Consider the following 53855-nt stretch of genomic DNA (forward strand, 5'->3'; position numbering starts at 1 on the left):
CCTGCGCATCACCAGCATCCAGGCCATCGGCCTGACCGCGGTGGCCGCGCTGATCGGCGCCCAGGGCTTCGGCACCTTCATCTTCCAGGGCCTGGGCCAGGGCGCGATGGACCTGGTGCTGCTCGGCGCGCTGCCGACCATCGGCCTGGCCCTGCTGGCCGATGGTCTGTTCAGTGGCCTGGCCGACTACCTGCGACCGGGAGTACGCCGATGATCGAATTGGATGGGGTCAGCCGTTTGTACGATGGCGTGGCGGCGGTCGAGGGGCTGAATCTGCGCATCGAGCGTGGCGAGATCTGCGTGATAGTGGGCACCTCCGGCTGCGGCAAGTCGACCACCCTGCGCCTGCTCAACCGGCTGATCGACTGCTCCAGCGGCAGCATCCGCATCGACGGCGAGGATATCGCCGCGATGGACGTCAAGCTGCTGCGCCGGCGCATGGGCTATGCGATCCAGAGCACCGGGCTGTTTCCGCACTGGACGGTGGCGCGCAACATCGGCGTGGTGCCGCAGTTGCTCAAGTGGCCGGCCGCGCGCATCGAGGCGCGGGTGCGCGAGCTGCTCGAATTGCTCGGCCTGCCCCATGCGGACTTTGCCCACAAGTTTCCCAGCCAGCTGTCCGGCGGCCAGGCCCAGCGTGTCGGCGTGGCGCGGGCCCTGGCCGGCGATCCGGAGATCCTGCTGATGGACGAGCCGTTCGGCGCGCTCGACCCGATCACCCGCGACAGCCTGCAGAACGAGTTGTTGCGCATCCAGGCGCAGATCCACAAGACCATCGTCTTCGTCACCCACGACATCGACGAGGCGCTCAAGCTGGCCAGCCGCATCGTGGTCATGGACAAGGGGCGGATCGTCCAGCACGACACCCCGACGCGTTTGCTCGAGCAGCCGGCCAATGCCTTCGTCGAGCACCTGCTCGGCCAGGGCGAGCAGGGCCTCAAGCGTGCCAGCCTGCAGCGGGTCGGGGCGCACATGCTGGCGCTGCAGGGGCCGCCGCCGGCCTGCTCGGTGGGCGTGACGGACAGCCTGCGCCAGGCCCTGTCGCTGATGCTCTGGCACCGCACCGGCGAACTCTGCGTGCGCGATGAGCAGGGCAATCCGGTCGGATTGCTGCCGATCGCCGCCCTGCTGCGCGGCCCCGACGCATGAGCTGGAGGGCCTGGCTGGCGCCACTCGGCTGGCTGCTGCTATTGCTGGTAGCGGTGCGCTGGCTGGGCGAGCTGGAGGGCCTGTTCCGCGCCTTGGAGCCCGGTGCGCGGGTGGTGATCTACCCGCGCGCGAGCTTCGCCCGCCTGCTGGCCAATCACCTGGCGATAGTCGCCACGGCGGCGGCCCTGGCGGTGAGCCTGGGGGTGGCTGCGGGCATCCTGGTGACCCGCCCCTGGGGCCGTGACTTCCTGCCGCTGGTCAGCCAGGTCGCTTCCATCGGCCAGACCTTCCCGCCGGTGGCGGTGCTGGCCCTGGCGGTGCCGCTGCTCGGTTTTGGCAGCCTGCCGACCATCGTTGCCCTACTGCTCTACGGCCTGCTGCCGGTGCTGCGCAATACCCTGGCGGGGCTGCAGGGGGTGCCGGCGGCGGTGCTGGAGTCGGCCCGTGGCATCGGCATGGCGCCGCGCCAGGTGCTGCTGCAGGTCGAGTTGCCGCTGGCGGCGACGGTGATCCTGGCCGGCATCCGTACTTCGGTGACCGTCACCATCGCCACCGCCGCGATCGGCTCGACCATCGGCGCCAGCACCCTGGGCGACCCGGTGATCGCCGGGCTGGTCAACGGCAACAGCGCCTATGTGTTGCAGGGGGCGCTGCTGATCGGCCTGCTGGCCATCAGCGTCGACAGCGCCTTCGAGCGCCTGCAGCAACTGATCGGCAGTCGCCAGGGCCGTTGAGGGCGGCGCGACTGACCGCTCGTCTGGAACTTTGCCGGCGCCCCTCGGGCGCCCGGGCCGCGCGCCCGGGCCGTGGCGGGCGCCGCTCAATTTCCGCCAGCGCTGGCCGATAGCGAAACATGGCTGTCACAACCGGCTTTTTTGTGCACAATCCTGTATCCGAAAATCCATACAAAATTACAACAATTATCGCAGGAGAGCCGCCATGCGCCTCTGGCAACGCAGTATTCAGTGGCAACTGATCCTCAGCATGGGCGCGGCGCTGCTCGCCAGCATCCTCATCGTGGTGGCCATCTACTCGGCGGTGGTCAATCGCCTGGCCGAGCGCTACCTGGTCGAGGAGGCGTTGCCGGCGAGCATCCTGGCGATCCGCAACGACCTTGAGCGGGTGCTGACCGAGCCGCTGACCGCGGCCCGCGGTATCGCCGAGAACAGCCTGGTGGTGGACTGGCTGCAGCAGGGCGAGGAGGCGGCCCAGCAGGCGGCGTTCGTGCGCTACCTGAGCGCCGTGCAGAGCCAGCAGAAGGCCCTGACGACCTTCATCGTCGGCCTCGACAGCGGCCACTACTTCACTGGCAAGGGCCTGGACCGCAGCCTGACCCGCGGCCCGGCCGAGAACAACTGGTTCTACGGCTTCATCGACGGCGGCAAGGCGCGCTCGCTGGATATCGACATCGACCAGACCACCCGCGAGCCGACCCTGTTCATCAACCAGCGGGTCGTGGCCGGCGGCAAGACCCTCGGGGTGGCGGGGCTGGGCTTCAGCCTGAGCGCGATGTCCGAGATGATCCGCAACTTCCAGTTCGGCGAGGCCGGCCGGGTCTACCTGGTCAGCGCGGACGGCAAGGTCAAGGTGCACCCGCAGTCGAGCTTCAACAACAGCCGTACGCTCGGCGAACTGGTCGGCGACCAGGCGGCGGGCGCGCTGCTGGCCAGGGGGCGTGAGGCGGTGTCCTTCCAGCGAGACGGCGAGACCTTCCTGGCCATCGCCCAGCCGCTGCAGACCCTCGACTGGCAGCTGGTCAGCGAGATACCCGAGGCGGAGATCTACGCCGAGGCGCGCCAGGCGCTGCTGATGAGCAGCCTGATCGGGGTGGGTGTCGCCCTGCTGTTTCTCGGCCTGGTGGTGCTGCTGGCCCGCGGCCTGGTGCGGCCGATTCGCCAGGTCACCGCGGCGCTGGTGGAGATCGGCGGCGGCGGCGGCGACCTGACCCGGCGCCTGGACGAGTCACGGGCCGACGAGCTGGGCGACCTGGCCCGCGGCTTCAACCGCTTCATCGGCAGCCAGCGCAGCCTGATCGCCGACGTGCTGGCCACCAGCGAGCGCCTGCGCAGCTCGGTCGGCCAGGTCGCCCAGGTGGTGGAAAACACCGCCGGGCGCGCCGGCCAGCAGCAGGAGATGACCGACATGGTCGCCACCGCGGTGCACGAGATGGGCCTGACCGTGCAGGAGATCGCGCGCAATGCCAATCGCGCGGCCCAGGCCTCCCACGGTGCCCGCGACGAGGCGCAGCAGGCGCGCCAGGTGGTCGGCCAGTCGATCGCGCATATCGAGCGGATGTCCGCCGACATCGGCGGGGCGGCCGAGGCGGTGGGCGAGCTGGCCGAGCAGGTGGCCTCGATCGATCAGGTGCTGGCGGTGATCCGCGGCATCTCCGAGCAGACCAACCTGCTGGCGCTGAATGCCGCCATCGAGGCGGCCCGCGCCGGGGAAATGGGCCGCGGCTTCGCCGTGGTGGCCGACGAGGTGCGCACCTTGGCCAGCCGTACCCAGAGTTCCACCGACGAGATCCAGCAGATGATCCAGCGTCTCAAGCAGGGCGCCGACACCGCGGTCAGCTCCATGCATGCCGGCCAGGCGGCCACCGGCACCGGGGTCGAGGCCAGCCAGCGCACCGGCCAGTCGCTGGGCGCCATCACCGAGCAGGTGGAAACCATCAGCGACATGAACACCCAGGTGGCGGCGGCGACCGAGGAGCAGTCCTCGGTGACCGAGGAGATCAACCGCAACGTCCAGGGCATCGCCGACCTGGCCCATGCCACCGCCGACGAGGTGCGCCTGTGCCGCGAGGACTGTCAGGCGCTACGCGGCCTGGCCGAGGACCTGGCCGGGCAGGTGGGGCGTTTTCGCCTGTAGCGGCGCGCGCCTAGGCCAGCACCACACGGTTGCGGCCCTCGGTCTTGGCCCGGTACAGGGCATCGTCGATCCGCCGGTAGAGGGCTTCGGCCGAGTCGTCGCACAGCGGCATGTAGCTGCCGACGCCGAGGCTGCAGCTTAGCGCCAGGGACTGGCTGTGCAGCTGCAACGGCTGGGCCACCAGGTCGGCACGAAAGCGCTCGGCCAGCTGTGCGGCCTGTTCCAGCGGCGTATCGGGCATCAGCACGGCGAACTCCTCGCCACCCAGGCGCATGAGGATGTCGCTGTCGCGGCGAAAGATATGCCGCATGCGCTCGGCGAAGGCCTGCAGGCACAGGTCGCCGGTGCTGTGGCCGAACTGGTCGTTGACCCGCTTGAAGAAGTCGATGTCCAGCAGGATCAGTGACAGCGGCGTCTGTTGCCGGCGCGCCGTGGCCAGCCAGGCGGGCAGCAGCGAGTTGAATTGCAGGCGGTTGCCCAGGGCGGTGAGGACGTCGGTGCGGCTGAGCTCCTCCAGTTGCTCGCTGTGGCGGATCAGGCGCAGCTCGCGTTCGACGCCGGCATGGTAGTCGAGGTTCCAGCGCCGCAGGAACAGGCCCAGGTAGGCCAGATAGATCATCAGCGCCACCGACTCGCCGACTTCGCTGCCGCCCTGGTAGTACTTGGCCAGGATGCTCGGCAGGTACATGAAGAGCATCGCCAGGGCGCACGGCAGCAGGCGCATGGGGTAGGTGAAGGCCAGGGCCGTGCTGAACACCACCACGCTGAGGATGACCAGCAATGGCGAGGCGGCGATATCGGCGTGGAGCAGGATGCCGGCGAGCATCAGCCCCCAGGTCAGCGAGTGGACCAGCACGATCAGCCATTGTGCGATCAGCCAGCGTTGCAGCTGGGCCGGGTCGAACACCTTCGGTGGGCGATTGATCCCGCGCAAGACGAAGAATGTCGCCAGCAGCGCGCAGCCTGCGGCCCAGGCCCAGAGGTTGTGGGCCGGCTGGGGGCTGGTGAACCAGAGCAGCAGCCAGGCCAGCAGGTAGTAGTAACCGGCCAGGCGCGAGCGGCTATAGAAGTCGCTGACCTCCCGCCAGAGCGGGAAGTGGGTACTGCCGATTGCCGCAGGCTCCGGGGGCATCTGGTCGCTACTCCGCAGACGTCATTGTCAGCCTAGCTCAGCGGCGCCGAACTGCTCTGCAACGGGCCATTGCATGCGGGTGCCTGTACCAGGCGGTTGCGCCCGCGGCCCTTGGCCAGGTAGAGCGCCGCATCGACCCGCCTGAAGAAGGCCTCGGCGCTGTCATCCTGCAGGGCATCGAAGCAGCCGACCCCCAGGCTGGCCGTCAGCGGCTGACGCCGTCCCTGGATCTCGACTCCCTGTTCCAGCAGCGCCTGGCGAAACTGTTCGGCCAGCAGGCTGGCCTGGGCCAGCGAGGTGTCGGGCATCAGCACGCCGAATTCCTCGCCGCCCAGGCGCAGCAGGGCGTCGCCGCCGCGGCGGAATACCTGGCGCATGAGTGCGGCGAAGGCGGACAGGCAGGCATCGCCCGAGGCATGGCCGTGCTCGTCGTTGACCCGCTTGAAGAAGTCGATATCCAGCAGCACCAGCGCCAGCGGGGTCTGCTGCCGCCGGGCGTTGGCGACCATGGCCGGAAACAGGTTGTTGAACTGATGGCGGTTGCCCAGCTGGGTCAGGCTGTCGGTGCGGCTGAGGTGCTCCAGGGCCTGCTGCTGGGCCAGCAGCTTGAGCTCCAGGCCCAGGGTGTCGTGGTACTCGTGATGGCTGCGGTTGAGCGCCAGGCACAGGTAGCTCAGGTAGAACCCCAGGGTGATCAGGGTGGGGTGCTGCGCCGGCCCCTGGCTGGCCAGGGCCAGCAGGCCGGGCAGGTAGAGCAGGAGCAGGGCGACAATGGCGCGCCGCCGGCTCATCGCGAAGCTGTAGGCCAGGGCGGTGCTGAAGGCGATGGTGCCCAGGGTGGCGATCAGCCAGGAGCGGGCGAACAGCGGGTTGTTCAGGGTCCAGGCGTGTACCGAGCCCCAGGCCAGCGCCGTCAGCAGGATCAGCGCCCAGTGGCGGTCGAGCCAGCGTTGCAGGGTCTGCGGGGTCTGCTCGCCGGGTAGCCGATGGAGCAGGCGCAGGAGCAGCATCAGGGCGAAGAACGCGATGCCGATCAGGCCATGGGCGAGGTGAAGGGTCGGCGCGGCGCTGAATCCCCAGGTCAGGGTCCAGGCCAGCAGGTAGTAGACGCCCCCCAGGCGCGTGCGCATGCGGGTGTCCTGGGCTTCGCGCCAGAGGGCAAATGTTTCGGGCTGGTGGGGTGGGTCGCTGTGGGACATGACACGAGGCATCAGGCTGGCAAAAGCGCGACAGCATAACGCCTAAATTGACGCGCTGGCGGCCATTGGCCACTGCGCTGCCAGGTCTTCGGATGGACGGCAATGCGCCGCTCACCTGGAGCGTCCGCCTGGCGGACGCGCAGGCGTTGTCGAGCCCTAGCGCAGGATCAGCAGCGGGCTGTTGCTGGCGCGCAACAGCTGGCTGGTGGTGCTGCCGATCAGGAACTGGCGAATCCGCGAGTGGCCGTAGGCGCCCATCACCAGCAGGTCGATGGCGTGTTCGGCCTGGTAGGCGTGCAGGGTCGGTTCCACTTCGCCGGCGCGGATCGCCAGCTGCACCTGGTGGCCGCCCTCGAGCAGGCGCTGCTCGGCATGCTTGAGCTGTGCCCAGGCGTCGGCCGTGTCGGCGCCGATCATCACCACATGGATCGGCAGACCTTTGAACAGCGGGCTGCTGGCGAGCAGGTCGACGCCCTTGTTGGCCGTGGCGCTGCCGTCGTAGGCGAGCATGACGCTCTGCGGGGCGCGGAATTGTTCGGTGCTGACCAGGATCGGCCGGTGCAGGGTGCGGATCACGCTTTCCAGCTGGCTGCCCACCAGCTGGCGGTCACCGCTGCTGTCCTCGCCCTGGCGGCCGATCACCAGCAGGCGGATGTCCGCTTCCAGCTCGCCCAGGCTGGCCGCCAGGTCGCCATGGCGCTGGCGCAGCTGGGGATCGCCGACGCCGTCGCGCTGGGCGCGCTGCTTGGCCGCCTCGAGGGCCAGGCGGCCCTGTTCGAGGGCCAGCTTGCTGCGTTGTTCATCGAGGGCGGCCAGTTCCTCGAGCAGGTGTTCGCGGCTGCCCAGGCCGATAGTGCCGGTCAGGTCGCTGTGCTGCGGGTACTGCTGGTGGTCCAGCACGTGCAGCAGGCACAGCGGCGCCTCCAGGCGCAGGCTGGCCCAGGCGGCGTAGTCGCACACCGCCGCGGCGTTAAGGGATCCATCGATGCAAGCCATTACCTGGGTCATGTCGTTGTCCTTTAGTGGCCCATCAATTGGTCGGCGGCTTCCGGCCCGGCGGAGCCCGCCTTGTCGTGCACGCCGAAGCGGTCGACGATGGTGGCGCTGGCCTCGTTGAGGCCTAGCACCTGCACCTCGGTGCCTTCGCGGCGCAGCTTGAGCACGACCTTGTCCAGGGCTTCCACGGCGGTGATGTCCCAGAAGTGGGCGCGGGACAGGTCGATGCTGACCTTATCAAGGGCTTCCTTGAAGTCAAAGGCGGCTGTGAACTTGCTGGCCGAGGCGAAGAACACCTGGCCCACCACCCGGTAACTGCGCTGGCGGCCGTCGGCGTCGATCTGGGAGTCGATATACAGGAAGTGGCCGATCTTGTTGGCGAAGAACAGCGCCGCCAGCAGCACGCCGACGAACACGCCGTAGGCCAGGTTGTGGCTGTAGACGGTGACCGCCACGGTGGCGAGCATGACGATGTTGGTCGACAGCGGGAAGCTCTTGAGGTTGCGCAGCGAGTCCCAGCTGAAGGTACCGATCGACACCATGATCATCACTGCCACCAGCGCGGCCATGGGGATCTGCCGCACCCAGTCGCTGAGAAACACCACCATCAGCAACAGCACGGCGCCGGCCACCAGGGTCGACAGGCGGCCGCGGCCGCCGGATTTCACGTTGATCACCGACTGGCCGATCATCGCGCAGCCGGCCATGCCGCCGAGCAGGCCAGCGGCGATGTTGGCCACGCCCTGGCCCTTGCACTCGCGGTTCTTGTCGCTGCCGGTGTCGGTCAGGTCGTCGATGATGGTCGCGGTCATCATCGACTCGAGCAGGCCGACCACGGCCAGGGCGGCGGCGTAGGGGAAGATGATCGCCAGGGTCTCGAAGCTCAGCGGCACCTCCGGCCAGAGGAAGATCGGCAGGGTGTCCGGCAGCTCGCCCATGTCGCCGACGGTGCGGATATCCAGGCCGAGGAGCAAGGCCACCGCGGTCATCGACAGGATGCACACCAGCGGCGAGGGGATGACCTTGCCGACCTTGGGCACATAGGGGAACAGGTAGATGATGCCCAGGCCGGTGGCGGTCATGGCGTACACATGCCAGGTCACATCCGTGAGTTCGGGTAATTGGGCCATAAAGATCAGGATCGCCAGGGCGTTGACGAAGCCGGTGACCACCGAGCGCGAGACGAAGCGCATCAGGCTGCCCAGCTTGAGGTAGCCGGCGCCGATCTGCAGCAGCCCGGTCAGCAGGGTGGCGGCCAGCAGGTACTGCAGGCCGTGCTCCTTGACCAGGGTCACCATGACCAGGGCCATGGCCCCGGTGGCGGCGCTGATCATGCCCGGGCGGCCGCCGACGAAGGCGATCACCACGGCGATGCAGAAGGAGGCATAGAGGCCGACCTTGGGGTCCACCCCGGCGATGATGGAGAAGGCGATGGCCTCCGGGATCAGCGCCAGGGCGACCACCAGGCCGGCCAGCACGTCGCCGCGAATGTTGAAGAACCAGGTTTGTTTGAGGCTGTGCAGCATGGGCATTCCAGGGTTGTGATCGGCCATTTGCCGCAGGCTGCGAGGCGGATCGAGGTTGACGACAGAACGGGTAGGGCGCCGCGGGCCATTCGCCGTGGCCGATACGCCCATCGAACGAGCGGCCAGGCCGCAGGAAGGCGAAACCCAAGGCCGCCTGGGCGCCGGGTTACTGGCGAGCCCTGTTGCGCCTCGGGTAGAAAAAAGCCGCGTACCTTAGCACGCCGGGGGCCGCCCCGCACTTGCCGCGGCGGTGGCTCAGCCGCGGCGGATCAGCCAGATGCCGGCGACGATCAGCAGCAGACCGGCGATCTTGCCGAGGCTGATCGGCGCCTCGCGAAAGCCCGCCCAGCCGAAATGGTCGAGGGTCAGGGCCATGCCCAGCTGGCCGGCCAGGACCAGGGTCATCAGCAGCAGGGCGCCGATGCGCGGGCCGGCGAAGGCGGCGATGAAGATGAAGAAGGCGCCGAGCAGACCGCCGCTCCAGTGCCACCAGGTCAGGCCCTTGAGGGCTCCGAGGCTGGGTGCTTCGCGCTGGGCCAGGACCATCAGCAACAGCGCCAGGCTGCCGACCAGAAAGGAGATCAAGGCGGCACTGAGCGTGCTGGACACCTGCTTGGCCAGTTGGCCGTTGATCCCGGCTTGCAGCGGCAGGCAGGCGCCGGCGATGAAGGGCAGGGCGAATAACCACCAGATCGGGGCGGGCATGGGCAACTCCACAGGCGCGGGGCGGCTGATTATGCCGCAGAAACTGGCCGTCTGGTCAGCTCTTGCCGCGGCAACGCCTCACAGTGACTTGCTGAACTGGATCAGCGCCACCCGCCGGCCCTGTGGGTCGCTGCGCTCGAGTACCCGCGTGGGTTGGTAGCCCAGCTTGGGATAGAGCAGCAGACCGGCGCTGTTGGCGTTGAAGCAGGATGCCTGCAGGTGCCGGGCCTTGTGCTGCTCGCGCGCCAAACGTTCCATCACCGCCACCAGGTAATGGGCCACACCCTGGCCGCGGGCCCAGGGCGCGATCATCAGGTTGCCCAAGGCGCAGAAGTCGCCGTATTGCCATTGGTAGAAGTTGGCGAAGCCGGCGACTCGGCCATCGAGTAGGGCCACGGTGCTGTCGCGGCGCTCGGCCATGGCCGCGGCCAGTTGACCGACGCTCAGCGGCCAGTTGGCCTTGGGGTAGCAGAAGAACAGCTCCTCGGCGCTTTGCGGGAACTCGACGACGTCGGCCAGATCGCTGGCGCTGGCGGGGCGGTGGCTCAGTGCTGGGGTGGTGCGCATGGGCGTCCCTGTCGTGGTTAGTGCGGCGGATACTGGCTGAGCACCCTGGCCACCGTCTGGCGGATCGCCGCGGTGCGCTCGGCCGGGCTCTGCGAGTCGTCGTGGAGGCGCTGTTCGGCACTGCCGCGCCAGACCAGCTTGCCATCCTGGGTGTCGAACAGGTCGATTTGCAAGGTGCCGACCCGGTAATCCAGGACGCGGGTCTCGCTGTAGCCCGGTCCACCCCAGTAGCCGTGCCAGGGGCCGCCCCAGAACCCTCCCTGGTAGGTGGTGACCCGGTCCTGCCGGCGGTCGACGATCAGCCAGGCCTGTACCCCCAGATCGGCGGCGCCGCTGGCGGCCTGGCGCAGGCCGCGCTGCTCGAGTTGCTCGGCGATCGCGGTGCGCAGGCGCTGCTCGGTCAGGTCGCTGGTCAGGCGCGGGTCGTCGGGACGGTATTGCACGGCCGGTTCCTGCCAGCGCCAGCTGCGATAGGCGCCGAAGTCGCGGCTGGGGTCGAAGTCACGCTGCAGTCCGGTGCTCTGGCAGGCGCCGAGCACCAGCAGCAGGGGCAGTAGTAACAGCGGCAGGCGCATGATCATTTTCCTCGGCCAGAGGGTCTATCCAAACCCAGGCCGGCGCTGGCGACAAGCCCTCGCGGACTGGCGGCGCCTGCCGGGCCGCTAGGGGAATTCCTGCGGCTGCGGCAGCATCTCGCCGATCTCGAAGCGCTCGGCCAGGGCCAGGTACTCCGGTTGCTGGCGAAACTGCCGATAGGCCTCGGCGAAACGCTCGGCCAGTTCGGCCGGAGCCTGGCGGGAGAAGGCCAGGTACATGCGCTTGCCGGGCAGAATCGTCTGCTCCAGGCGCTGGACCTGCTGGGCCAGCCCGGGCGCGTCGGCCTGGCCGAGAATCAGCGCGTTGCTGAAGCCCAGGACGATGTCGAAGCGACCGCTGACCAGCATGATGAACAGTTGCGACTGGTTCACCGTGGGTTGCTCGATGGGCACCCCCCTGGCGAGCATGTCCATCAGTTCGTCGCTCATCAGGTAACCGCCGGGAACGGCGATGCGCCAGCGCCCGGCCATCGCCTCCAGCGGCGGCTCAAAGCGGATCTCGTCGGCCCGCGAGCGCTTGATGAACAGAGCCATGCGTGAGACATGCAGCAGGTTGCCCGGATGGAACCGGGCATAGGCCTCGCGCTCCGCGGAGGAGGCGATATAGCTGACCGCCTGCACCTCGCCGCGTTCCAGGGCCCGCAGCGTGCGCTTCCAGGGGAAGCGTTTGAAATCCAGGTTCCAGCCCAGGCGCTGGGCCACCGCCCGCATCACCTCGACATGGAAGCCGGTCAGCTCGGTGTTCTCGTCGATGTATTCGAAGGGCTTGTTGTTGGCGTCCTCCATGGCCACCACCAGGGTGGTGGCCGATGCGGGCAGCGCCAGCAGGCAGAGCAGCAGGATGAGCGCATGCATGGCCGGGCCTCGCCTTCTCGGTCAGGAAAGTGTAGGCCAGGCGCCGGCCGGCGAAGGGCGCGCTCAGTCCGGTGGGTAGTCGGCCAGGGCGCGCCTGAGAGCGGCACGCAGGGCCGCGCCACGCTCGGCCTGGCTGGCGCCGCCGGGCATTTCGGCGCTGGCGCGCCACAGCGGCTGGCCGTCCGCAGCGTCGAACAGCTCGACGCGCACCACCAGTACCTCCTGCTCATAGCTGCGCACCAGGGGCGTGCTGCCCCAGAGGCCATGGTCGTGCCAGTGATGGCCATGGCCGTAGTAGCCGCCAAGGTCCTGGCGAACCTGGCGCAGCCGGTGTTCCAGACGTAGCTCGGCGGCCACCTCGAGGTCGGCTTCCGTGCCGGGCGGGGCCGGACGCAGGCCGCGCTGGTCGAGGGCGTTGCTCAGCGCCTCTTGGATCTGCGCCGAGCTGGCCCAGGCACTGGCCGCCGGTGGTTGGCCGTCGAGCCAGGCCCAGTAGCGGTAGCGGCTGTAGTCGCGCGGCGGCGCCGGGTAGGCGCTGCGGTCGGCTTGGTCGATGGCCGGCGCCGGCGGCACAGGCAGCGATTGCGCGCGGTAGGGGTTGGCCGCCTGGCAGGCCGCCAGCAGCAACGACAGCAGCAGGGCGAGGATTTTCATCGTGGTCTCCACGGCATCGTGGCGCTGCCGGAGCGCCTGCGCAAGCCGTCAGCGCGGTCGGCAGATCCAGTGCAGGTAGCGGCCCACGCCGGCAAAGCTGGGATGGCGACGGTAGGCCAGCTCCATTTCCAGCAGGTCGATCAGTTCGGCCTTGAGCTGAAACTCATGGGGCATGTAGTCATGGAAGACGCGCACGCCGCTCTGACTTTCGACCCGCCAGAGCTCGTCGAGTTGCCCTGCCAGTTGGCGCGGGTCGACCGGCTGCTGCGGGGTCAGGCTCTGCTTCTGGCCGGCGAATTCGGCCTTGCGCAGCTTGCGGAAGTGACCCTTGAGCAGGTTGCGGTAGATCAGCGCGTCCTTGTTGTAGAACGCCAGCGACAGCCAGCCATCGGGCGCGCAGAGCTGGTGCAGCACCGGCAGTATGGCGCCGGGTTCGGCCAGCCACTCGAGCACCGCATGGCAGATCACCAGGTCATAGGGCTGGTTGAGCTGGCCGAGCAGGTCCTGCCAGGGCGCCTGGATGAAGGTGGCCGGCTGGCCGGCCCCGGCGAAGCGCGCGCGGGCGCCCTCGAGCATGGCCTCGGCCGGCTCGGCCAGGGTCACCAGGTGGCCGCGCTGGGCCAGCCACAGGCTCATGTGACCGAGGCCGGCGCCGACATCCAGCACGCGCAGGGGGCGCTCCGGCAGGGCCTCGGCCAGGTCGGCCTGGAGCACCGCCAGGCGGATCGCGCCCTTGGCGCCGCCGTAGATCTTCTCGGCGAAGCGCGCCGCCAGTTGGTCGAAGTGGCGGTCCTTCATCGGCCGAAGCGCCGTTCGCTGTCGGCCAGCTTGGCCCGTACCGCCTGTTCCAGGTCGATGCCCAGCTCGCTGCACAGCAGCAGCAGGTAGAGGACGATGTCGCCGACTTCCTGGCCGGCATGGGCCAGCTGCTCGGCCGGCAGCTGGCGCGACTGCTCCTCGGTCAGCCACTGGAAGATCTCCACCAGCTCGGCCATCTCGACGCTGGCGGCCATGGCCAGGTTCTTCGGGCTGTGGAATGGCCGCCAGTCGTTGCGATCGCGGATGGCGTGCAGGCGGGCGGTGAGTTCGCTGAGGTTCATGCGGCTCCGCGGAGTTTCCGGTTCGGATGGACGCGCATTGTTTCACGGGGTCAGAGGGGCTGCCAGCTTCCGCTCATGTGCAGGCGCTGGCCCTCGCCGAGCAGTTCGAGGCGGCCGCTGGGCGCCGCTGCGCTGGCCAGCAGGTGCAATTCGGCCGGCAGCCGCACGGGCTGATGAAAGCGCACCTCGACGGCGTAGCCGGCGGGCGGCAGTTGGCTTTCGAGTGCCGCCAGGCTGCGTGCCTTGAGCCAGAGACCGTGGGCGATGGCGCGGGGGAAGCCGAACAAGCGCGCGCTGGCGGCGCTGAGGTGGATCGGGTTGTAGTCACCGGACAGCCGCGCATAACGCCGGCCGATGTTGGCCGGCGCCGTCCAGCGATCCAGCTCGCGCAGCCTGAACTCGTCCGGCGGGCTCGACTCGGTCTGACTTGACTCGGTCTGACTCGACTCGGGCGGTTCGCCGTCGAGCCGGATGTCGCGACAGAGAATGCCGCTGTCACCCTCCCAGAGCAGGCCGAGCTGATCCTGCAGGCGGGTGATCAGGCTGAACTGGGCGCCCTTGGGGTGCGCTTGCAGCTTGTCGCCGTGCACGCTGACGGTGAAGGGACCCAGGCCGCCGAGCGGGCGCAGCAGGCGAATGCGATTTTCCAGGTGCACCAGACCCAGCAAGGGGAAGGGAAAGCGCCGGTCGGTAAGCAGCTTCATCTGCAGGGCGAACGCCAGCACATGGGGGTAGGTCACCGGCAGCCGGGTCCCGTCGGCGAACCCGCAGAGCGCGCGGTAGCGCTGCAGGTTGTCGGCATCGGCGCTGAGCGTACAGCGCAGGCCCAGGCTCGGCAGGGTCTTGCCGGTAACCTGGCGGCGCATTGCGGCGCGGGCGAACAGGCCGGGCAGGGCGGGTGGAGCAATGAGATCGTGCCAGTCGGTGGCCATCGGGCGTTCCTCGGCGAGTGTGGCGGGTTGAACAGGGTATGGACCGAGGTCATCTCAGGCCCCCAGCAGGCTTTGCCCGCAGACCCGCAGCACCTGACCGCTGACCGCGCCCGAGTCGGGCTGGGCGAGCCAGGCGACCGCCTCGGCGACGTCCTGGGGCAGGCCGCCCTGGCGCATCGCATTCATCCGCCGGCCGGCCTCGCGCACGGTCAGCGGCATGGCAGCGGTCATCTGGGTCTCGATAAAGCCCGGCGCCACCGCGTTGATGCTGATGCCGCGCTGTCCCAGGGCCGGCGCCCAGGCCTGGGCCAGACCGATCAACCCGGCCTTGCTGGCGGCGTAGTTGCATTGGCCGAAATTGCCGGCGATGCCGCTGACCGAGGCGATCAGCACCACCCGGCCATTGTCACGCAGGGTGCCGGCCTCCAGCAGCGCCGCGGTGAGCCGATGCGGGGCCTCAAGGTTGACCGCGAGCACCTGGTTCCACTGCGCCTCGCTCATCTTCGCCAGGGTCTTGTCGCGGGTCACGCCGGCGTTGTGCACGAGGATATCGACACCGTCCGGCAGTGCCCCGAGCAGTTGTTGAGGCGCCTCGGCGGCGCAGATGTCCAGGCCCAGGCTGCGCCCGCCAAAGCGTGCGGCCAGCGCGGCCAGGTCGTCTGCGGTATCCGGGACGTCGAGCAATAGCACCTGGGCGCCGTCGCGGGCCAGGGTCTCGGCGATGGCCGCGCCTATGCCGCGTGCGGCGCCGGTGACCAGGGCCTGCTTGCCGGCCAGGGGGCGGCTCCAGTCGTCGACCGCCGTGTCGCAGCGCGCCAGGCGCAAGACCTGGCCGCTGATATAAACGCTCTTGGGTGAAAGGAAGAAGCGCAACGCGCCTTCCAGGCGATCCTCGGCACCGGCGTCGACATAGAGCAACTGCACGCCGCCGCCGCCACGCACTTCCTTGGCCAGCGAGCGGCTGAAACCCTCCAGTGCGCACTGCACGCAGGCCGCCTGCGGCGCCTCGAGCGTCTCCGGCGGGCGAGCGAGAATCAGCAGTCGCGGGCAGGTCGCGAGGGCCTTGAGGGTCGGCTGGAAGAAGTCGCGCAGGGCGATCAGCTGCTCGAAGCGCGTCAGCTCGCCGGCATCGAATACCAGCGCCTTGAGCCTGGGGCCGTGCTCGGCGGTCCAGCGCGGCAGATCGTGCTGGCCTTCACGGTCGGCAAACAGCGCGTTGCTCAGCTTGTGCGCGCAGGCCCGCACGGCATCGGCGCGCGCGCCTGCGCCGCCGAGCAGCAGGGCACCGTCCACCGGTCGGGTGCGACCGGCCATCCAGCGCTCCAGCGGCACCGGCGCTGGCAGGCCGAGGGCACCGATCAAGCGTCGCCCGGCGGTGGAGTTGGCAAAGGCGAGGTAGCGGTCGGTCATGGGACTGCTCCAGCAACGGACCGCGGCGCGGTCATCATGATAGTGCAACCATAGGCTAGCCTGAGCTTCATTCCAGTCGTGCTCTGCGAGGTGTTGGTCATGACCCAGCTGCGCCGCGTCGCCATCGTCGGTGGCAACCGCATCCCCTTCGCCCGCGCCCAGAGCGCCTATGCCACCGCGAGCAACCAGCAGATGCTGACCTGCGCGCTGGAGGGGCTGGTCGAGCGCTTCAACCTGCACGGCGAGCGGTTGGGCGAGGTGGTGGCCGGCGCGGTACTCAAGCATGCGCGCGACTTCAACCTGACCCGCGAGTGCGTGCTCGGCTCGCGCCTGGCCGCCGAGACCCCGGCCTACGACCTGCAGCAGGCCTGCGGCACCGGCCTGGAGGCGGTGCTGCTGGTGGCCAACAAGATCGCTCTGGGGCAGATCGACTGTGGCGTCGCCGGCGGCGTCGACACCGCCTCGGATGTGCCCATCGCGGTCAGCGAGGGCCTGCGCAAGATCCTTCTGCAGGCCAATCGCGGCAAGAGCAGCGCCGACAAGCTCAAGAGCCTGCTGAAGATCCGCCCGCGCCACCTGGCGCCGGCCATTCCCCGTAACAGCGAGCCGCGCACCGGCCTGTCGATGGGCGAGCACTGCGAGCTGATGGCGCAGACCTGGCAGATCCCCCGCGACGAGCAGGATCGCCTGGCCGTGGCCAGCCACCAGAAGCTTGCGGCGGCCTATGCCGAAGGCTGGCACGACGACCTGATGACCCCGTTCCGCGAGCTCACCCGCGACCAGAACCTGCGCCCGGATATCGATCCAGAGAAGCTCGCCGGCCTCAAGCCCTGCTTCGAACGCGGCCCGCGCGGCACCCTGACCGCCGCCAACTCGACGCCGCTGACCGATGGCGCCTCGCTGGTGCTGCTGGCCAGCGAGGACTGGGCCAAGGCCCGGGGCCTGCCGGTGTTGGCCTACTTCAAGGATGGCGAAGCGGCGGCGGTGGACTTTGTCGGCGGGGCCGAGGGGCTGCTGATGGCCCCGGCCTATGCCGTGCCGCGGCTGCTGGCACGCAACGGCCTGGGCCTGCAGGATTTCGACTACTACGAGGTGCATGAGGCCTTCGCCGCCCAAGTGCTGTGCACCCTCAAGGCCTGGGAGGATGCCGAGTACTGCAAGACCCGTCTGGGGCTCGAGCAGCCGCTTGGCGCCATCGATCGCGCGCGGCTCAACGTCAAGGGCAGCTCGCTGGCCGCCGGGCATCCGTTCGCCGCCACCGGCGGACGCATCGTCGCCAACCTGGCCAAGCTGCTGGCGGTGGCGGGCCAGGGGCGCGGACTGATCTCGATCTGCGCCGCCGGCGGCCAGGGGGTGACGGCTATCCTGGAGCGCTGAAACCGCCCGGGGATGCGCAGGATGCAGTGGCGCGAAGTGATAGCCAAGGGCTTAGGTTTTTCGTAAGCGTTTAGCCGATGAGGCGAATGCGGATATCGCTGAGGCCCAGTTCATCGGCCCGGCGCTCCAGGCTGGAGCGCAGATTCTCCTCCCAGGGGGCGTCTTCCACCATGCGTAGCTCGCCGCTGTGCTTGTGCAGCAGGCGCAGGCGGACTTGGTCGAGGGTGGGTTCGACGAACTCGTCGAGGGTGAGGAAGTCGGGTTGACCGTTGATGCGATAGTCGATTTGGTAATGCTTCAGCTCATGCATGGCGGGTGCTCCCGAACGCTATGAAGTTCGGACAACCGAATCGGCTGAGATTTCCCCGCAGGATTCAGTGGCGGGAACCTGTCGGGCGCCGCGGCAACAGTGCAGCGGGTGTTTGCAGGCTGCCGCAATGGCGAGCGTTCATTTCGCCGCATCTCGGCCCGCCTCGGGTTCGGGCGTGTCGCTGCCGGTCCGTTCGCCAGCCAGCAACGCCGCCTTGCGCGCGAGTCCCCAGCGGTAGCCGCCCAGGTTGCCGTCGGCGCCGACCACCCGGTGACAGGGAATCAGCAGCCCCAGCGGATTGCTCGCGCAGGCCCGCGCCACCGCGCGCGGGTGGCTATCGATCGCCGCAGCCAGTTCGCCATAGCCGCGGGTCTCACCGAGTCGGATCTGCTGCAGGGCCTGCCACACGCGTTGCTGGTAGGCCGTGCCGCGCAGGTCCAGCGGCAGCCGGGCGGCGCGCTGTGGTTCGTGCAGCTGGTCGATGACCCGCCGCAGCCAGTCGCCCAGGCCGGCGTCATCGCGCCGCAGCTGAGCCGCGGCGAAGCGCTGGCGCAGCTGCTCCTCCAGGTCCTGCTCGCTGTCGCCGAACAGCAGGGCGCAAACGCCCCGGTCGCTGCTGGCCAGCAGCAACAACCCCAGCGGGCAGGTGCCGATGGTATAGCGCAGGCTCTCACCGGCGCCGCGCCGACGGCGGCGCGCCGGGCTCAGGGCGTCGCCTTGCTCGTAGAGCGCGCGGGTGCCGGAGTAGCCGGCGGCCAGCGCGGCGTCCAGCACCGAGTCGGCCTGCGGCAAGGCGGCCTCCAGTTCTACCCGGCGCCTGGCATCGACCCAGGCTTTCGGCGTCAGCCCGGTGCGCGCCTTGAAGGCGCGGGCCAGGTGCGAGGGCGACAGGCCGATGCGCGCGGCCAGCTGGGCCAGGGTCGGCGTGGGCTGCTGTTCGCTGAGCAGCCGGCAGGCGCTGGTGACCAGGGCATCCAGCTGCTCGGCGGGGCTGGCACCACGGGGCGAACAGCGCCGGCAGGGGCGGAAGCCGGCGGCCTCGGCGCTGGCCGCATCGGGGTGAAAGCTGACATTGGCGCGCCGTGGCCGCCGCGCCGGGCAGCTCGGCCGGCAATAGATGCCGGTGGTGCGCACGGCGAAGACGAACTGGTCGTCATAGGCAGCATCGCGGCTGCAGACGGCTTGCCAGCAGCGGTCGGGATCGAGCATGAGGCGGCTCCGCTAGGGCTATGGGTCGATTGTCGACCCTGGCGCCGCCTGCGCCAATCCGAAATGCGCTTTCAAATCGGTGGCCGACTCATTGCCAGTCGAGGGACAGGGCGTGCTGCCAGGCGAAACGCTCGAAGTGGCTGGCCACCACCTGCTGGAGCTTGGCCAGCTGTTCGGCGTCCACGGCCTCTACGCGCAGGCGCAGTCCCTCGGGGTCGGCGGCCAGCAGGGCCAGGCCGAAGGGGAATTGGATACGCCCCTGCAACTCGTCGAAGCTGACCGGGAGCTTGTGGGCGAAATGCCTGCACAGCCGGCCGATATAGCGCGCCGGCATGGCAGTGGCGACATGGGCGGTGGCGTTCATGGTCATGTGGCCTCCAGGGCGGGTGGGCTGTGCAGGCGCGAGGAGCCGCGCCTGCCGGGGATCAGTAGCCGACGGTAAAACGCTGGCGGATGTGCTGCGGCTGCTCCAGTTCGTCGATGATCGCCACCGCCAGGTCGGCCACGGAAATGCTCGCCGGCGCCGCGCCGTCCATCAGCAACTGGTCGCCGCCGAGGCGGAACTGGCCGCGGCGCTCGCCGGGTTGCAGCAGCGCCGGTGGGCTGATGAAGCTCCAGTCCAGTGTGCTCTCCTCGCGGATCAGATTGAGGGCCTGGCGCGCACCCTCGGCGCCTTCCTTGTATTCGGCGGGAAACTCCGGGGTGTCGATCAGCTGCAGGTCCGGGGCGACATACAGGCTGCCGGCGCCGCCGACCACCAGCAGGCGGCGGATGCCGGCCTGCCGGGTCGCGGCGTAGATGGCGCGGGTGCCCTGGATGAAGCGCTCGCGGATATCCGCCTGGCCCCAGCCGGGATTGAAGGCATGGATCACCGCGTCATGGCCCTCGAGGGTCCCGGCCAGGGCCTCGGCATCATAGGCATCGCCGGTCACCGCGGTCAGCGCCGGGTGCCGCGGCAGTTTCTCCGGCTGGCGAACGATTCCGCTGACCTGGTGGCCGCGGTTCAGGGCTTCTTGCAGAACGGCGGTGCCGACGAAGCCGCTGGCGCCGATCAGGGCGATTTTCATGGGTGTCTCCTTGGGTGGTTTTCGTTGAGACAGATAATCGCAGCTGGATAAATGTCGGAAAAATAGGCTAAAAACGCTTTGACTATTAAGCAGGGCTTATGAATGGAACAGCTCAAACGCATGGCCATCTTCGCCACCGTGGTCGAGCGCGGCTCCATGGTCGCCGCCGCCGAGGTGCTCGGCATGACGCCTTCGGCGGTCAGCCAGCAGATCCGCAAGCTGGAGGACAGCACCCAGGTCGGCCTGCTCCACCGCACCACCCGCAAGCTGACCCTGACCGAAGCCGGGGCCAGCTTCTACCGCAGCTGCGCCGAGGTGCTGGCGCTGGCCCAGCAGGCCGAGCAACGGCTGGCCGAGCTGCGCGATGCGCCGGTCGGCGAGCTGCGCATCGCGGCGCCGGTGGGTTTTGCCGGCGGACCGATCGGCACGGCCCTGGCCCCGCTGTTGCAGGCCCACAGCAGGCTGAGCCTGCAACTGTTCTTCGACGACGAACCGATCGACCTGGTCGAGCAACGCATCGACCTGGCGATCCGGGTCGGCAATCAGCCGGACTCCAGCCTGGTCGCCCGGCATATCGGCGACTCGCGCATGCTGTTGTGCGCGGCGTCGAGCTACCTGGCGCGGCGGGGGCCGATCGACCGGCCCGCCGACCTGGCCGGCCTCGACTGGCTGGCCCTGAACACCGACGCCCGCTTCAGCACCCTGGAACTGCAAGGCGCCGACGGTGCGCGGCAGACGCTGCGCATCGACAGCCGGATCGGCTGCAACAACCTGCTCGCTGTGCGTCAGTTCACCCTGGCGGGGATGGGCGTGTCGCAACAGCCGGCCCACGAGGTGCGCGAGGAACTGGCGGCGGGGCGCTTGCGCGAGCTGTTGCCGGGCTGGCGTCTGCCGGCACTGGGTATCTATCTGGTCACGGTGCGGCGCGAGGCGCAGCCGGCCAAGGTACGCTATGCCATCGAGGCGCTGCGCCAGCATCTGTTGAGCGATTGAGCGATTGAGCGGCAGCGGCCGGGTAATGGTCGGCCAAGGGTGGGCTGTGCCGCCCGATTGCCGTATAAGGGGCGGCACACGCGAATTGGGCAACACAGGACCCGCGATCAAAGCCGATGAAGACACCAAAACGTATTGAACCCCTGGTCGAGGATGGTCTGGTCGACGAGGTCATACGCCCGCTGATGAGTGGCAAGGAGGCCGCGGTGTTCGTGGTGCGCTGTGGCGACGAGTTGCGCTGCGCCAAGGTCTACAAGGAAGCCAACAAACGCGGCTTTCGCCAGGCCGTGGAATACCAGGAGGGCCGCAAGGTCCGCAACAGCCGCGATGCGCGGGCCATGGCCAGGGGCTCGAAGTACGGGCGCAAGGGCCAGGAGGACGCCTGGCAGAACGCCGAGGTGGCCGCCCTGTTCCGCCTGGCGGGTGCCGGGGTGCGGGTGCCCAAGCCCTACGACTTCCTCGAAGGCGTGCTGCTGATGGAGCTGGTCGGTGACGGCGAGGGCGGGGTCGCGCCGCGCCTGAACGACGTCGACCTGCACCCGGACGATGCCCGCGAGTTCCATGCCTTCATGATCCAGGAAGTGGTGAAGATGCTTTGCGTCGGCCTGGTCCACGGCGACCTGTCCGAGTTCAACGTGCTGCTCGGCCCCGAAGGCCCGGTGATCATCGACCTGCCCCAGGCGGTGGATGCGGCCGGCAACAACCATGCGTTCAAGATGCTCGAGCGTGACGTCGGCAACATGGCGGCCTACTTCGGCCAGTTCGCCCCGGAGCTGAAGTTCACCAAGTACGCCAAGGAGATGTGGGCGCTGTACGAGGCCGGTGAGCTGACCCCGGACAGCCAGCTGACCGGTGAATTCGACGACCCGGAAGAGGCCGCCGATATCGATGCGGTGATGCGCGAGATCAAGGCGGCGCTGGCCGAGGAGGCGCGGCGCGTGGCGCTGCTCAATGCCGAGGACGCCCCCGTGGGGGCGGAGCCGCCACCGCCCTGGGCGCAATAGCGCCAGCTTGGCTGCAGGTTAAGGCCCGCCCGTCGGGCGGGCTGCGCGTCATGCCGTCTAGAGTCGCGCGCTGCTGAAGGTGTCGCAGCGGCCAAGCTCTCCAGATCCGAAGCCGGCCTTGAACCAGCGCACCCGCTGCGCCGAGGTGCCGTGGGTGAAGGAGTCCGGCACCACCTGGCCGCGCGCCTGTTGCTGCAGACGGTCGTCACCGATGGCGTTGGCCGCGTTCAGCGCCTCCTCCAGATCGCCCGGCTCCAGCCAGTCGAGCCGGCGCTGGGCGTGATAGGCCCAGACCCCGGCCAGGCAGTCGGCCTGCAATTCCTGGCGCACCAACAGGCCGTTGTCACCCTCGAGTCGCTCGCCACGCTGGCGGGCCGCACTGACCTTGGCCGAGACGCCGAGCAGGGTCTGCACATGATGGCCGACCTCGTGGGCGATCACATAGGCCTGGGCGAAATCGCCGGCGGCTTCGAAGCGTCGTTCCAGTTCGCGAAAGAAGCCCAGGTCGAGGTAGACCCGCTGATCGCCCGGGCAGTAGAAGGGGCCGACGGCCGAATCGGCGAAGCCGCAGGCGGAGTTCACCGCGCCGCGGAACAGCACCAGGGTCGGGTCGCGGTACTGGCGGTTGGCGCCTTGGAAGATCTCCCGCCAGGTGTCTTCGGTGTCGCCGAGGATGGCGCGGACGAACTCCGACTGCGGGTCATTCGCCGGCGCCTGGCTGCCCTGTGACGGGACGAGCGCGCCGCTCTGGCCGGCCAGTTGGCCGAGGATCTGCAGGGGATCCTCGCCGAGCAGCAGGCCGACCGCCACCACGATGGCGATGCCGCCCAGGCTCAGGCCCCTGCCGCCGCCGAGGCGCCTGCCGCGCCTGCCACGCGCGTCCACCACATTGTCGCTACGTCGTGCCCGTTGCCAGCGCATTGTCCTGTTCTCCCTGATCGGCGTTCAGCAGTAGCCAGCCGCCCGTCTGGCGTTCAGCCGAGGCTGTCGCTTGCTACCAGCAATTCGCTCATGGCCAGCAATTGCACGCTGCCGCCGACCCTGACACTGCCATCGCTGTGTACGCAGACGTCGAGGCGGCTCGGGCGCCGGAGGAAGCGGCCCTGGCGCAGGGCGAACGACTGGTCCGGCTGTTCCAGGCCCTGGTCGACCAGGTAGGCGGCGACCGGGCCGGCGGCGCTGCCGGTGGCGATGTCTTCGACCACGCCGAGCGGGTCCCAGGTGCGGCCTTCGCGGGCGTCGACATCGAGCAGATAGACGAAGGCCGCGCCGCATCTGGTCAGTTCGGCATCCAGGTCCCTCTGCTGGCGCGCCCTGGCCAGGCCGGCCGCGGTGACCGGCAGCAGCAGATAGGGCAGCCCGGTGCTGACCACCCGGGCCGGGTAGCGGCTGTCGCGCTCGCTGGCGAAGGCCTCGCCGAACCCCAGGGCCTGCTCCTCGCTCAGCCGCTCACCGAACTGCGCCGGCCCCTGATCCATCTCGGCGTAGAAGCCGCGAGCCTGGCGCTGGGTGGTGACGCTCACCCGTTTCTCGCGCAGTTGCAGCTGCCAGCGCGCCTGGGATCCCGGGGCGTGCAAATGATGCAGCAGGGCGGCGGCGCCGAGGATCGGGTGGCCGGCGAAGGGCAGTTCTTCCTCGACCGTGAACACCCGCGCGTCGAAAGCCTCCGGGGCCTCGCCGGGCAGCAGGAAGATCGACTCGAACTGGCGCAGTTCCCGGGTCAGCGCCTGCATGCCGGCGGCGGACAGGCCCCGGGCATCGGGAAACACCGCCAGGCCGTTGCCGGCCAGGGGCTGCTCGGCAAATACATCGACTTGCCAGTAGTGCATGGATGCGCTCCTCTCAGTGAACCGTTAGTGGCGGGGTCTAGTTGGCCGGGTAGTCGGCCAGCACCTGCTCATCCCCCTGCGCGTCCAGACCAATGACCTGGTAGGCGTGGCGGCGGTTGCCCATCTCCATGCCCGGAGAACCGGCCGGCATGCCGGGCACGGCGGCGGCGCCGAGCAGGTCGGGGCGTTGGCGCAGCTGGAGGATGTCGGCAGCCGGCACATGGCCCTCGACGAACTGGCCATCGATCACCCCGGTGTGGCAGGAGGCCAGGCTCGGGGGCACGCCCAGGCGCTGCTTGAGCGCGCTCATGTCGCTCTCGACATGGTCGTTGACCCTGAAGCCGTTGGCCTGCAGATGGCCGATCCAGGCCTTGCAGCAGCCGCAGTTGGGGTCGCGGTAGACGTCGATGTCTATCGGCTCGGCGGCCTGGGCCAGGCCACAGATCAGTCCGGCGAGAAGCAGGGGCAGGCGCATCGGGCGGTCTCCTTGGTCGAGTAGGGGATGAGCATAACGCCCTCGCCCGGGTAGGCCCAAGGGCGGGTTGTTTCCAGATTGGCCGGTAGCGGCCTATGCTGGCCGGACTGGCGAAAGCGAAAGGAGCTGTCGATGGGTTTTGCGCGCATGATTCTGCTGATTCAACTGCTGGCGCTGGCGAGTCTGGGCCTGGCCTATTTCCTTCGCCCGCACGAGATGAGCAACCTCAGCGGCATGCTGTTGCTGGCGCCTGCCGCAGTGACCGAGGTGCGCGCCTACTACGGCGGCCTGCAGCTGGGCCTGGCGGCCTATATGCTGCTGGCGCTGCTGCGTCCGGAGCTGCTGCGGGGCGCCCTGACCCTGCTGGTGCTGCTCTACAGCGCCCTGGCCCTGGCGCGCATCGGCGGTCTGTGGCTGGACGGCGGCGCCCAGCAGACCTTCAACCTCGCCGCCCTGTTGCTCGAGGCGGTATCGGCCGGGCTGGCCTACTGGGCGCTGCGGGTGCTGGCGCGGTTGTAGCCCGGCGCCGGGCGACAGCCGCGCAAACAGGGTACATTGCCCACCGGCACGGTCAGCCGGCCGCCGCCGTTTCCCTGATGGACCAGAAAGGACAAGCAATGCTCGAGTTGGCCGCCGCTTTCATCTGCCTGACCACGCTGATGACCTACATCAGCTATCGCTTCACCAATCTCCCCCCGGCAATCGGCGTCATGGCCACCGCCCTGATCTTCTCGCTGCTATTGCAGGGCGTGACCCTGGCCGGCTACCCGGTACTCGAACAACAGGTGGGCGAGATGTTGCAGCGGATGCATTTCCAGAGCCTGCTGATGGACTGGATGCTGTCGTTCCTGCTGTTCGCCGGCGCCTTGCACGTCAAACTCGATGACCTGCACAGCTACAAGTGGCCGATCGGCTTGCTGGCGACCCTGGGCGTGCTGCTCTCCACCCTGATGATCGCCGGGCTGGCCTACTGGACCCTGGCGCTGTTCGGCTGGCAGGTGAACGGCCTGTACTGCCTGCTGTTCGGCGCCCTTATCTCGCCCACCGATCCGATCGCGGTGCTCGGCATCCTGCGCAGTGCCGGGGCGCCCAAACCGCTGGAAACCACCATCGTCGGCGAGTCGCTGTTCAACGATGGTGTCGCCGTGGTGGTGTTCACCGTATTGCTGACCGTGGCCCTGCAGGGGCAGGCTCCCTCGGCGCTGGGCGTCGCCGAACTGTTCGCCACCGAGGCCCTGGGCGGCATCGTCCTGGGCCTGTTGCTGGGCTATGGGGTGTACCTGATGATGCGCTCGATCGACCAGTACCAGGTCGAGGTCATGCTCTCGCTGGCGCTGGTCATCGGCGGTTCGGCGCTGGCGGCGGGGGCCCATGTCTCGGCGCCGATCGCCATGGTCGTGGCCGGCCTGATCATCGGCAACCTGGGGCGCCATCAGGGCATGTCCGAGCAGACCCGGCGCTACGTCGACAAGTTCTGGGAGCTGATCGACGAGATGCTCAACGCCTTCCTGTTCGCCCTGATGGGCCTGGAGATCCTGCTGCTGCCGTTCTCCTGGCTGCTGGTGGCCGCCGGCGTGCTGATGGGCCTGCTGGTGCTGGGCGCGCGGGTCGTGACCATCGCCCCGGCGGTGCTGTTGCTGCGCCGGCGCCCGAATGGTGTCGCGGCGATACCCAAGGGGGCGATCCGCATCCTCTCCTGGGGCGGGCTGCGCGGCGGCATCTCGGTGGCCCTGGCGCTGTCCCTGCCGGCCGGCGCCGAGCGCGACCTGCTGCTGAGCATCACCTACATCATCGTGCTCGGTTCGATCCTGATCCAGGGCCTGAGCATCGGCCCGCTGGTCAGGCGCATCTACCCCGCGGGTGGCCGGCAAGCGGCCGCCGATCACTGAGGCGCACGCGGCCCGGCGAGTGCTAGCGCCGCTCGAGCAACACGCCCGCTTCCATGTGGTGGGTGTAGGGGAACTGGTCGAACAGGGCGCAGCGCGTCACCTGGTGGCTGTCGTTGAGCTGGGCGATGTTGGCGGCCAGGGTCTCCGGGTTGCAGGAGATGTAGAGGATGCGCTCGAAGCGCCGGGTCAGCTCGCAGGTGTCCGGGTCCATGCCGGCGCGCGGCGGGTCGACGAACACGCTGCCGAAGTCGTAGCCCTTAAGGTCGACGTCGGCCAGGCGGCGGAACGGCCGCACCTCATTCAGCGCCTGGGTCAGTTCCTCGGCGGACAGGCGCACCAGGGTGACGTTATCCACGCCGTTGCCTTCCAGGTTGGCCAGGGCGGCATTGACCGAGCTCTTGCTGATCTCGGTGGCCAGCACCTTACGCACCCGGGTGGCCAGCGGCAGGGTGAAATTGCCGTTGCCGCAATACAGCTCCAGCAGGTCGTCGTCGCGTTCGCCCAAGACCTCGTAGGCCCAGCCGAGCATCTTCTGGCAGACCTCGCCATTGGGCTGGGTGAACGCGCCTTCCGGCTGGCGATAGCGGAAGCGGCGACCGGCCACCTGCAGCTCCTCCTCGACGTAGTCGCGGCCGATGACGATGCGCTTGCCCCGCGAGCGACCGACGATGCTCACACCCAGCTCGGCGGCGAGTTTTTCCGCCTCGGCGTGCCAGGCCTCATCCAGCGGGCGGTGGTAGCACAGGGTGATCAGCGCATCGCCGGCCAGGGTGGTGAGGAACTCGACCTGGAACAGCTTGAAGCTCAGCGCCTGGCTGGCCTGCCAGGCGGCCTTCAGGCGCGGCATCAACGCATTGATCCGCGCGCTGGCGATGGGGAAGTCGTCGAAGAAGATCGGCCTGTGCTTGTCGCCGGCCTCGAACATGGCGTAGTGGCGCTGCTCGCCCTCGCGCCACAGGCGGAACTCGGCGCGCAGGCGGTAATGCTCGCGCGGCGAGTCGAAGACTTCGGGGGCGGGGGCGGCGAAGGGCACCAGCAGCTCGATCAGGCGCTGTTGCTTGTCGGCGAGCTGGGCGGCGTAGGTGCTGGGATCGAACTGCGGACGGCTCATGGATCACTCGGGGTTCGGGGTGGCCGTAGCTCGGCCACCGGGGCAAGGGGCGGTGGCGGGCGGCTCAGGCGAACCAGCCCAGCTTGATCACGAACAGCACCGAGAGTATCACCAGCGCCGGGTTGAGTTCGCGCCAGCGGCCGGACAGCAGCTTGATGCCGGTCCAGGCGATGAAGCCGAAGGCGATGCCGTTGGCGATCGAGAAGGTCAGCGGCATGGCCAGGGCGGCCACCACCACCGGGGCGGCGACGGTCAGGTCGTCCCAGTCGATCTGCGCCAGGCTGCTCATCATCAGCACCGCGATGAACAGCAGCGCCGGGGCGGTGGCAAACGCCGGGATGGCGCCGGCCAGCGGGGCGAAGAACAGGCTGAGGAGGAACAGCAGGGCGACCACGCAGGCGGTCAGGCCGGTGCGGCCGCCGGCGGCGATGCCGGCCGCCGACTCGATGTAGCTGGTGGTGGTCGAGCTGCCGAGGGCGGCGCCGGCCATGGTCGCGGTGCTGTCGGCCAGCAGGGCGCGGCCGAGCTTGGGCATCTTGCCGTCCTTGTCCAGCAGGTCGGCCTTCTGCGCCACGCCGATCAGGGTGCCGGAGGTGTCGAACAGGTCGACGAACAGGAAGGCGAAGATCACGCTGAGCAGGCCGATGTCCAGGGCGCCGGCGATGTCCAGCTGGAGCAGGGTCGGCAGCAGCGAGGGCGGCATCGACACCACGCCGTCGATGCTCGACAGGCCCAGGGCCACCGACAGGCCGGTGATCAGCAGGATGCCGATCATCACCGCGCCGGTGACGCGGCGGTAGCTCAGGGCGGCGATGACGAAGAAGCCCAGGCAGGCCAGCAGCGCACCGCTCTGGTTCATGTCGCCGAGGCCGACCAGGGTGGCCGGGTGATCGACCACGATGCCGGCGTTCTTCAGCGCGATGATCGCCAGGAACAGGCCGATACCGGCGGCGATGCCGGCACGCAGGGCCATGGGGATGCTGTTGATGATCCACTCGCGGACCTTGAAGATCGACAGCAGGAAGAAGATCGCCCCGGAGAGGAACACCGCGCCCAGTGCCGCCTGCCAGGTATGGCCCATGGTCAGCACCACGGTGTAGGTGAAGAAGGCATTGAGGCCCATGCCCGGCGCCAGGGCGATCGGGTAGTTGGCCACCAGGCCCATGATCGCCGAGCCGATGGCCGCGGCCAGGCAGGTGGCGACGAACACCGCGCCCTTGTCCATGTCGGTCTCGGCGAGGATGCTGGGGTTGACGAAGAGGATGTAGGCCATGGTCAGGAAGGTGGTGAGACCGGCGAGGATCTCGGTGCGCACCGTGGTGTTGTGCGCATTGAGTTGGAATAGACGTTCCAGCATTCGGAGCTCCCCTGGCACCTGTCGCGCCGTGATTGGACCAACCGCAAGCAAAGCACAACCGCTGCACACCGGCGGTTTTTGCTGGCGATCCGGAAAAAGGCGCGCATCATATCAGCTAGGCTTTAAGCGGTGAATTTATGACCGGGCGGACAGTTTCGGTTCTCTCGCAACCAGGAGGTAAGCATGTCCCAGCGTGCCCTGATTACCGTCGCCGATGGCGTCGAAGACATCGAATGCGTGACCCTGATCGACGTGCTGCGCCGCGCCGAAATCGAGGTGGTGGTGGCCAGCATCGAGGGCCGGCGGATGATCACCTGCGCCCGCGGCACCCGCCTGACCGCCGACACCATGCTGGTGGACGTGCTGGCCCAGGAGTTCGACCTGATCGTGCTGCCCGGCGGCATGCCCGGTGCCCAGCGCCTGGCCGAGCACGAACCGCTGGCCGAGCGGGTGCGCGAACAGGCCAGGGCCGGCAAGTTCTACGCCGGCATCTGCGCGGCGCCGGCCCTGGCCCTGCAGCAGTTCGGCGTGCTCCGGCAGCGGCAGATGACCTGCTACCCGAGCTTCAGCGATCGCCTCAGTGGCTGCAGCTTCATCGACCAGCCGGTGGTGGTCGACGGCACCTGCATCACCAGCCAGGGGCCGGGCACTGCCCTGGCGTTCGCCCTGACCCTCGTCGAGCAGCTGTGCGGCAAGGGCACGCGCCAGCAGGTGGCCGAGGCCATGCTGGTGGCCTAGGTCCGTCTCTGTGTCGGCGCATCGCGCGGCGCTTCTGGCGCTCGCCGGCTGAGCAGGGACGACAGCTGGCTGTCCCGGCGCTCGATGAACAGGCGCAGGCGCTCGGCATAGTCCGCCGGCGCCGCCGCGCGTACCGAGGGGCGCTGGGCCAGGGCCCGGCGCCAGCGTTCGACCTTGTCCAGGCCGGCGAAGGTGGCGAAGTCCGCTATCTGTTCGAACACCAGCCAGTAGCGAAATACCGGGGCAAAGGCCGCGTCCACCAGGGAGAAGGCCGCCCCGGCGAACCAGGGGCCGTCGCCCAGTTCCTCCTCCAGTTGTTCGAAGCGCCGCCGCAGAGCCTGGTGCTGGGCCTTCAGCTGCGTCGCGTCGGCGGCGTTGTAGAAACGCGCGATGTCGTTGAGCAGGGCCGAGGCGAACTCGATCCAGGCGCGGTGGCGGGCGCGCTCGAAGGCATCGGCTGGATGCAGGCGCGGGGCCAGGGTCTCGTCGAGGTATTCGGCGATCACCGCCGACTCGAACAGCACGCCGCGTTCGGTGCGCAGCAAGGGCACCTTGGCCAGAGGCGAGAGGGCGAGAAACCAGGCGGGTTTGTCGTGCAGATCGACGTCGCGGCGGCCGAACTTCACGCCCTTCTCCGCGAGGACGATGGCCGCCCGTTGCACATAGGGGCACAGCGGGTGGCTGACCAGTTCCAGTGGGCTGTTCATGAGCGGGCTCCTTCGGCTTTCAGGGCCAGCGGGCCGTCGCCGAGCAGGACGTGGACCAATGACATGGCGGCGAGAAACAGCGGGTATTCCCAGCCGCCGTTGGGGTTGGAGAACACCCAGCCGTTGCCGGCATGGATCAGCAGCGCACCGATCAGGATCGGCAGCAGCGCCAGGGATACCCAGCGGCCGTACAGGCCGAGCAGGATCAGCAGGCCGCCGAGGCTTTCCGCGACGATCAGCGGCAGGGCCAGGGCGCTCGGCAGGCCTTGGCTTGTCAGCCAGGCGGCAAGACCGGCGATGCCGAAGGTGAACAGCTTGAGGAGCAGGCCATGGCTGATCCACATGGCGGCCAGGCCGGTGCGCAGCAGCAGGCGCGCGGCGGCGGGGTAGAGGGGCAAGTCGAAGTTGGGCATGAGCAGGTCTCCTGTAGGTTGGCCGCGATGGCGTTACCCAGGCTATGCCTTGCAAATACGCGGATAAATTCCCAATATCTGCACATTGTCTATGCGGATTTGCATTGATGGACTGGAGCGACCTGCAGTACTTCCTCGCCGTTGCCCAGGGCGGCTCGATCAGCCAGGCGGCGCGCGCCTTGCGGGTCAATCACAGCACCGTATTGCGCCGCCTGCAGCGGCTGGAGCAGCAGTTCGGCGTGGCGCTGTTCCAGCGCCTGCCCGGCGGCTACCAATTGACCTCGGCGGGCGAGGCGCTGGCCGGCCAGCTGGGCGGGGTGGGCGAGCAGATCGAGCGGGCCGGACGCCAGCTGCTGGGCCAGGACCTGCAGATTCGCGGCAGCATTCGCCTGACCTCCACCGACACCCTGTTCGCCAGCCTGCTGACGCCGCTGCTGGCCGAGTTCCGCCAGGCTCACCCGGGCGTGCAGCTGCAGCTGGTGACCAACAACAGCATGCTCAGCCTGACCCAGCGCGAGGCCGACATGGCGGTGCGCGGCACCAACCAGCCGCCGGAGAACCTGCTTGGCCGTTGCGTGGGGCGCATCCAGACCGCGCTCTATGCCTCGCCGGCCTACCTGGCCAGGCACCCGCAGTCGCTGCCGCTGGAGCAACACCAGTGGGTCGGCCTCGACGACAGTCTGGCCCATCTGGAGCAGGCGGCCTGGCTGCGGGCACGGGTGGCGGAGGCGCAGGTGGTGGCGCGCAGCGACAGCCTGGTGGGGATGGTCGAGTGCGTGCGCCTGGGCATGGGCGTCGGCCTGCTGCTCTGCCCGCTGGCCGACGCCCATGCCGAGCTGGTGCGCCTGGCCGATGCCGACCCGGCGCTGGATACCCAGGTCTGGGTGCTGACCCATCCCGATCTGCGCGCGGTGGCGCGGGTGCGTGCGCTCGGCGAGTTTCTCTATCGGCGGCTGAGCGTCGACCCGCGCCTGCAGCACTGAAAGCTCACGGCTGGCGCGCCAGCGGGGTCGCCTCGTCCGCCTCCTGCAGCCGGTCGCGCCGGGCCAGGGTCGGGAACAGCCTGATCCAGGCGCCGGTGACCAGCAGGGTGCCGACTCCGCCGAGGACCACCGCCGGCACCGTGCCGAACCAGTGGGCGGTGAGGCCCGACTCGAACTCGCCGAGCTGGTTGGAGGCGCCGATGAACAGGCCGTTGACCGCGCTGACCCGGCCGCGCATGGCGTCCGGCGTCTGCAGTTGGACGAAGGCGCCGCGGATCACCATGCTGATCATGTCCGCCGCGCCCAGCACCACCAGCGTCAGCAGGCTGAACCAGAAGCTGGTGGACAGGCCGAAGGCGATGGTCGCCACGCCGAACACCGCCACCGCGCTGAACATGATCCTGCCGACGTTGCGCTCGAGGGGGAAGCGCGCCAGCCAGAACGACATCAGCAGGGCGCCGACCGCCGGCGCCGAGCGTAGCAGGCCCAGGCCCCAGGGGCCGGTGAGCAGGATGTCCCTGGCGAACACCGGCAGCAGGGCGGTGGCGCCGCCGAGCAGCACGGCGAACAGGTCCAGCGAGATGGCGCCGAAGATGTCGCGCCGGCTGCGGATGTAGCGGATCCCGGCGAGCAGCGACTCGAGCGTGGCGCGCTCCTTGCGCAGCGGCTCCTGGCGCGCCGGCAGGCTCAGCATCAGGGCGCAGGCCAGGCCGTAGAGCAGGGCGGTTGGGGCGTAGACCCAGACGCTGCCGAAGGCGAAGAGCAGGCCGCCGAGGGCCGGCGCGGCGATGGTGGCGGTCTGCATGGCCGAGGACGAGGCGGCCACCGCCGCGGGAAACAGCGCCACCGGCACCAGGCTGGGCAGCAGTGCCTGGGTCGCCGGCATCTCGAAGGCGCGGGTGCTGCCCAGGAGGAAGGCCAGGACGAAGATCATCTCGCGGCTTACCTCGCCGCTGCCGCTGCCCAACACCAGGGCCAGGGCGATCAGCATCTGCCCGGCCTGGCACAGGGCGGCGACCCGTCGGCGGTCGTAGCGGTCGGCGACATGCCCGGTGTGCAGCATGAACAGCACCCGCGGGGCGAATTCGACCAGGCCGACCAGGCCCAGGTCGAGCACGTCGCCGGTCAGCTGGTAGAGGTGCCAGCCGATGGCCACGGTGAGCATCTGAAAGCCGCTGGCGGTGCACACCCGGGCCAGCCAGAAGGCGATGAAGGGGCGCTGGTGGCGCAGCAGCAGGGTGCCGTGGGTCGACATGGATTTAGTTAGCGAGCTACTGAATGGCTGCCAGCCTAGCATGCCTGGCGGGGCCGGCAAGGGGGCGCGCGACAAATAACCACAGCGGTGGGCGCAGGGCGCGGCGTTAGGCTGTAGGCGTTTATTGATCCGGATCAAGGCGGCTGCCGGGTTTGTCTGCTGCAGACGAACGGTAGCGCCGCTCCGGCCCCGGCAACCCGCGCGAGGATGTTGCATGTTTGGCTTAGAGGCGCTCGACCTGGCGCGTATCCAGTTCGCCTTCACCGTATCCTTCCATATCCTCTTCCCGGCCATCACCATCGGTCTGGCCAGCTACCTGGCCGTGCTCGAAGGCCTGTGGCTGAAGAGCGGCGAGGAGGTCTACCGCGACCTCTATCACTTCTGGTCGAAGATCTTCGCGGTCAACTTCGGCATGGGCGTGGTCTCCGGCCTGGTCATGGCCTATCAGTTCGGCACCAACTGGAGCGCCTTCTCCGACTTCGCCGGGGCGGTCACCGGACCCTTGCTGACCTACGAGGTGCTCACCGCGTTCTTCCTCGAGGCGGGCTTTCTCGGTGTCATGCTGTTCGGCTGGAATCGCGTCGGCCCGGGCCTGCACTTCTTCTCCACGCTGATGGTGGCGATCGGCACCCTGATCTCGACCTTCTGGATCCTCGCCTCCAACAGCTGGATGCACACCCCCCAGGGCTTCGAGATCGTCGACGGCCGGGTGATCCCGGTGGACTGGCTGGCGGTGATCTTCAACCCCTCCTTCCCCTACCGCTTGCTGCACATGGCCACCGCCGCCTTCCTCGCCACCGCCTTCTTCGTCGGCGCCTCGGCGGCCTGGCACCTGTTGCGTGGGCGCGACAACCCGGCGATCCGCAAGATGCTGTCGATGGCCATGTGGATGGCCCTGATAGTCGCGCCGGTGCAGGCCTTCATCGGCGACCTGCACGGCCTCAATACCCTGAACTACCAGCCGGCGAAGATCGCCGCCATGGAAGGCCACTGGGACAACGGCAGCGGCGAGCCGACCCCGCTGATCCTGTTCGGCTGGCCGGACATGGCGCGTGAGGAGACCCGCTTCAAGCTGGAGATTCCGGCGCTGGGCAGCCTGATCCTGACCCACAGCCTGGATAAGCAGGTGCCGGCGCTCAAGGAATTCGCGCCCGAGGACCGGCCCAACTCGACCCTGGTGTTCTGGACCTTCCGGGTGATGGTCGGCCTGGGGCTGCTGATGATCGCCACCGGCCTCTGGAGCCTGTGGCTGCGCCGCCACGGCGGGCTGTTCCGCAGCCGGGCGTTCCTCCATCTGGTGGTGTGGATGGGGCCGTCCGGGCTGATCGCCATCCTCGCCGGCTGGTTCACCACCGAGGTCGGCCGCCAGCCCTGGGTGGTGTATGGGCTGATGCGCACTGCCGACGCCGCCTCCGGCCATGGCCTGGCACAGATGAGCCTGACCCTGGCGCTGTTCGTGCTGGTGTACTTCTCGCTGTTCGGCGTCGGCTTCGGCTACATGATGCGCCTGGTGCGCAAGGGCCCGGTCACCGGCGAGGGCGAGGACGTGGTCGCCGGCGGCCCCGGCCAGCAGCACACGCCGTCGCGGCCGCTGTCGGCGGCCGAGGATGAGGATCAAGACGACCTGCAGGTCGAGAGGAGCTGAGCATGGGTATCGATCTTTCGCTGATCTGGGCGGTGATCATCGCCTTCGGGGTGATGATGTATGTGGTCATGGACGGCTTCGACCTGGGCATCGGCATTCTCTTTCCGCTGGTCAAGGCCGAGGGCGAGCGCGACGTGATGATGAACACGGTGGCGCCGGTGTGGGACGGCAACGAGACCTGGCTGGTGCTCGGCGGCGCCGCGCTGTTCGGCGCCTTCCCGCTGGCCTACGCGGTGGTCCTCGATGCCCTCTACCTGCCGCTGATCCTGATGCTGCTGGGGCTGATCTTCCGCGGCGTGGCCTTCGAGTTCCGTTTCAAGGCCAAGGCGGCCAAGCGGCACATCTGGGACAAGGCCTTTATCGGCGGTTCGTTGACCGCCACCTTCTTCCAGGGCGTGGCCCTGGGGGCCTATATCGATGGCTTCGAGGTGGTGAACCGCACCTACGCCGGCGGGCCGCTGGACTGGCTGACGCCCTTCTCGCTGTTCTGCGGCGCTGCGCTGATCGCCGCCTACGCCTTGCTCGGCTGCACCTGGCTGATCATGAAGACCGAAGGCCGCCTGCAGCAGCAGATGCACGACCTGGCCCGTCCCCTGGTGTTCGTCCTGCTGGCGGTGACCGGGGTGGTCAGCCTGTGGACGCCGCTGGCCCATGCAGAAATTGCACAACGCTGGTTCAGCCTGCCCAACCTGTTCTGGTTTATGCCGGTGCCCGTGCTGGTTCTGGTCTGTACCTGGGCGCTGCTGCGGGCGGTGGCGAGCAACGCCCACTATTCGCCCTTCCTGCTCACCCTGACCCTGATCTTCCTCGGTTACAGCGGCTTAGGGATAAGCCTCTGGCCGCACATCGTCCCGCCGGCGGTGAGCATTTGGGACGCGGCCGCGCCGCCGCAGAGCCAGGGCTTCATCCTGGTCGGCGCGCTGTTCATCATCCCCTTCATCCTGATGTACACCGCCTGGAGCTACTACGTGTTCCGCGGCAAGGTGCGGGTGGAAGATGGCTATCACTGAGGGCAGGACCATGTGCGAGACGGTCGGGAAGAAACCGCTGTGGCAGCGCCTGGGCTGGCTGGCGCTGATCTGGGCCGCCAGCGTGCTGGCTCTCGGTCTGGTGGCCGGGTCGCTGCGCCTGTTTATGAGCGCCGCCGGCCTGAGCACGCCGTAGGGTGGATGTCGCCTTTTACATCCGCCGGCCCCGCTCGGAGGAAAATGCCGCGCGGCCATTCACGGGGTGGCCATCCACCCTACGGTCCCCCCGTGTGCCACGGCGCTACTTGATTGCCTTGAGCACCACGAACTTGGGCGTGGCCGCCACCTGTTCAACGCCGCGGAACAGGCGTTTGAGCTTGGCGTGATAGCCCAGGTGGCGGTTGCCGACTATCCACAGCTCGCCGCCCTTGACCAAGGCCGTGCGGGCCTGCTGGAACATGCGCCAGGCGAGGAAGTCGCCGACCACCTGCTGCTGGTGGAACGGCGGATTGCACAGCACCAGATCCAGCGAGTCGGCCGGCTGCTCGGCCAGACCGTCGCCGGCGCGGATATCCACCGGGCGCTCGCCGAGGGCCGCTCGCCAGTTCTCCCGGGCCGACTGCACCGCCATATAGGATTCGTCCACCAGGGTCAGTTCGGCCAGCGGGCTGCCCAGCGCATAGGCGATGCCGAGCACGCCGTTGCCGCAGCCGAGGTCGGCCACGCGAATCCGCCCCAAGTGTTTGGGTAGGTGCGGCAGGAAGGCGCGGGTGCCGATGTCCAGGCCTTCGCGGCAGAACACATTGGCGTGGTTGACCAGCTCCAGCGGCGGTTGCTCCAGGCGGTAGCGACTCGGGTAGGGCGAGGCGGGCGCGGCCTTCTGCTCGGGCGTGGCCAGCAGCAGGCGGGCCTTCTTCACCGCCAGCGAGGCCTGCACCGGGCCGATGTATTGCTCCAGCAGGTCGCCGGCGGCGCGCGGCAGATGCTTGACCATGGCCGCCGCGACTACCCGGGCGCCCGGCGCCAGCTGGCCGTGCAGGCGGATCAGCTGTTCCTCCAGCAGGGCCAGGGTCTTGGGGATGCGGATCAGCACCCAGTCGAAGGGACCCACTGGCGTCTCGCTGGCCGGGACAAAGCGCACCGACTCGGCGGCCAGGTGGTTGCGCGCCAGATTGACCTCCAGGCCGAGGTGGCCCAGGTGCGAGTCGCCGCTGCTTGTGACCCGGGCGTGGCCGGCCAGGCTGGCGGCCAGGGCGCCAAAACTGTCGTTGAGCACCAACACCCGCTCGGAGCTCGCCAGGCCCTGCTCGTGCAGGTGCGCGAGCAGATACTCGTCGGCCGCGTCGAAGGCCTGCAGCGGCTCGGCCTGCTGTTCGGGTTGGCGGATCAGGTCGAGCTGGGCAAAGGGCGTAACGAATATAGGCATATAGACTGCTGGTGTTTGTCGGGGACGGATTGCGCGACACTGCTAGTGAGCCGGCAAGCGATGGGAGCGAAGTATGACCGTCAGCGAAGAGAAGTTCACCCGCCAGACCCTGAGCGATGTGCGCGTCTGGTCGCCGAGCCTGTTCAGCCTGCGCTGTTCGCGCGATCCGGGCTTTCGCTTTCGCGCCGGGCAGTTCGCCCGACTCGGTGTGCAGAAGGCCGATGGTTCGCTGGTCTGGCGCGCCTATTCGATGGTCTCGGCGCCGCACGACGATTTTCTCGAGTTCTTTTCCATCGTCGTGCCGGGTGGCGAGTTCACCTCCGAACTGAGCCGGCTCAAGGCCGGCGACCAGCTGCTGGTGGACAAGCAGGCATTCGGCTTTCTCACCCTCGACCGCTTCGCCGACGGCCGCGACCTCTGGCTGCTGGCCAGCGGCACCGGCCTGGCGCCCTTCCTGTCGATCCTCCAGGACTTCGAGGCCTGGCAGCGCTTCGAGCGCATCGTGCTGGTCTACAGCGCCCGCACGGCCGCCGATCTGGCCTACCAGACGATGATTCATGGCTTTGCCAGCCTGGAGCATCTGGCCGACTATGCCGACCGGCTGACCTACCTGCCGCTGGTCACCCGCGAGCAAGCGCCGGGTTGCCTGCACGGCCGTATCACCAGCCTGTTGACCAGTGGCGAGCTGGAGGGGGCTGCCGGGCTGTGCCTGAGTCCCGAGCACTCGCGGCTGATGCTCTGCGGCAATCCGCAGATGATCGACGACACCCGTGCGCTGCTCAAACAGCGCGGCCTGCAATTGAGCCTGACCCGCCGGCCGGGGCAGGTGGCGGTGGAGAACTACTGGTAAGTAGGATGGCGCTGCCAATGGCGCCTGGCAGCGCCATCTCTGCTGCAGCCGATCGCTCAGCCCTGGTCCTGCCGGGCCTTGAGCAGGTCGCGGATCTCGCCGAGCAGTTCTTCTTCCCTGGTCGGCGCCGGCGGTGCGGCTGGCGCCGGCGCCTGCGCCTCCTCGCGCTTGAGCCGGTTGATCAGCTTGACGGCCATGAAGATGGCAAAGGCGACGATGGTGAAGTCGATGAGGGTCTGGATGAACTTGCCGTAGGCCAGGGTCACCGCCGGTGCATCGCCTTCGGCGGCCTTGAGCACGATGGCCAGGTCGGAGAAGTCGACCCCGCCGATCAGCAGGCCCAGCGGCGGCATCACCAGATCGCCGACGAAGGACGAGACGATCTTGCCGAAGGCGGCGCCGATGATGATGCCCACGGCCATGTCGACCACGTTGCCCTTGACGGCGAAGGCCTTGAATTCGCTGAAGACGCCCATGCAATCACTCCCTGAACTAGAAGGTCTGCAGAGTGTAATGCAGTGCGTCGAACTTGCCAGGCGTGCGCTCGGAGAGCTTGGAACCTCAGTAGGGAAAGCGTATCTCGGGAAGGGTCTCGAAACCCGGCTTGGCGAACAGGTAACCCTGAAACAGTTCCACCCCCAGGCCGCGCAGCACTTCGAGCTCGCCAGTGGTCTCGATGCCTTCGGCGATCACCCGGATATTCAGCTTGCGGCACATCTGCAGGGTTGCCTCGACCAGGACCTGCCGCACATTGTCTTGGTCGATGCCGCGGATCAGTGCCATGTCCAGTTTGATCAGGTCGGGCTGAAAGTCGGCCAGCAGGTTGAGGCCGGCGTAGCCAGCGCCGAAGTCGTCGATGGCAGTCATGAACCCCTGCTTGCGGTAGGCCCTGAGAATGGTGGTGAGGTGGCCGATATCCAGCACCTGCTCCTGCTCGGTGACCTCGAAGATGATCCGTTCGAGGGGGAAATTGCAGCGTCGTGCCGCCTCCAGGGTGGCGCGGATACAGGTTTCCGCGCGGTACACGGCGTTCGGCATGAAGTTGATCGAAACCATGGCCGGCACGCTCAGCTTTGCCGCCCATTCCACTGCCTTGATCCGACAGCTCTGGTCGAAGGCATAGCGGTTGTCGGCATTGACCCGGGCCAGCAGGCTGCCGGCCGACTCGCCCGTGGCGCCCCGCACCAAGGCCTCGTGGGCGAATACTTCCTGTTTGGCCAGGTCGAGAATCGGCTGGAACGCCATGGTGATGGGGAACTCCAGCTTTTCCCCAGTCAGGCAGGCGGAGCAGCCCGAAGATGTATTCATGCGCATTATCTCGTGTGGGTCCTGCCAGCCATGCTAAGCAAAAAACCTCGCGCGCGCCCTGCAAGTTCGCCAGTAGTCTAGGATTTCGGTGTGAAGCATCGGGCTGAACTAGTCTGATACATACCTTCGGAGGGCGTCGCCATGCCATTGCAATATCATCCGCTCAGCCGTGAGTTCCCGCAGTATGAAGACCAGCTACGGGCCTTGCTCCAGGCCGACAGCCACTTCGCCCGGATGGCCGAGGAGTATCAGGAGCTGGACAAGCGCATCTACGAGGCCGAGGACGGTCGAGTCGCCATGGACGAGATGGTGCTGCAGGGGCTGAAGATGCAGCGGGTGACCCTCAAGGACGAGATTGCGGAGCTGCTCAGCAACCAGGCCAAGAGTTGATTCGGTTGACCCGGATCAAGGGCGCCTTGTCGTCGCCGGCCTAAGCTGCGGGCATTCTTGAACAGGAGTGCCAGCATGCATATCGAACACCACCCCTTGGTCCATGACTTCCCCGAACTGCGTGCCGAGCTGCATGCCCTGCGTCAATCCGATCCGGCGTTCGCGCGCCTGGCCGAGGAATACGAGGCGCTCGACAAGCGCATCTGCCGGGTGGAGGACGGCGTCGAGGTGCTGGCCGACGATGCCCTGAGCGCCCTGAAGCAGCAGCGCGTCGAACTCAAGGATCGGGTGGCCAGCAGGCTAAAGCCGGCAACCACCTGCTGTGGATGCTGCCAGGGCTGATTCGGCCGCCGAAGAACTGAGCGAAAAGGCTATGATGCGGGCTTTCGTCTGACGGAGTCCGCTCGATGGCCAAGGCCAAGCGCATGTACGGCTGCACCGAGTGCGGCGCCACCTTTCCCAAATGGGCCGGCCAGTGCGGCGAATGCGGCGCCTGGAACACCCTGGTCGAGACCCTGCTCGAAGCCAATGCGAGCACGCCCAGCGGTCGCACCGGCTGGGCCGGCCAGCAGGCGCAGATCAAGACCCTGGCCGAGGTCAGCGTCGAGGAAATGCCACGCTTCTCCACCGCCTCGGGCGAACTGGACCGGGTCCTCGGCGGCGGCCTGGTCGATGGCTCGGTGGTGCTGATTGGCGGCGATCCGGGCATCGGCAAGTCGACCATCCTGCTGCAGACCCTGTGCAACATCGCCACGCGCTTTCCGGCGCTGTACGTCACCGGCGAGGAATCGCAGCAGCAGGTGGCCATGCGCGCCCGTCGCCTGGGCCTGCCGGAAGACCGCCTGAAGGTCATGACCGAGACCAATATCGAGGCGATCATCGCCACCGCGCGGCTGGAAAAGCCCAAGGTGATGGTGATCGACTCGATCCAGACCATCTTCACCGAGCAATTGCAGTCGGCCCCCGGTGGCGTGGCCCAGGTGCGCGAGAGTGCGGCGCTGCTGGTGCGCTTCGCCAAGCAGAGCGGCACGGCGATCTTCCTGGTCGGCCATGTGACCAAGGAAGGCGCCCTGGCCGGGCCACGGGTGCTCGAGCACATGGTCGACACCGTGCTGTATTTCGAGGGCGAGTCCGATGGCCGTCTGCGCCTGCTGCGCGCGGTGAAGAACCGCTTCGGCGCGATCAACGAACTGGGCGTGTTCGGCATGACCGACAAGGGGCTCAAGGAAGTCACCAACCCCTCGGCGATCTTCCTCACCCGCGCCCAGGAGGAGGTGCCGGGCAGCGTGGTCATGGCCACCTGGGAAGGCACCCGGCCGATGCTGGTGGAGGTGCAGGCGCTGGTCGACACCAGCCACCTGGGCAATCCGCGCCGCGTCACCCTGGGCCTGGACCAGAACCGCCTGGCCATGCTGCTGGCCGTCCTGCACCGCCACGGCGGCATCCCCACCTATGACCAGGACGTGTTCCTCAACGTGGTCGGCGGGGTCAAGGTGCTGGAAACCGCCTCCGACCTGGCGCTGATGGCGGCGGTGATCTCCAGTCTGCGCAACCGGCCGCTGGCCAACGACCTGCTGGTGTTCGGCGAGGTCGGCCTGTCTGGCGAGATCCGCCCGGTGCCGAGTGGCCAGGAGCGCCTGAAGGAGGCGGCCAAACACGGTTTCAGGCGCGCCATCGTGCCCAGGGGCAATGCGCCCAAGGAGGCGCCGGCGGGACTGCAGGTGATCGCCGTGACCCGCCTGGAGCAGGCGCTGGATGCGCTGTTCGACTAGTCAGGTCGGCGCCTTGAGCACGAAAAAGGGCGCCCTCGGGCGCCCTTTTTTCTTGGCAGGGATGGGCTCAGTCGGCTTCGCCGAGCGCGGCCAGCTCGCGCTCCAGCAGCGCTTCGTCGCCCAGGTTGAGTTCGACCAGGCGGCGCAGATGGCTGATCGAGTCGAGGTCGATATGCTGGCAGGCGAAGCCGAGCAGGTCGTCCTGGCTGCGCGCCTGGACCACCTCCATGCGTACGCAGGCGTCGTCGGCCAGTTCGATGATGGCCTCGAAGGGCTGCTGTGGGTCGCCGTTCCAGTCCGCCGGGCGGTGGACCAGCAGGCCCTTGAGCGAGACATCGTGCAGCTCGGTCGGCCAGCGGCGGCCGCCCTGGACGATAGCGGTCGGCGCATCGAAGGCAATGCGGCTGAAGCGTCGCCGATCGTTGGCGGGTTCGGTCATGCGGAAGAACTCCTGCGCGGTTTTATCCACTATAGCCAAGAGGACCTCGCCGTTTTGTCCGCAGCGGGATAATGGCGAGGCTGGTGGCGCAGGTTAACCCGAATCGTCGTCCATTGGCATCGCCTGCGTGGCCTGCTCAGGCGCAGCGCGGCTGACGGCAGTCGGAAAACAAAAAGCCCGCCAAGCGGCGGGCTTCGTTGCACGGCTGGGTGGCTTAGCGACCGTATACCGGGAACTTGGCGCACAGTGCCTTGACCTGCTCGCATACGCGGGCTTCCACGGCCTCGTCGCCCAGGTTGGCCAGGATCTCGCAGATCCAGCCGGCCAGTTGGCGGCACTCGGCTTCCTGGAAGCCGCGGGTGGTCACCGCCGGGGTGCCGATGCGCAGGCCGGAGGTAACGAACGGCGAGCGTGGATCGTTGGGCACGCTGTTCTTGTTCACGGTGATAAAGGCGCGACCCAGGGCGGCGTCGGCGTCTTTGCCGGTGATTTCCTGCTTGATCAGGCTGAGCAGGAACAGGTGGTTCTCGGTGCCGCCGGAGACCACGTCGTAGCCGTTGTCGATGAACACGCTGGCCATGGCCTGGGCATTCTTCACCACCTGCTGCTGGTAGGCCTTGAACTCGGGCTGCAGGGCTTCCTTGAAGCACACCGCCTTGGCCGCGATCACGTGCTCCAGCGGGCCACCCTGGCCACCCGGGAAGACCGCGGAGTTGAGCTTCTTCTCCAGTTCCTCGTTCTTGCGCGCGACGATCAGACCGCCGCGCGGGCCGCGCAGGGTCTTGTGGGTGGTGGTGGTGACCACGTCGGCGAAGGGCACCGGGTTCGGGTAGACGCCCGCGGCGACCAGGCCGGCGACGTGGGCCATGTCGACGAACAGGTAGGCACCGACCTTGTCGGCGATGGCGCGGAAGCGCGGGAAGTCCAGGATCTGGGAGTAAGCGGAGAAGCCGGCGATGATCATCTTCGGCTTGTGCTCGACGGCCAGGCGCTCGACTTCGTCGTAGTCGATCAGGCCGTTGTCGTCGATGCCGTACTGCACGGCGTGGTAGATCTTGCCGGAGAAGCTGACGCTGGCGCCATGGGTCAGGTGGCCGCCGTGGGCCAGGCTCATGCCCAGCACGGTGTCGCCCGGATTGAGCAGGGCCATGTACACGGCGGCGTTGGCCTGGCTGCCTGAGTGCGGCTGGACGTTGGCGTAATCGGCGCCGAACAGCTCCTTGGCGCGGTCGATGGCCAGCTGCTCGACCACGTCGACGTACTCGCAGCCACCGTAGTAGCGCTTGCCCGGATAGCCTTCGGCGTACTTGTTGGTCAGCACCGAACCCTGGGCTTCCATCACCGCCGGGCTGGTGTAGTTTTCCGAAGCGATCAGCTCGATGTGTTCTTCCTGGCGCTGGGCTTCTTGCTCCATGGCGCTAAACAGGTCGGCGTCGAAACGGGCAATGGTCAAATCACGGCTGAACATGGCAATCCCCTGAGAAAATCGGCTGGGCGGTGGAAAGAGGGGGCGGATTCTAGCGCATCCGTCGCCGGCAGGCATATGAAGCTCGGTCATCCGCCGAACAAGCCCGGCTCATGCGTCTAGCTGAGCATGAACAGCGCGGCGCCGCTGAACTGGGCGGAAAACTGCGCGGCATGCATAGGCCGGCCAAGCAGATAGCCTTGCACCTCGTCGCACTCGTGCTCGCGCAGGAAGTCCAGCTGGGCCTGGGTTTCCACGCCTTCGGCGATCACCGCCAGGTTCAGGCTGTGGGCCATGGCGATGATGGCGCGGGCGATCTGGGTGTCCTGTTCGCCTTCGGGCACGCCGTCGACGAAGCTGCGGTCGATCTTCAGCACGTCGATGGGGAACTGCTTGAGGTAGTTGAGCGAGCTGTAGCCGGTGCCGAAGTCGTCGATGGCGATGCACAGCCCCAGGCGCTTGAGGTCGGCCAGGGTGCGCATGGCGCTGGCGACGTCCTGCATCAGGATGCTTTCGGTCAGCTCCAGCTCCAGGCAGGCCGGAGGAATACCGCTGCTGGCCAGGATGGAGGCGATACGCTGGTCGAGATCGCCATCGGCGAACTGGCGGGCCGAGAGGTTGACCGAGATCTTCGGCACGCGGATCTTCTCCTGGTGCCAGGTTTTCAACTGGCGACAGGCCTCGCCTAGCACCCAGTCGCCGACTTCGACCACCAGGCCGAGCTCCTCCAGCACCGGGATGAAGTCATCCGGTGGTACCAGGCCGCGGCGCGGGTGCTGCCAGCGCAGTAGGGCCTCGACCCCGGTCAGGCGTCTACCGTCGCCGGAGAACTGCGGCTGGTAATGCAGCACGAACTCGCCCTGCTCGAGGGCGTGGCGCAGGTCGCTTTCCAGCTCCAGGCGCTCCAGGGCGCTGGCGTTCATTTCCGCCTGGTAGAACTGGAAGTTGTTCTTGCCGTGTTCCTTGGCGTGGTACATCGCCGTGTCGGCGTTCTTCATCAGCTGGCTCAGCTCGTTGCCATCCTGGGGGCTCAAGGCGATGCCGATGCTGGCGGTGACGAAGAACTCGCGGCCCTCGAGGATGAACGGGCGGACCAGGCTGGCGAGAATCTGCTCGGCGACGTGGATCGCCCGGTTCAGCGCGCCCTCGCGGCTGGCGCACGATTGCAGGAGCAGGGTGAACTCGTCGCCGCCCATGCGCGCCACGGTGTCGTCGCCGTCGACGCAGGCGGACAGGCGCACCGCCACCTCCTTGAGCATGCGGTCGCCGGCGGCATGGCCGAGCGAGTCGTTGATCGGCTTGAAGCGGTCGAGGTCGAGGAACATCAGCACCACCCATTCCTGATGCCGCTCGGCGTGCTGCAGGGCGGTGTGCAGGCGGTCCTGGAACAGCGTGCGGTTGGGCAGGTTAGTCAGGGCGTCGTAGTAGGCCAGGCGGTGGATGCGCTGTTCGCTGGCCTTGCGCTCGCTGATGTCGCTGAAGAAACACACGTAGCTGACCAGGTCGCCTTCGTCGTCCTGCACGGCGGTGATGCCGACCCAGGCCGGGAAGTTCTCCTCGTTGCGGCGTTTCAGCCAGACCTCGCCCTCCCAGCTGCCGCGCTGGTTGAGCTGGCCGAGGATGTACTGCAGGTGGCTGGCCTGCTGGCGGTCGGCGGTGAGCATGGTCGGCAGCTGGTCGAGCACCTGTTCGGAGCTGTAGCCGCTGACCCGGCTGAAGGCCTTGTTGATCTGCACGATATAGCCGGCCGGGTCGGTGACCAGGATGGCCGCGGTGGAGTGCTCGAAGACGGTGGCCGCCATGCGCAGGTCCTTGTCGGCGCGGCGCTGCTGGCTGATGTCGCGACCGACGCCGAGCAGGCCCTCGAAGCGGCCGTGCTCATCCCACATCGGCACCAGGCGCAGCTCCACCGGGATCTTGCGGCCGTCGGCGCGCAGGCAGTCGAAGACGAACAGTTGCGGCGGCAGATTTTCGCGCAGCTCGAGCAGGCGCTGGGGAGCCCCGAGGGCGCCGCGCACCTGTTCGAGCAGGGCGAACAGGCCGGCCAGCTGCTTGGGGTTGGTGGCCAGGCTGTGGAAGCCATTGACCAGTACCCAGTCCGGCGCATAGCCGAGTACCGGCTCCACCGAGGGGCTGACGTAGTTGAGCTGCAGGTTGTAATCGGTGGAGAAGATGACGTCGCGGATGCTTTCGGCCAGCAGGCGATAGCGTTGCTCGCTGTCGCGCAGCGAGTCGCTGCCCTCGATCTGTTCGGTGATGTCCTTGGCGACGCCGATCAGGCGGCTGACGCGGCCGTCCGAGTCGCGCGCCAGGGCCTGTTCGCGGATGCTGAAGCGGCGCCAGCCACCCTGCTTGTGCCGCCAGCGCAGGACCGATTCGAGCAGCACGCCGTCGCCCACCACCTGCTGCAGGCCGCGGATGCGCCAGTAGTAGTCGCCGTCGTCCGGGTGCAGGATGGATTCCCAGAAGTGCTCGCCCATGGCCTTGAGTTCGGCGGCGTCGTAGCCCAGCTGCAGGCCCAGGTGGTGGTTGCTGAACAGCACGCGCCGGTGCTGCATGTCATGCACGTAGAGGGTGTCCGGCACCGCGCGAACCACCTCGGACCAGAAGCGCTCACGCTCGATCAGCGACAGCTCGATGTGTTTGCGGCTGGTGATGTCGCTGATGCTCAGGGTCACCGCGTTGAGGTCTTCCTGGCGCTCGGGCAGGCGCAACACCAGCCACAGGTGGCGCTCCTCGCCGTGCACGGTGGTGATCTGGCGCTCCATCTCCAGTTGGCCGCTGCCCTGCAGCAGCGTGCCGAGCAGCTGCATGCGAAAGCCCGTGGGCTGCAGCGGGCCGCTGTCGATCAGGTGCTTCCAGCCCTGTTCGGGGGAGTCGACGCCGAGCAGGTGCAGGGCCACCTGGTTGGTTTCGGTCAGGCGGATCCGCTGCAGGAGGTCGCGATGCTCGAGCGGATGGGTGTCCAGCCAGCGCTGGAGGTCGGCGAGGTCATGCAGCTGGCGCTGCTGGAAGAACGACGGCAGGCCGGACAGGTCCAGCACGCAGAGCGCGGTGCCGGTGCCTTCGAAGATGTCCTGGTAGCGTCGCCGGGTTTCCTGCAGCGCGCCGCTGGTGCCGCGCAGCAGCCGGTACAAGGCGAGCACGGCAAGCAGGCTGCACAGGATGAACAGCAAGAACTTGCCGCGCAGGGAGGCGAGCAGCTGCTCGCGCACGCCGGCCTCGTCAAACAGGGCGCGCAGTTGCCAGTCGCTGCCCTTCAGCGGGCTAACCAGAATGCTCTGGCTCAGCTCCTCGGCCGTCACCGGCAGCACGGACGCGGCCTGGGCGGGCGTAAGGCTCTGCTGCCTGGCGATCACCTGCCCCGTCGTGCGCTGTTCCAGTAGCCAGGGGTGGCCGCTCTGGTAGTGCTCGCGGAGCCAGCCGCGCAACGTGTCGGGGCTCAGGCGCAGGACCCAGTAGCCGCTGTCGGGGCGATCCTTGGCCTGGCGCAGCAACAGGTAGATGCGGTCCTGGTTGGCTGCGCTGTAGGCATAGTGATAGGCCGCCTGCGGGGTGCGCCGGACCAGTTCGGCAAGCCAGGGCCTGTCGTCGCTCTGGTGCTGGCTGTCGGCGAGCACGGCGCCAGCGCGGTCGAGCCAGGCCAGGCTTTGCAGCCCCGGGAATATCGCCTGCAAGCCGCCGGGCAGGGCCGTCCCCCTGTCGCCGCTGGGCGGCGCTGGGACGGCCTGGCTGAGCAGGCTCAGTCCGGCGCGGGCCTTGAGTTCCATGCCCAGGCCCAGGAGGTCGGCCAACTGGCTGTTGAATTCGAGGTTGAGTTGACGCTGATTGGCCTGCAGCTGCCGCGCCTCCCACTGCAACTGCCAGAGCTGCAGTGCCAGCAAGCCCAGTGCCACCGCGAGCAGTGCGGCTCTGCTTGAGCCCTGCAGCGAGGAGGCCAGGAGCCTGCCGAGCGTGCGCGGTGGCGAGGTGGTGGGAACTGCTGACACGGGTGGAAAGTCCTACGGCAACGGCTCTGCGAGCGGGGTGGGCGATAGGGTTGGCGCCTGGGCGCTCGTGCTCGGGGCGGCTAGCATGCCACAACCTTGGCCAACTAGCAGTGTTGTCGACGAGCGTGGTTTGCCCTGCACCGCGCATTCCGGTAGTTTTGCCGCACGCGCGCGGGAGCTGTTTATTGCTCCGACGCCGGCTACGCCACGCTGGTGCGCACTTCGCCCGGCGGATGCCGCTCGTCCAGGCATTGCCTGTTGCCCGACAGCCCGCGACCATTCTCCAGTTTTCGATCCCGGAACCCAGGTTATCCATGGCTCAATACGTCTACACCATGCATCGGCTGAGCAAAGTAGTGCCGCCGAAGCGGGAAATCCTCAAGAACATTTCCCTGTCCTTCTTCCCCGGCGCCAAGATCGGTGTGCTCGGCCTCAACGGCGCGGGCAAGTCGACCCTGTTGCGGATCATGGCCGGCGTCGACACCGAGTTCGACGGCGAAGCACGGCCGATGCCGGAGCTGAATGTCGGCTATCTGCCGCAGGAGCCGCAGCTCGATCCGAGCAAGACCGTGCGTGAGGTGGTCGAGGAGGCCGTCAGCCAGATCAAGGACGCCCAGGCGCGCCTGGACCAGGTCTATGCCGCCTATGCCGAGCCGGATGCCGACTTCGACAAGCTGGCCGCCGAGCAGGCCAAACTGGAGGCGATCCTGCAGGCGTCCGACGGCCACAACCTCGAGCGTCAGTTGGAGGTTGCCGCCGATGCCCTGCGTCTGCCGCCATGGGAGGCCAAGGTCGAGCACCTGTCCGGCGGCGAGAAGCGTCGCGTGGCGCTGTGCCGCCTGCTGCTGTCGGCCCCGGACATGCTGCTGCTGGACGAGCCGACCAACCACCTGGACGCCGATTCGGTGGCCTGGCTGGAGCACTTCCTCCACGACTTCCCCGGCACCGTGGTGGCGATCACCCACGACCGCTACTTCCTCGACAACGTCGCCGGCTGGATTCTCGAGCTGGACCGTGGCGCCGGTATTCCCTACGAAGGCAACTACTCCGGCTGGCTGGAGGCCAAGTCCGCCCGTCTGGCCCAGGAGTCCAAGCAGCAATCGGCCCATGAAAAGGCCATGAAGGAAGAGCTGGAGTGGGTGCGCAAGGGCGCCAAGGCCCGCCAGGCCAAGTCCAAGGCGCGCCTGCAGCGCTTCGAGGAGCTGCAGTCGCAGGAATTCCAGAAGCGCAGCGAAACCAACGAGATCTACATCCCGGCCGGTCCGCGCCTGGGTGACAAGGTCATCGAGTTCAAGAACGTGTGCAAGGGCTACGGCGATCGCGTGCTGATCGACGACCTTTCATTCAGCATGCCCAAGGGCGCCATCGTCGGCGTGATCGGCGGCAACGGCGCCGGCAAGTCGACCCTGTTCCGCATGCTGATGGGCAAGGAGCAGCCGGATTCGGGCAGCATCGAGCTCGGTGAAACCGTGCAGCTGGCCTGCGTCGACCAGAGCCGCGACGACCTCGACGGCAACAAGTCGGTGTTCCAGATGATCTCCGACGGTTCCGATCAGATCCGCATCGGCAACTACGAGATCCCCTCGCGTACCTACGTCGGCCGTTTCAACTTCAAGGGCGGCGACCAGCAGAAGTACGTCAAGGACCTCTCCGGTGGTGAGCGTGGTCGCCTGCACTTGGCGCTGACCCTGAAGGAGGGTGCCAACGTGCTGCTGCTCGACGAGCCGTCCAACGACCTCGACGTGGAAACCCTGCGCTCGCTGGAAGAGGCGCTGCTCGACTTCCCGGGCGCGGCCATCGTGATCTCTCACGATCGCTGGTTCCTCGATCGCGTGGCCACCCACATCCTGGCCTACGAGGACGACTCGCATATCGAGTTCTTCGAGGGCAACTACACCGAGTACGAAGCCGACCGCAAGAAGCGTCTTGGCGACGCCGCCTCCCAGCCGCACCGGGTGCGGCACAAGAAGCTGGCGCAGTAAGCGCCTGCGGCCAAGGAAGAAGACGGAGCCTGCGGGCTCCGTTTTCGTTTGCCCCTGCCGCCGGCGGCGCTGCCGATGGCTGCGGTTTGTTTGCCGCGCCACTGATCGATGTCAGTGCAATTGGCGTGGCAGTGTCCACACTTAGCATTATCAGGGCCGCCCCCCATGAGCTGAGCTGGCCGCGTGCCTGCGTTCCGTCCGCAGCGGTGCAGGGGCGTGAGCGGTGACCGACCCTTGTCTATCTGGAAGCCAGAGTTGAGGAGTGATTCCATGCCTGCCTTCGATCCCCAGGCGGCGCTCGATGCGCTGCTCGCCGAGTACAGTGCACGTGCCAACGCCATCAGCCAGGACCTGGCCCGCAGCCATTCGCCGGACTTCGCCGAGCAGGCCCTGCAGCGGCAGAACGATGAGGTGCTCGAGGCCCTGCTGGCCGAGGCGCGGGCCGGCATGCGCCAGGTTGGCCTGGCCAAGCTGCGCCTGGCCGAGGGTAGCTATGGCGACTGCCTGCGCTGTGGCGAGCCGATTGAGCCTGCGCGCCTGCAAGCCTTGCCGGCCACGGAGTTCTGCCTGCGCTGCGCCGACCGGCGGTAGTGGTTGACCGAGCGCCGCGAGGGGGCTGGGTCAGTCCTTGCTGATGTCGTCGAGCAGGCGCCGGGCGGCGAATTCGGCGGCATCGGTGTAGGGCCTGAGCACCCGGGCCCCGCCGGCGATATGGAAGGCTTCGGCGTCGCTGTCGTGGAAGGCGCTGAGGCTGATCTGGCCGGCGAAATCCAGGGTGCGCAGGGCCCTGAGCAGGATGGCATTGGTTTCCCGCTGGGGAATGGTGCTGACCAGGGCGCGGGCCCGGCGCAGCGGCAGGCGGGCCAGATAGTCGATATCCTCGGCATCGCCGTAGCACACGTCTAGTTCGGCCTCGCGCGCCTGGATCAGTGCCTCGGGGTCGAAGTCTATGCCCAGCACCCGCATCCCCGCGCCTTCGAGCTGTCTGGCCAGTTCGCGGCCGTAGCGGCCCATGCCATAGATGAGGATGTCGGGCTGAGCGTCATCCGGGGGGTGGTCGGTGGCGCTCTCGCGGTGCGCAACCCGTCGCTCGAACAGCCCCAGCCAGGGCGACAGGTGACCGAACAGCGTCTGAGCATAGAGAATCATGTAGGTCGACAGGGTGATGCTGACCAGCCCGATCAGGATGGTCAGGCCCAGGGTGGAGGAACTCACCTGTTGCAGGCTGAGGCCGATGGCGACCAGGATGATGGAGAACTCGCTGAGCTGCGCCAGGGTCAGGCCGGTGACGAAGCCGGTGCGCTTGCGAAATCCCAGCCAGCCCATGATCAGCATCACCAGCAGGGGTTTGCCGAGCAGCACGAACAGCGCTAGCACCGCCGCCTGCCAGAGCTGCCCTTGAATGTGGCTGAAGTCGAGCTGGATGCCGAGGTAGATGAAGAAAAACAGCAGGAGAAAGTCGCGCAGGCTGGTCAGGCGGCTGGCGATGGCCTCGCGCAGCGGGGTGGAGGCCAGCGAGAAACCCGCGAGGAAGGCGCCCAGCTCCTTGGACAGGCCCAGAGATTCGGCGATGCCGGCCAGCAGGGTGCCCCAGGCCACGGCGAACAGCATCAGCAGCTCGGGCGAACGGGACATGCTGCCCAGCAGCCGCGGCAAGGCGAAGTGCATCAAGCCATAGAGCGCCAGGCCGCCGCCGAGCAGCACGCCTGCCAGCCGCAGCAGGTTGAGCCCGTGGTCGGCGGCGACCCCGGGGGCGAGCAGGTTGAGCATCAGCATGGCCAGCACCACGGCGATATCCTGAACGATCAGGATGCCCATGGTCAGGCGCCCGTGCAGCGAATCGATCTCGCCCTTGTCCGACAGCAGCTTGACGATGATCACGGTACTGGAAAATGCCAGGGCGACGGCCACATAGATCGCCTCCAGTCCCTGCAGGCCGAGCAGCAGGCACAGGCCGTAGCCCAGGGCGAAGGTGCAGATGATCTGTACCAGGCCCGCGGTCAGGGCGACCCGACCAAGGGTGCGGACCAGGCGCGCATCGAGCTTCAGGCCGACCACGAACAGCAGCACGGTGATGCCGATCTCGGCCAGCAGCTCGAGCTGCGCATGATCGCTGCTCAGGCCCAGCACGGCCGGGCCGGCGAGGATACCGACCAGGATATAGGCAATGATCAGCGGCTGGCGCAGCTTGACCGCCAGGCCGCCGAACAGGGCGGACAGGGCAAGCAGGATCGCGACTTCCTGGAACAGGCTCATGCGCTTGCTTCCCTCGCGGGTCAAGGTAATGTGGTCGCCTTTATCCAGCCGCGCGCTGCACCCGATCAAGCCTGCGCTTGTCGATGCGCCGCGATGCAGCCATGATTTCCCTGGCCTGTGCCTTCCGTTCAAGGATATCCGATGCCCGACTCCGTTGCTGCCAGCCTGAGGCTGGCGCCCGATGCGCTGACCCGTCCCTTCTCTCCCGAGCAGTTCAATTTCAGCACCACCGATGACCTGGAGCCGTTCCGCGGCGTACTCGGCCAGGAGCGTGCGGTCGAGGCGCTGCAGTTCGGCGTGGCCATGCCGCGTCCCGGATATAACGTCTTCGTCATGGGCGAGCCTGGCACCGGGCGCTTCTCCTTCGTCAAACGCTACCTGAAGGCCGAGGCCAAGCGCCTGGCGACCCCGCCGGACCAGGTCTACGTTAACCACTTCGACGAGCCGCGCGAACCGCGTGCGGTGGAGCTTGCGGCGGGCTCGGCGAGCGAATTCATCGCCGACATCGACCAGTTGATCGACAACCTGCTGGCAACCTTCCCGGCGGTGTTCGAACACCCCTCCTACCAGCAGAAGAAGAGTGCCATCGACCGCGCGTTCAACAAGCGCTATGACCAGGCCCTGGATGTGATCGAGCGGCTCGCGCTGGAGAAGAACGTGGCGCTGTATCGCGACAGCAGCAACATCGCCTTCACCCCGATGCTCGAGGGTAAGGCGCTGGACGAGGCCGAGTTCGCCCAGCTGCCGGAAGCCGAGCGCGAGCGCTTCCATATCGACATCTCGGCCCTGGAGGAGCGCCTCAACGAGGAACTGGCCAGCCTGCCGCAGTGGAAGCGCGAGTCGAACAACCAGCTGCGTCAGCTCAATGAAGAAACCATTACCGTGGCCCTGCAGCCATTGCTGGCCCCGCTGTCGGAGAAATATGCCGAGAACGCCGATGTCTGCGCCTATCTGCAGGCGGTGCAGGTCAACCTGCTGAAGACCGTGGTCGACCAGCTGGTCGAGGTCGAGAAGGCCGACGCCCAGACCCGCAAGCTGCTGGAGGAGCAGTACAGTCCGAGCCTGGTGGTCGATCATCATGTCGACGGCGGGGCGCCCGTGGTCTTCGAGCCGCATCCGACCTATGACAACCTGTTCGGCCGCATCGAATACAGCACCGACCAGGGCGCGCTCTACACCAGCTACCGGCAACTGCGCCCGGGCGCGTTGCACCGGGCCAACGGCGGCTTTCTGATTCTCGAAGCGGAGAAGATGCTCGGTGAGCCGTTCGTCTGGGAGGCGCTCAAGCGCGCCCTGCATTCGCGCCAGCTGAAGATGGAGTCGCCGCTCGGCGAGCTGGGCCGCATCGCCACCGTGACCCTCAACCCGCAGGTCATCCCGCTGCAGGTCAAGGTGGTCATCATCGGCGCGCGCCAGCTCTACTATGCACTGCAGGACCACGACCCGGACTTCCAGGAAATGTTTCGCGTGCTGGTCGACTTCGACGAGGACATCCCTCTGGGCGATGAAAGTCTGGAGCAGTTCGCCCAGTTGATGAAGACCCGCACCACCGAGGAGGGCATGGCGCCCCTGACCGCCGCTGCGGTGGCGCGCCTGGCCACCTTCAGCGCCCGTCTGGCCGAGCACCAGGGACGCCTGTCGGCGCGCATCGGCGACCTCTTCCAGCTGGTCAGCGAGGCCGATTTCATTCGTCAGCTGGCCAGCGAGGAGGTGACCGACGTCGGCCATATCGAGCGGGCATTGAAGGCCAAGGCCACCCGCACCGGGCGGGTGTCAGCACGGATCATCGACGACATGCTGGCCGGCATCATCCTGATCGATACCAGTGGCGCGGCGGTGGGCAAGTGCAACGGCCTGACCGTGCTGGAAGTCGGTGACTCGGCCTTCGGCGTACCGGCGCGGATCTCCGCGACCGTCTATCCCGGTGGCAGCGGCATCGTCGACATCGAGCGCGAAGTCAATCTCGGCCAGCCGATCCACTCCAAGGGGGTGATGATCCTCACCGGTTACCTGGGCAGTCGCTACGCCCAGGAGTTCCCCCTGGAGATTTCCGCGAGCATCGCCCTGGAGCAGTCCTACGGCTACGTCGATGGCGACAGCGCGTCGCTGGGCGAGGTCTGCACCCTGATCTCGGCCTTGTCGCGCACGCCGCTCAAGCAGTGCTTCGCCATCACCGGCTCGATCAACCAGTTCGGCGAGGTGCAGGCGGTCGGTGGCGTCAACGAGAAGATCGAGGGCTTCTTCCGCCTGTGCGAGGCGCGCGGCCTGACCGGCGAGCAGGGCGCGATCATTCCGCACTCCAACGTCACCACGCTGATGCTCGACGAGCGCGTGCTGGAGGCCGTGCGTGCCGGCAAGTTCCATATCTACGCCGTGCGCCAGGTCGACGAGGCGCTCAGCCTGCTGGTCGGCGAGGATGCCGGAGCGCCGAACGCCGAAGGCCAGTTTCCAGCTGGTAGCGTCAATGCGCGGGTGGTCGAGCGCCTGCGCGAAATCGCCGAGATCGACCTGGCCGATGATGGCAAGGGCGAGCAGATCAAGGAACTGGTCGTCGAGCCGGTCAAACAGCGCAAGCCTCGTGAGAAGAAGCCGGCGGCTTGAGTCGAGGGCGGGCCCCGTGCTTGGTGGCTGGTCAGTCACTGAGCAGGGCACCGGGACTGCCGTGGTGGGCTGGCTGGCGCGGTATGCCCACGCCTAATTCACAGCGTTATCCACAGAAGGCGGGGATAACCGCGGCTTCCATTGGGCGGCGTTACGGGTGTAGGCTGAAGGCCAGTCTAGTGAGGGTCGCCGCCATGCCGCGTAGCCTCTGCCTTACTCGTCAATGCCTGGGACTGGTCACTCGCATCGAATGCACGGTGTTGCCGCTTGCCGGCGGTAACGGGCTCTGGACGCTGATCTGCGCCGCCGGAATCTCCGGTGAACAACCTTCCGCCATCAAGGCTCAGGGCCCGTT

54 protein-coding genes and 1 pseudogene (2 of these 55 running past the window's edge) are annotated in these 53855 nt (G+C 67.8%); 23 read left to right on the plus strand and 32 right to left on the minus strand.

Translation table 11 applies throughout. The features are described 5' to 3' along the window. From AB5S05_RS05810 to AB5S05_RS22115, 5 genes and pseudogenes are all read left to right on the plus strand, one after another. On the plus strand, window positions 1-214 hold the final stretch of the coding sequence (locus AB5S05_RS05810) for an ABC transporter permease (RefSeq protein WP_369286545.1). The gene continues 947 nt to the left of window position 1, outside the view; only the last 214 of its 1161 coding nucleotides appear in the window; its start codon lies off the left edge, out of view; its stop codon occupies window positions 212-214. Then, the gene (locus AB5S05_RS05815) at window positions 211-1149 is read left to right on the plus strand and encodes an ABC transporter ATP-binding protein (protein ID WP_369286546.1); all 939 of its coding nucleotides are present in this window, start codon (window positions 211-213) and stop codon (window positions 1147-1149) included. Before AB5S05_RS05810 ends, AB5S05_RS05815 begins: the two co-directional genes overlap by 4 nt. Continuing rightward, a complete protein-coding gene (locus tag AB5S05_RS05820; protein WP_369286547.1) occupies window positions 1146-1883 on the plus strand; it encodes an ABC transporter permease in 738 nt (245 codons plus the stop codon). The genes AB5S05_RS05815 and AB5S05_RS05820 overlap by 4 nt, the downstream gene beginning before the upstream one ends. A 250-nt stretch (window positions 1884-2133) precedes the next feature. Next, window positions 2134-3153: pseudogene (locus AB5S05_RS22110) on the plus strand (HAMP domain-containing protein); the annotation flags it as partial. Between the two features lie 138 nt (window positions 3154-3291). After that, window positions 3292-4020 carry a methyl-accepting chemotaxis protein gene (locus tag AB5S05_RS22115; RefSeq protein WP_438943550.1) on the plus strand — a complete coding sequence of 243 codons (729 nt, stop codon included), beginning with the start codon at window positions 3292-3294 and terminating at the stop codon, window positions 4018-4020. 10 nt (window positions 4021-4030) lie between these two features. Here the strand turns inward: AB5S05_RS22115 and AB5S05_RS05830 are convergent, their stop codons facing one another. From AB5S05_RS05830 to AB5S05_RS05890, 13 genes are all read right to left on the minus strand, one after another. Continuing rightward, entirely contained in the window at window positions 4031-5152 is a 1122-nt protein-coding gene (locus tag AB5S05_RS05830; protein ID WP_369286549.1) for a GGDEF domain-containing protein, read from the minus strand. A 32-nt stretch (window positions 5153-5184) separates the two neighbouring features. After that, window positions 5185-6282 (minus strand): GGDEF domain-containing protein, encoded by a 1098-nt coding sequence (locus tag AB5S05_RS05835; protein ID WP_369286550.1) that lies wholly within the window; start codon window positions 6280-6282, stop codon window positions 5185-5187. A 225-nt stretch (window positions 6283-6507) separates the two neighbouring features. Further along, window positions 6508-7359 carry a universal stress protein gene (locus AB5S05_RS05840; protein ID WP_369286551.1) on the minus strand — a complete coding sequence of 284 codons (852 nt, stop codon included), beginning with the start codon at window positions 7357-7359 and terminating at the stop codon, window positions 6508-6510. Between the two features lie 11 nt (window positions 7360-7370). After that, window positions 7371-8873: a SulP family inorganic anion transporter gene (locus AB5S05_RS05845; RefSeq protein WP_369286552.1), complete on the minus strand. Its 1503-nt coding sequence runs from the start codon at window positions 8871-8873 to the stop codon at window positions 7371-7373. A gap of 255 nt (window positions 8874-9128) precedes the next feature. Beyond that, complete coding sequence (locus AB5S05_RS05850; protein WP_369286553.1) at window positions 9129-9578, minus strand: DMT family transporter; 450 nt, start codon at window positions 9576-9578, stop codon at window positions 9129-9131. Between the two features lie 78 nt (window positions 9579-9656). Beyond that, window positions 9657-10145, minus strand: a complete 489-nt coding sequence (locus AB5S05_RS05855) for a GNAT family N-acetyltransferase (RefSeq protein ID WP_369286554.1) — start codon at window positions 10143-10145, stop codon at window positions 9657-9659. A 17-nt stretch (window positions 10146-10162) separates the two neighbouring features. After that, the gene (locus tag AB5S05_RS05860; protein ID WP_369286555.1) at window positions 10163-10720 is read right to left on the minus strand and encodes a DUF4136 domain-containing protein; all 558 of its coding nucleotides are present in this window, start codon (window positions 10718-10720) and stop codon (window positions 10163-10165) included. 87 nt (window positions 10721-10807) lie between these two features. After that, the gene (locus tag AB5S05_RS05865) at window positions 10808-11596 is read right to left on the minus strand and encodes a substrate-binding periplasmic protein (RefSeq protein ID WP_369286556.1); all 789 of its coding nucleotides are present in this window, start codon (window positions 11594-11596) and stop codon (window positions 10808-10810) included. A gap of 63 nt (window positions 11597-11659) precedes the next feature. Then, complete coding sequence (locus AB5S05_RS05870; RefSeq protein ID WP_369286557.1) at window positions 11660-12250, minus strand: DUF4136 domain-containing protein; 591 nt, start codon at window positions 12248-12250, stop codon at window positions 11660-11662. A gap of 48 nt (window positions 12251-12298) precedes the next feature. Continuing rightward, window positions 12299-13048 (minus strand): methyltransferase domain-containing protein, encoded by a 750-nt coding sequence (locus AB5S05_RS05875; RefSeq protein ID WP_369286558.1) that lies wholly within the window; start codon window positions 13046-13048, stop codon window positions 12299-12301. Further along, window positions 13045-13350 carry a nucleotide pyrophosphohydrolase gene (locus AB5S05_RS05880; RefSeq protein ID WP_369286559.1) on the minus strand — a complete coding sequence of 102 codons (306 nt, stop codon included), beginning with the start codon at window positions 13348-13350 and terminating at the stop codon, window positions 13045-13047. Before AB5S05_RS05880 ends, AB5S05_RS05875 begins: the two co-directional genes overlap by 4 nt. Before the next feature lie 50 nt (window positions 13351-13400). After that, window positions 13401-14282: a MaoC family dehydratase gene (locus AB5S05_RS05885; protein ID WP_369286560.1), complete on the minus strand. Its 882-nt coding sequence runs from the start codon at window positions 14280-14282 to the stop codon at window positions 13401-13403. A 54-nt stretch (window positions 14283-14336) separates the two neighbouring features. Further along, window positions 14337-15692 carry a 3-oxoacyl-ACP reductase gene (locus AB5S05_RS05890; RefSeq protein ID WP_369286561.1) on the minus strand — a complete coding sequence of 452 codons (1356 nt, stop codon included), beginning with the start codon at window positions 15690-15692 and terminating at the stop codon, window positions 14337-14339. Between the two features lie 99 nt (window positions 15693-15791). On the opposite strand from AB5S05_RS05890, the gene AB5S05_RS05895 reads away from it, so the two are divergent. Then, window positions 15792-17069: an acetyl-CoA C-acetyltransferase gene (locus tag AB5S05_RS05895; protein WP_369286562.1), complete on the plus strand. Its 1278-nt coding sequence runs from the start codon at window positions 15792-15794 to the stop codon at window positions 17067-17069. Window positions 17070-17139: 70 nt separating this feature from the next. Here AB5S05_RS05895 and AB5S05_RS05900 read toward each other — a convergent pair whose 3' ends face one another. The 4 genes from AB5S05_RS05900 to AB5S05_RS05915 form a co-directional block, all read right to left on the minus strand. Then, window positions 17140-17379, minus strand: a complete 240-nt coding sequence (locus AB5S05_RS05900) for a hypothetical protein (RefSeq protein ID WP_369286563.1) — start codon at window positions 17377-17379, stop codon at window positions 17140-17142. A 138-nt stretch (window positions 17380-17517) separates the two neighbouring features. Next, window positions 17518-18588 carry a bifunctional DNA-binding transcriptional regulator/O6-methylguanine-DNA methyltransferase Ada gene (gene ada, locus AB5S05_RS05905; RefSeq protein WP_369286564.1) on the minus strand — a complete coding sequence of 357 codons (1071 nt, stop codon included), beginning with the start codon at window positions 18586-18588 and terminating at the stop codon, window positions 17518-17520. Window positions 18589-18676: 88 nt separating this feature from the next. Next, a complete protein-coding gene (locus AB5S05_RS05910) occupies window positions 18677-18958 on the minus strand; it encodes a DUF2218 domain-containing protein (RefSeq protein WP_369286565.1) in 282 nt (93 codons plus the stop codon). Between the two features lie 55 nt (window positions 18959-19013). Beyond that, a complete protein-coding gene (locus AB5S05_RS05915) occupies window positions 19014-19655 on the minus strand; it encodes an NAD(P)-dependent oxidoreductase (protein WP_369286566.1) in 642 nt (213 codons plus the stop codon). A gap of 102 nt (window positions 19656-19757) precedes the next feature. Here AB5S05_RS05915 and AB5S05_RS05920 point away from each other — a divergent pair, with 102 nt between their 5' ends. Together AB5S05_RS05920 and AB5S05_RS05925 are read left to right on the plus strand one after the other, a co-directional pair. Continuing rightward, a complete protein-coding gene (locus AB5S05_RS05920; protein WP_369286567.1) occupies window positions 19758-20648 on the plus strand; it encodes a LysR family transcriptional regulator in 891 nt (296 codons plus the stop codon). A gap of 116 nt (window positions 20649-20764) precedes the next feature. Continuing rightward, the gene (locus AB5S05_RS05925) at window positions 20765-21652 is read left to right on the plus strand and encodes a PA4780 family RIO1-like protein kinase (RefSeq protein ID WP_369286568.1); all 888 of its coding nucleotides are present in this window, start codon (window positions 20765-20767) and stop codon (window positions 21650-21652) included. A 57-nt stretch (window positions 21653-21709) separates the two neighbouring features. On the opposite strand, the gene ypfJ is transcribed toward AB5S05_RS05925, so the two are convergent. Genes ypfJ through AB5S05_RS05940 form a run of 3 tightly spaced genes read right to left on the minus strand, consistent with a single transcriptional unit; the run spans window position 21710 to window position 23956 of the window. Further along, window positions 21710-22573, minus strand: coding sequence for a KPN_02809 family neutral zinc metallopeptidase (ypfJ, locus tag AB5S05_RS05930; RefSeq protein ID WP_369286569.1), 864 nt, complete (start codon window positions 22571-22573; stop codon window positions 21710-21712). A 53-nt stretch (window positions 22574-22626) separates the two neighbouring features. After that, entirely contained in the window at window positions 22627-23481 is an 855-nt protein-coding gene (locus AB5S05_RS05935; RefSeq protein ID WP_369286570.1) for a PhzF family phenazine biosynthesis protein, read from the minus strand. Between the two features lie 37 nt (window positions 23482-23518). Beyond that, window positions 23519-23956, minus strand: coding sequence for a DUF411 domain-containing protein (locus tag AB5S05_RS05940; RefSeq protein WP_369286571.1), 438 nt, complete (start codon window positions 23954-23956; stop codon window positions 23519-23521). Window positions 23957-24088: 132 nt separating this feature from the next. On the opposite strand from AB5S05_RS05940, the gene AB5S05_RS05945 reads away from it, so the two are divergent. After that, window positions 24089-24475, plus strand: a complete 387-nt coding sequence (locus tag AB5S05_RS05945) for a DUF4345 family protein (protein ID WP_369286572.1) — start codon at window positions 24089-24091, stop codon at window positions 24473-24475. A 98-nt stretch (window positions 24476-24573) separates the two neighbouring features. Then, on the plus strand, window positions 24574-25845 hold the full coding sequence (locus AB5S05_RS05950) for a cation:proton antiporter (RefSeq protein WP_369286573.1): 1272 nt from the start codon (window positions 24574-24576) through the stop codon (window positions 25843-25845). A gap of 22 nt (window positions 25846-25867) precedes the next feature. On the opposite strand, the gene trmA is transcribed toward AB5S05_RS05950, so the two are convergent. Beyond that, complete coding sequence (trmA, locus tag AB5S05_RS05955) at window positions 25868-26956, minus strand: tRNA (uridine(54)-C5)-methyltransferase TrmA (protein ID WP_369286574.1); 1089 nt, start codon at window positions 26954-26956, stop codon at window positions 25868-25870. A 64-nt stretch (window positions 26957-27020) separates the two neighbouring features. Beyond that, window positions 27021-28313, minus strand: coding sequence for an NCS2 family permease (locus AB5S05_RS05960; protein ID WP_369286575.1), 1293 nt, complete (start codon window positions 28311-28313; stop codon window positions 27021-27023). A gap of 183 nt (window positions 28314-28496) precedes the next feature. Between AB5S05_RS05960 and AB5S05_RS05965 the strand changes: the two genes are divergently transcribed. Then, window positions 28497-29051 carry a DJ-1 family glyoxalase III gene (locus AB5S05_RS05965; RefSeq protein ID WP_369286576.1) on the plus strand — a complete coding sequence of 185 codons (555 nt, stop codon included), beginning with the start codon at window positions 28497-28499 and terminating at the stop codon, window positions 29049-29051. Here AB5S05_RS05965 and AB5S05_RS05970 read toward each other — a convergent pair. Both AB5S05_RS05970 and AB5S05_RS05975 read right to left on the minus strand, forming a co-directional pair. After that, entirely contained in the window at window positions 29048-29758 is a 711-nt protein-coding gene (locus AB5S05_RS05970; protein WP_369286577.1) for a glutathione S-transferase family protein, read from the minus strand. The two genes, AB5S05_RS05965 and AB5S05_RS05970, sit on opposite strands and share 4 nt — an antisense overlap. Next, window positions 29755-30171 (minus strand): DoxX family protein, encoded by a 417-nt coding sequence (locus AB5S05_RS05975; RefSeq protein ID WP_369286578.1) that lies wholly within the window; start codon window positions 30169-30171, stop codon window positions 29755-29757. The genes AB5S05_RS05970 and AB5S05_RS05975 overlap by 4 nt, the downstream gene beginning before the upstream one ends. Window positions 30172-30278: 107 nt before the next feature. Here AB5S05_RS05975 and AB5S05_RS05980 point away from each other — a divergent pair, with 107 nt between their 5' ends. Further along, window positions 30279-31154 (plus strand): LysR family transcriptional regulator, encoded by an 876-nt coding sequence (locus AB5S05_RS05980; protein WP_369286579.1) that lies wholly within the window; start codon window positions 30279-30281, stop codon window positions 31152-31154. Between the two features lie 4 nt (window positions 31155-31158). Here AB5S05_RS05980 and AB5S05_RS05985 read toward each other — a convergent pair whose 3' ends face one another. Next, window positions 31159-32409 carry an MFS transporter gene (locus AB5S05_RS05985; protein WP_369286580.1) on the minus strand — a complete coding sequence of 417 codons (1251 nt, stop codon included), beginning with the start codon at window positions 32407-32409 and terminating at the stop codon, window positions 31159-31161. 214 nt (window positions 32410-32623) lie between these two features. Between AB5S05_RS05985 and AB5S05_RS05990 the strand changes: the two genes are divergently transcribed. Genes AB5S05_RS05990 through AB5S05_RS06000 form a run of 3 tightly spaced genes read left to right on the plus strand, consistent with a single transcriptional unit; the run spans window position 32624 to window position 35218 of the window. Next, window positions 32624-34054, plus strand: a complete 1431-nt coding sequence (locus AB5S05_RS05990) for a cytochrome ubiquinol oxidase subunit I (RefSeq protein ID WP_369286581.1) — start codon at window positions 32624-32626, stop codon at window positions 34052-34054. 2 nt (window positions 34055-34056) lie between these two features. Continuing rightward, entirely contained in the window at window positions 34057-35064 is a 1008-nt protein-coding gene (cydB, locus tag AB5S05_RS05995) for a cytochrome d ubiquinol oxidase subunit II (RefSeq protein WP_369286582.1), read from the plus strand. A 10-nt stretch (window positions 35065-35074) separates the two neighbouring features. Continuing rightward, window positions 35075-35218 (plus strand): DUF2474 domain-containing protein, encoded by a 144-nt coding sequence (locus AB5S05_RS06000; protein ID WP_438943551.1) that lies wholly within the window; start codon window positions 35075-35077, stop codon window positions 35216-35218. Window positions 35219-35323: 105 nt separating this feature from the next. Here AB5S05_RS06000 and AB5S05_RS06005 read toward each other — a convergent pair whose 3' ends face one another. Then, window positions 35324-36448: a methyltransferase gene (locus tag AB5S05_RS06005; RefSeq protein ID WP_369286584.1), complete on the minus strand. Its 1125-nt coding sequence runs from the start codon at window positions 36446-36448 to the stop codon at window positions 35324-35326. 73 nt (window positions 36449-36521) lie between these two features. Between AB5S05_RS06005 and AB5S05_RS06010 the strand changes: the two genes are divergently transcribed. Next, window positions 36522-37298 carry a ferredoxin--NADP reductase gene (locus tag AB5S05_RS06010; RefSeq protein ID WP_369286585.1) on the plus strand — a complete coding sequence of 259 codons (777 nt, stop codon included), beginning with the start codon at window positions 36522-36524 and terminating at the stop codon, window positions 37296-37298. A 56-nt stretch (window positions 37299-37354) separates the two neighbouring features. Here the strand turns inward: AB5S05_RS06010 and mscL are convergent, their stop codons facing one another. Next, entirely contained in the window at window positions 37355-37774 is a 420-nt protein-coding gene (gene mscL / locus AB5S05_RS06015; protein ID WP_369286586.1) for a large-conductance mechanosensitive channel protein MscL, read from the minus strand. Window positions 37775-37859: 85 nt separating this feature from the next. After that, a complete protein-coding gene (locus AB5S05_RS06020; RefSeq protein WP_369286587.1) occupies window positions 37860-38606 on the minus strand; it encodes an EAL domain-containing protein in 747 nt (248 codons plus the stop codon). Between the two features lie 141 nt (window positions 38607-38747). On the opposite strand from AB5S05_RS06020, the gene AB5S05_RS06025 reads away from it, so the two are divergent. The 3 genes from AB5S05_RS06025 (at window position 38748) to radA (ending at window position 40768) form a co-directional block, all read left to right on the plus strand. Next, complete coding sequence (locus tag AB5S05_RS06025; RefSeq protein WP_369286588.1) at window positions 38748-38996, plus strand: HP1242/YdcH family protein; 249 nt, start codon at window positions 38748-38750, stop codon at window positions 38994-38996. 75 nt (window positions 38997-39071) lie between these two features. Beyond that, window positions 39072-39338 carry an HP1242/YdcH family protein gene (locus AB5S05_RS06030; RefSeq protein WP_369286589.1) on the plus strand — a complete coding sequence of 89 codons (267 nt, stop codon included), beginning with the start codon at window positions 39072-39074 and terminating at the stop codon, window positions 39336-39338. Between the two features lie 65 nt (window positions 39339-39403). Next, window positions 39404-40768, plus strand: coding sequence for a DNA repair protein RadA (radA, locus tag AB5S05_RS06035; protein WP_369286590.1), 1365 nt, complete (start codon window positions 39404-39406; stop codon window positions 40766-40768). A 67-nt stretch (window positions 40769-40835) separates the two neighbouring features. Here the strand turns inward: radA and AB5S05_RS06040 are convergent, their stop codons facing one another. The 3 genes from AB5S05_RS06040 to AB5S05_RS06050 all read right to left on the minus strand — a co-directional run bounded on the left by AB5S05_RS06040 (window position 40836) and on the right by AB5S05_RS06050 (window position 46661). Beyond that, the gene (locus AB5S05_RS06040; protein ID WP_369286591.1) at window positions 40836-41207 is read right to left on the minus strand and encodes a PilZ domain-containing protein; all 372 of its coding nucleotides are present in this window, start codon (window positions 41205-41207) and stop codon (window positions 40836-40838) included. 214 nt (window positions 41208-41421) lie between these two features. After that, entirely contained in the window at window positions 41422-42675 is a 1254-nt protein-coding gene (gene glyA / locus AB5S05_RS06045; RefSeq protein WP_369286592.1) for a serine hydroxymethyltransferase, read from the minus strand. Between the two features lie 116 nt (window positions 42676-42791). Further along, on the minus strand, window positions 42792-46661 hold the full coding sequence (locus AB5S05_RS06050) for a sensor domain-containing protein (RefSeq protein ID WP_369286593.1): 3870 nt from the start codon (window positions 46659-46661) through the stop codon (window positions 42792-42794). 314 nt (window positions 46662-46975) lie between these two features. Here AB5S05_RS06050 and ettA point away from each other — a divergent pair, with 314 nt between their 5' ends. Together ettA and AB5S05_RS06060 are read left to right on the plus strand one after the other, a co-directional pair. Next, complete coding sequence (gene ettA / locus AB5S05_RS06055) at window positions 46976-48643, plus strand: energy-dependent translational throttle protein EttA (RefSeq protein ID WP_369286594.1); 1668 nt, start codon at window positions 46976-46978, stop codon at window positions 48641-48643. A 270-nt stretch (window positions 48644-48913) separates the two neighbouring features. Beyond that, window positions 48914-49234 carry a TraR/DksA family transcriptional regulator gene (locus AB5S05_RS06060; protein ID WP_369286595.1) on the plus strand — a complete coding sequence of 107 codons (321 nt, stop codon included), beginning with the start codon at window positions 48914-48916 and terminating at the stop codon, window positions 49232-49234. A gap of 30 nt (window positions 49235-49264) precedes the next feature. Here AB5S05_RS06060 and AB5S05_RS06065 read toward each other — a convergent pair whose 3' ends face one another. Beyond that, window positions 49265-50899 carry a cation:proton antiporter gene (locus AB5S05_RS06065; protein WP_369286596.1) on the minus strand — a complete coding sequence of 545 codons (1635 nt, stop codon included), beginning with the start codon at window positions 50897-50899 and terminating at the stop codon, window positions 49265-49267. Between the two features lie 141 nt (window positions 50900-51040). On the opposite strand from AB5S05_RS06065, the gene AB5S05_RS06070 reads away from it, so the two are divergent. Together AB5S05_RS06070 and AB5S05_RS06075 are read left to right on the plus strand one after the other, a co-directional pair. After that, window positions 51041-53500 carry a Lon protease family protein gene (locus AB5S05_RS06070; RefSeq protein WP_369286597.1) on the plus strand — a complete coding sequence of 820 codons (2460 nt, stop codon included), beginning with the start codon at window positions 51041-51043 and terminating at the stop codon, window positions 53498-53500. Between the two features lie 194 nt (window positions 53501-53694). Then, window positions 53695-53855, plus strand: partial view of a PA4575 family protein gene (locus AB5S05_RS06075; RefSeq protein WP_369286598.1) — the 5' end (the start) only. The gene runs 181 nt beyond the window's last position; 161 of the gene's 342 nt are visible here — the first part of the coding sequence; its start codon is at window positions 53695-53697; the stop codon falls past the right edge of the window.

It is taken from the genome of Pseudomonas zhanjiangensis (genome assembly GCF_041027545.1).
Classification (GTDB): Bacteria; Pseudomonadota; Gammaproteobacteria; order Pseudomonadales; family Pseudomonadaceae; genus Aquipseudomonas; species Aquipseudomonas zhanjiangensis.

Bases quoted from the DNA above. Each gene is read 5' to 3' on its own strand.
- AB5S05_RS05815 (WP_369286546.1), top strand. From the start codon at position 211: ATGATCGAATTGGATGGGGTCAGCCGTTTGTACGATGGCGTGGCGGCG.
- AB5S05_RS05820 (WP_369286547.1), top strand. From the start codon at position 1,146: ATGAGCTGGAGGGCCTGGCTGGCGCCACTCGGCTGGCTGCTGCTATTG.
- AB5S05_RS22115 (WP_438943550.1), top strand. From the start codon at position 3,292: ATGGTCGCCACCGCGGTGCACGAGATGGGCCTGACCGTGCAGGAGATC.
- AB5S05_RS05830 (WP_369286549.1), bottom strand. From the start codon at position 5,152: ATGCCCCCGGAGCCTGCGGCAATCGGCAGTACCCACTTCCCGCTCTGG.
- AB5S05_RS05835 (WP_369286550.1), bottom strand. From the start codon at position 6,282: ATGCGCACGCGCCTGGGGGGCGTCTACTACCTGCTGGCCTGGACCCTG.
- AB5S05_RS05840 (WP_369286551.1), bottom strand. From the start codon at position 7,359: ATGACCCAGGTAATGGCTTGCATCGATGGATCCCTTAACGCCGCGGCG.
- AB5S05_RS05845 (WP_369286552.1), bottom strand. From the start codon at position 8,873: ATGCTGCACAGCCTCAAACAAACCTGGTTCTTCAACATTCGCGGCGAC.
- AB5S05_RS05850 (WP_369286553.1), bottom strand. From the start codon at position 9,578: ATGCCCGCCCCGATCTGGTGGTTATTCGCCCTGCCCTTCATCGCCGGC.
- AB5S05_RS05855 (WP_369286554.1), bottom strand. From the start codon at position 10,145: ATGCGCACCACCCCAGCACTGAGCCACCGCCCCGCCAGCGCCAGCGAT.
- AB5S05_RS05860 (WP_369286555.1), bottom strand. From the start codon at position 10,720: ATGCGCCTGCCGCTGTTACTACTGCCCCTGCTGCTGGTGCTCGGCGCC.
- AB5S05_RS05865 (WP_369286556.1), bottom strand. From the start codon at position 11,596: ATGCATGCGCTCATCCTGCTGCTCTGCCTGCTGGCGCTGCCCGCATCG.
- AB5S05_RS05870 (WP_369286557.1), bottom strand. From the start codon at position 12,250: ATGAAAATCCTCGCCCTGCTGCTGTCGTTGCTGCTGGCGGCCTGCCAG.
- AB5S05_RS05875 (WP_369286558.1), bottom strand. From the start codon at position 13,048: ATGAAGGACCGCCACTTCGACCAACTGGCGGCGCGCTTCGCCGAGAAG.
- AB5S05_RS05880 (WP_369286559.1), bottom strand. From the start codon at position 13,350: ATGAACCTCAGCGAACTCACCGCCCGCCTGCACGCCATCCGCGATCGC.
- AB5S05_RS05885 (WP_369286560.1), bottom strand. From the start codon at position 14,282: ATGGCCACCGACTGGCACGATCTCATTGCTCCACCCGCCCTGCCCGGC.
- AB5S05_RS05890 (WP_369286561.1), bottom strand. From the start codon at position 15,692: ATGACCGACCGCTACCTCGCCTTTGCCAACTCCACCGCCGGGCGACGC.
- AB5S05_RS05895 (WP_369286562.1), top strand. From the start codon at position 15,792: ATGACCCAGCTGCGCCGCGTCGCCATCGTCGGTGGCAACCGCATCCCC.
- AB5S05_RS05900 (WP_369286563.1), bottom strand. From the start codon at position 17,379: ATGCATGAGCTGAAGCATTACCAAATCGACTATCGCATCAACGGTCAA.
- ada (WP_369286564.1), bottom strand. From the start codon at position 18,588: ATGCTCGATCCCGACCGCTGCTGGCAAGCCGTCTGCAGCCGCGATGCT.
- AB5S05_RS05910 (WP_369286565.1), bottom strand. From the start codon at position 18,958: ATGACCATGAACGCCACCGCCCATGTCGCCACTGCCATGCCGGCGCGC.
- AB5S05_RS05915 (WP_369286566.1), bottom strand. From the start codon at position 19,655: ATGAAAATCGCCCTGATCGGCGCCAGCGGCTTCGTCGGCACCGCCGTT.
- AB5S05_RS05920 (WP_369286567.1), top strand. From the start codon at position 19,758: ATGGAACAGCTCAAACGCATGGCCATCTTCGCCACCGTGGTCGAGCGC.
- AB5S05_RS05925 (WP_369286568.1), top strand. From the start codon at position 20,765: ATGAAGACACCAAAACGTATTGAACCCCTGGTCGAGGATGGTCTGGTC.
- ypfJ (WP_369286569.1), bottom strand. From the start codon at position 22,573: ATGCGCTGGCAACGGGCACGACGTAGCGACAATGTGGTGGACGCGCGT.
- AB5S05_RS05935 (WP_369286570.1), bottom strand. From the start codon at position 23,481: ATGCACTACTGGCAAGTCGATGTATTTGCCGAGCAGCCCCTGGCCGGC.
- AB5S05_RS05940 (WP_369286571.1), bottom strand. From the start codon at position 23,956: ATGCGCCTGCCCCTGCTTCTCGCCGGACTGATCTGTGGCCTGGCCCAG.
- AB5S05_RS05945 (WP_369286572.1), top strand. From the start codon at position 24,089: ATGGGTTTTGCGCGCATGATTCTGCTGATTCAACTGCTGGCGCTGGCG.
- AB5S05_RS05950 (WP_369286573.1), top strand. From the start codon at position 24,574: ATGCTCGAGTTGGCCGCCGCTTTCATCTGCCTGACCACGCTGATGACC.
- trmA (WP_369286574.1), bottom strand. From the start codon at position 26,956: ATGAGCCGTCCGCAGTTCGATCCCAGCACCTACGCCGCCCAGCTCGCC.
- AB5S05_RS05960 (WP_369286575.1), bottom strand. From the start codon at position 28,313: ATGCTGGAACGTCTATTCCAACTCAATGCGCACAACACCACGGTGCGC.
- AB5S05_RS05965 (WP_369286576.1), top strand. From the start codon at position 28,497: ATGTCCCAGCGTGCCCTGATTACCGTCGCCGATGGCGTCGAAGACATC.
- AB5S05_RS05970 (WP_369286577.1), bottom strand. From the start codon at position 29,758: ATGAACAGCCCACTGGAACTGGTCAGCCACCCGCTGTGCCCCTATGTG.
- AB5S05_RS05975 (WP_369286578.1), bottom strand. From the start codon at position 30,171: ATGCCCAACTTCGACTTGCCCCTCTACCCCGCCGCCGCGCGCCTGCTG.
- AB5S05_RS05980 (WP_369286579.1), top strand. From the start codon at position 30,279: ATGGACTGGAGCGACCTGCAGTACTTCCTCGCCGTTGCCCAGGGCGGC.
- AB5S05_RS05985 (WP_369286580.1), bottom strand. From the start codon at position 32,409: ATGTCGACCCACGGCACCCTGCTGCTGCGCCACCAGCGCCCCTTCATC.
- AB5S05_RS05990 (WP_369286581.1), top strand. From the start codon at position 32,624: ATGTTTGGCTTAGAGGCGCTCGACCTGGCGCGTATCCAGTTCGCCTTC.
- cydB (WP_369286582.1), top strand. From the start codon at position 34,057: ATGGGTATCGATCTTTCGCTGATCTGGGCGGTGATCATCGCCTTCGGG.
- AB5S05_RS06000 (WP_438943551.1), top strand. From the start codon at position 35,075: ATGTGCGAGACGGTCGGGAAGAAACCGCTGTGGCAGCGCCTGGGCTGG.
- AB5S05_RS06005 (WP_369286584.1), bottom strand. From the start codon at position 36,448: ATGCCTATATTCGTTACGCCCTTTGCCCAGCTCGACCTGATCCGCCAA.
- AB5S05_RS06010 (WP_369286585.1), top strand. From the start codon at position 36,522: ATGACCGTCAGCGAAGAGAAGTTCACCCGCCAGACCCTGAGCGATGTG.
- mscL (WP_369286586.1), bottom strand. From the start codon at position 37,774: ATGGGCGTCTTCAGCGAATTCAAGGCCTTCGCCGTCAAGGGCAACGTG.
- AB5S05_RS06020 (WP_369286587.1), bottom strand. From the start codon at position 38,606: ATGAATACATCTTCGGGCTGCTCCGCCTGCCTGACTGGGGAAAAGCTG.
- AB5S05_RS06025 (WP_369286588.1), top strand. From the start codon at position 38,748: ATGCCATTGCAATATCATCCGCTCAGCCGTGAGTTCCCGCAGTATGAA.
- AB5S05_RS06030 (WP_369286589.1), top strand. From the start codon at position 39,072: ATGCATATCGAACACCACCCCTTGGTCCATGACTTCCCCGAACTGCGT.
- radA (WP_369286590.1), top strand. From the start codon at position 39,404: ATGGCCAAGGCCAAGCGCATGTACGGCTGCACCGAGTGCGGCGCCACC.
- AB5S05_RS06040 (WP_369286591.1), bottom strand. From the start codon at position 41,207: ATGACCGAACCCGCCAACGATCGGCGACGCTTCAGCCGCATTGCCTTC.
- glyA (WP_369286592.1), bottom strand. From the start codon at position 42,675: ATGTTCAGCCGTGATTTGACCATTGCCCGTTTCGACGCCGACCTGTTT.
- ettA (WP_369286594.1), top strand. From the start codon at position 46,976: ATGGCTCAATACGTCTACACCATGCATCGGCTGAGCAAAGTAGTGCCG.
- AB5S05_RS06060 (WP_369286595.1), top strand. From the start codon at position 48,914: ATGCCTGCCTTCGATCCCCAGGCGGCGCTCGATGCGCTGCTCGCCGAG.
- AB5S05_RS06065 (WP_369286596.1), bottom strand. From the start codon at position 50,899: ATGAGCCTGTTCCAGGAAGTCGCGATCCTGCTTGCCCTGTCCGCCCTG.
- AB5S05_RS06070 (WP_369286597.1), top strand. From the start codon at position 51,041: ATGCCCGACTCCGTTGCTGCCAGCCTGAGGCTGGCGCCCGATGCGCTG.